This window comes from Silvibacterium sp., from assembly GCF_047605705.1.
In the GTDB taxonomy this organism is placed as follows: Bacteria; Acidobacteriota; Terriglobia; order Terriglobales; family Acidobacteriaceae; genus Silvibacterium.
On record NZ_JASGFD010000009.1, the window covers coordinates 1 to 57671 of the forward strand.

Below are 57671 nucleotides of genomic sequence, written 5' to 3' on the forward strand. Positions count from 1 at the left end.
TCGAGTTTGAAATCCAGCCCGAAGATTGGTTTTTCAAAAAGCTCTCCCCACGCGATGAGGATGGCGCTGGCGATCAGAACAGCAGCCATACCTCGTCCGAGCACGGCATCGTCGTGGCCAAGAAAGTGCCCGAGGGAAAGCCCGGCTCGCGCACCCACGGTCGTGATCCAGGTGTTGAAACATCCGCCGGCGTAGCCGGTGAGCAGGGCGATCCCTAATGTCGTCGAAAAGCGGGTGGGACCCCGGAAAACCCAATCGAAAAAGAGATAGAAGCCGAGGGCGCCTCCTATAAAGGAAGACAGCGCAAGCATGCTGTCGATTGGCAAAACCCACGTCGCAACTCCGACCAGCATGAGCAGAAGCGGAAAATGAATGCAGTAGCGGCGCCTGGGAGCAGCCAGCAGATGGCCAAACCTCCGTGAGGACCGCTCCTTACGAAGCGAAGGCCACGCCATTCCGCCCTGCAAAGCCGTGTTCATCGCCTGCTTCCTTCCCCTGACTTCGGACTCGTCTCAGTATGCCGCTGCGTAATATGCCGCGTTCTGTGCTGCTGCGAGGATTGCCTCCACGCTTCGATACCCGACCGTCTTCCCGAAGCTGGTCGGGACAAACACGATGTCCCCATCCTCTATCGAGATATCCGCCTCCTTGCCGTCCTTGACGTGCTTCAGGTCGAGACGAATTTCTTCCCTGCCCTGCGGTACCTTACGGATCAGTTGCACGTGGCTTGTCGACGCAACCGATGTCCAGCCGCCAGCAAGGGACATGGCCTGCAATAGAGAGATGTGATCGTTATTGTCAATCAGGAAGCCACCGGATTTGGTCACCGAACCGAGTACATAGACAACACCTGCCTTTGCCACCGTCACCGTGTCGCCCGGTTCGATCACCGGATTTTCCTGCTGCGCCAGCTGGCTGGGATTCGCAGCCAGCCGAATGTTGATAGGATGAGCCGGATCGTCCCGGTGCTGAATTGTCGCCATCTTGCCGGCAGTAGCGGCAGGCCCGCCAGCCAGCGCAATCATGTCTGTCAGCGTTCTGCTCCCGAGTGTCGGATAGACGCCTGGTTGCTTCACTTCCCCCGTGATCGTGGCGCCCTGGGTCGCATATTCCGTAATTGAAACTGAAACATGGGGATTGTTCATCATCCCCCGCGATTTCAGCTCTTCCTCGATCGTCCGTGCGGCCTGATTCGCCGTCTCTCCTGCCAGATGCACGGAACCCAGCACAACCAGGTTCGCCTCACCGCTCTGGTTCACACGCGTAGTGCCGGAGAGCTCGGGCGTATCGAAGACCTCCACATCCAGCATGTCGCCGGGACCGATGGCAATCCTTGGCGGTGCAGCCACGGCGCCGGGACGCGTGACGTTCTGACCCGCTGCAGGCATGGAAGCTCCGGACCAACTACTGCTCTGCCCCCAAGCTGCGGCAGTCAAAACAGACATGAGCATGGCGAATGCGCATATCCATGTGCTGCCTTGCCTCGCGCTACTTCTGCGCATCGTGATCTTCCGAGACTCCGTAACCGGCACCATAATTGCTCTTGTAGCCGTAGCCATATCCCTTGGAATAGGTGTGATAGTTCTCAAGCCTAAGATCCACGCCGTTCACAATCGTGCCGAGAATGCGCGCATTTGCGCGACGCAGCTGTTCGCGAATCCGCTGCAGCGCCTTCTTTCTCGTAACCCCGGCGCGCACAAGGACAAAGGTTGCATCCGACTGTTGAGCCAGACCCAGCGTATCGGATACAGCCAGGATCGGTGAGGAGTCGAGAATGATGTGGTCATACTCATTCCGCCACTTCATCAGCAGGTCGCTCATGGCGCGTGAGGCCAGGATTTCTCCGGGATTCGGCGCGATCGGACCTCGCCCAAGCACGGTAAGATTCGGCAGTTCAGGAATCGGATTTTCGTAGGCCTCGCTTCCCGATTCCCGTGAAAGCACCGTAGACAGGCCCGCGCGGTTCGACATCCGGAACTTCATGTGCAGGGTGCCTTTGCGAAGATCGGTATCGACGATCAACACACGCGCTGAACGCTGCGCAAACGAAATGGCCAGGTTAGCCGAACACGTCGACTTCCCTTCCGCGGCGAAGCTGCTGGTCACCAGCAGGAGCTTCATGTCCGTGTCGACAGCCGAAAGCAGGATAGCCGAACGCAGAGTCCTGTAAGCCTCTGCAGCAAGTGACTGCGGCTCGAGGTAGCTCAGCAGGTCGGGACCGACCTTGCCCCCCAGCTGCTCGGCAGCCTCACGTGAACCTGATTTCCGCGCGGCTGTAACAAAACGCGGGATCACCGCCAGAGTAGGCAGATGTGAAACCTGCTCCGCATCTTCCGAGGTGCGGATCGTATCGTCCATCCCATCGATGAAGAAGGCGAGAGCAAGCCCAACAATCAATCCTCCGATGAACCCGAACATGACATCCGAGCGCTTTGCCGGCAGCACCGGGTAAGGCGGGACGCTCGCGCGATCGATGACATCGATATTCGTCGCGCTCAGACCGGCAGTAATACCAGCCTCTTTCAGGCGCAACTGCAATGCGTCGTAGAGCTCTGATGCAGACTCCGCGCCGTGCTTGAGAATGTCGAACTGCGCCGCGGATTCGTTCTCCCGGTAAGCATCCTGCTTCGCAGCATCCAGGCGCGCGCGCATCAGAGATTCCGTGTTCACGGATGCTTCGTACTCTTCGGTGAAGCGCTTCGTCAGGCTGTTGATCTCCTGATCGATATCATTCTGCACCTTGGTGAGCTGGTCGTTGACCTCGAGAACCTTGGGATAATTCGGCCCGAACTTGGCCTTGAGTTGTGCGGCCTGCACCAGCAGAGCAGCCTGCTGTGAACGCAGTCCACCGAGTACGGTCTGCGGAGCAACGGACACCAGCAGGTCAGGATTTCGTGTTAGCGCCATGCGGTAGCGCGCCTCTTTCACGATGCGATCGGCCTCGGCTTCCGACAACTGTTCACTCACCGAGCGAAGCCGTTCCGTAGTCAGATCGTCGCCGTTCGTACCCATCGCGACAAGGTTGTTTTCGCGTTGAAACTTCGCCAGCTGTTTCTGCGAGTCCTCAACCTGTTTCTTCACCGATGTCAGCTGCTGGGATAGCCAGTTGGAAACGCGCGTGGTTCCCTGGAACTTTGCCCGCAGGTCGCGATCGAGGTAGGAGTCGACGATCGCATTCGCACCCTCCATCGCTACCTCGGGGTCGGGATTGCGGAAGGAGATCTGAACCATCTCGGTGTTCGGCAGCACCTGGATCTTGGTAGAGCTCGAGAACGCCGTAAGCATCGCGGTCCGCTGAATCGGGGTCAGAGTGCCGGTATAGGGCCACTTCCTGAAGACGCGATTAAACGGAGCTTTGTGGTACAGGTCGAGTGCATTGATGACCTCCATGGCCACCGTCTCACTCTGCATGATCTGCACCTGGGTCTGCAGCTTGTCAGGGGTGTTCATGCCGCCGAATTGCTGCTGAATGAGGTCGTCGATGCCGATGTTCGCCGAGCGGCTGAGATCCACATGCACCCTGGCTGAGGCTTCGTACTGCGGGGTGGTGGCCAGAGCAAAGAACAGCCCGATACCGAGCCCGGCAATGACACAGGCGAGAATGATCCACTTCCGCTTGAAGACTAACTTGCGCAGATCAGCCGGAGTAAATACTGCCTGCTCTTGCACTGCTCCAAAGGCGGGGGACGACTCAATCTTCTGGGGCTCCTGCGGAGCTGCCGACCACCCTTGCATCCTGATGGACTCCTTAACAAACCGGCTTTGTAGCTGACTTCCCCTGACCTGCAGTCATCAGGAAAATGCCAGAGATCGCAACTGTTGAAACTCTATCAGCCAGCAGCGTGACCATCGCCCGCCGACGGGCTATCGCAACCCTCCCGATTACAACCCGGGAACAGGACAACGACTCGAGCGGCACCCGTCAAATGCGCCTGGTCATATCTCTTCTTTTGTCGGTTTGCCGTCGGCCACGCGGATGGGAACTGCATGAGATACAAATCTGCTGATTGCGGGAAATAACAACAGCTGGAAAGATAGCTGACCGTAACAGGTGATTTTCTGCCTGTTGCAGAAAGCACTGAGATGCCAAGATCCTCTGCACCCCGGCTCTGCCCAGATGTGTGCAAGTTGCTCTGAGTGTAGCGAAGCACCCTATGGGGGTCAAATGAAATAAGTAAACGGAGCCGCCCGGGTAATAGGCGGCTCCGCGTCTTTCCTAATTACTGCGCGCCAGCGGCCGGCCCACCCGAATATGCCACCTTCACGGCGACAATTTCGTACGGCTTCACCGGCACCGTGATCACGCGACCATCGCGGGCGAGATCCGAGCCTTGCGGCTGCTCGAGGAGGTTCGTTTCCACGGCCTGCTGTGCACCCTCCGGAACCGTCAGCTTGATCTCAGAGGCCTTGCCCGCCCACTCGTAGAAGTGGAAGACGATGCCATTGCCGTCTTCGGCCTTCTTCATCGCCGAGAGAACCACAGTTCCTGGCTCAACGGAGACGAAGGAGTGCTCTGCCGGAAGTTCCCCGGAATGTGCTTCTACCTGCGTGGCCGAGAGTCCGTAGTTGAACTCCAGACCTTCGCGGACCGTCATCGCCTGCTTCCAGTCTCCGCTATGCGGATAGAGCGCGTAAGCGAACTTCTGCTGTCCGCGGTCTGCGACCGGATCAGGATAGGTAGGCGAACGCAGCAGGGAGAGACGAAGTACGTTGCCCGCAGCATCGTAGCCGTACTTCGAATCGTTGATCAGGCTGAAGCCGTGCTGCCCGTCGCCGAGATCGGCCCAGCGCAGCGCCGGAACCTCAAACTGCGCCTTCTCCCACGTGTTGTTCCGCTGCGTCGAGCGCTCAATCGAGCCATAAGGAATCTCGTATGTCGCCTTGGCGCTCGTCGCCGCCAGCGGGAATGCCGCTTTCAGCAGAATGTGGTCTTCGTGCCAGTCGAAGTTGTTCTCCACCACCACATGATCGGCGCCGTTATAGAGCGTGATGTCCTGGACGAACTTCGACTTCTCCGTGTGATGAGTCACGCGGATCACAGCGCGCAGCGGCGACTGCTCAATCAACTCCACCGAATCCGCCGTATCCAGCTTCACAGGCGGCTGATCCAGCGTCCCCGGATCGATATTCCAGGCGTCGTAGTCCTTCGGCAGGTCCTTGAACAGCTGCAGCTCGTTCCCGCAGCCACCTTTGGCGATCGACTCGAAGCCGCTCTTCTTATCGAAGAGGCTGGTGATGCAACCAGAGCTCTTGTCCACCGTAACGCGAAGGTTCGCGTTCTCGAGGGTAAGCCCATCCGCCTTCAGATCGCTCGAGAAGCTCTTCTTGCCGGGCACGACACGAACCACCTCGTAGCCCAGCGAAGGTACGCTTTCCGCCTGTACGCGCAGCGTGAAGCGATGCGTCGAGGCGTCCTTGTCGATCAGTTGCGAGGGCAGTACACGGCCCTTCGCGTCGATCACCGAGACGTCTTCCGTCGCCGTAGGCATCTGCACATGGATGGTCACCAACCCCGAGCGCTCCCAGGCCAGTGGGTTCACGATCATCACCGGCACGCCTTCGTGCACCTCGGTGTTCACGTGAGCCGCAATCGTACCGAGCGCCTTCTCCGAAATCGCATCGGTCGAGAACTTCACCTTGTCGTAGTCGCGCTGCGCATCCTTGTAGATGATGCCCACGCCCGAGCCCGCAGCCAGGTCATGGAAATCGTTGAAGGTGATCTTCTTCCAGTCATCGGTCAGATCATCGCCCGGATATGCGTCACCGTCGAGCCATGCCAGCGAAGCATATTTCTCGGCATTCAGCGCCCACATCACGCTGTCGCGCATGTTGCGCTTGTGAGCCGCCTGCGTGGTGAATACGCCGCGATGGTATTCGAGATAAAGCTCGCTGTCCCAGGTGGGAATGCTGACCTGGTCGCCGGACTGTTCCGGCGCATGCCAGCCCTTGGCGATCTTGTCGTAATCCCATACCGGCGACTCGCTGGCCAGCTTTGGCTCGATGGAGTCGAAGTAGCTCTTCGCCGTTCCGAACTGCATCTTCGGGACAGGCTTATCGTTGGTAGCCCAGTGCTCGCCCTGGTCCAGGATCTCGCGCGTAGGACCGCCGCCGTGGTCACCCACGCCGTAGAGGTCCATCATCGAAGGCAGGCCAGGGACATCCTCACGCGCCACCTTCAGATCCGCCGAGAGGCGCACCGGATCCAGATCGTCATTGCCGTAGTCGTGCGGGAAATAGGTCAAAACCTTGCTGCCGTCCGGCGACTCCCACCAGAAGAGCTTCAGCGGAAGCTGGTTCGTGTCGTTCCATGACATTTTCTGCGTCACGAAGTAATCGACGCCCGACTTCTTGTAAATCTGCGGAAGCTGCCAGTTGTAGCCGAAGGAATCGGGGTTCCAGCCGATCTTCACATCGACGCCGTATTCCTTCTGGTACCAGCGCTTGCCGATCAGCAGCGAGCGTGCGGTCGACTCGCCGTCCGGCATGTTCAGATCCGGCTCGACCCACATGCCACCGACAATCTCCCAGCGCCCTTCCTTGATGCGCTGCCGGATCTCGTCGTTGATCTTCGGATACTTGTCCGCCATCCACTCGTTGTACTGCGCAGCCGACTGCGTATACGTGTAGTTCGGATACTCGTTCATCAGCTGCAGGGCTGTACCGAAGGTGCGCTTCACCGCGTCCACCGTCTCGGTCCACGGCCACAGCCATGCCGCATCGATGTGCGAGTTACCCGTCAGGTGCAGCGTCGCCTGCTGCATCACCGGGCGCAGCTGATCCAGAGTGGCCTGCGCCGCACGGAGCGAGGCATCGAACTTCTGCTCATCGCCGGCATCCAGAGCCTTGAGGTCGATCTGGCTGATCGCCTTGTTGAGAGTGGCCTGATCGGCCGGAAGGTTCTTGGAAAGACTCGGCAGAAGGAATGACGCCGAGAGGATCTCGCGGCGCTCGTCGTCCGGATTCGGACGGCCTTCGGCGAAATCGATCTTCATCTTCACAGCATGAAACTGCTTCTTTTCGACAGTAGGAAGCAGCTTCACCGCAACCAGCACCTTGTCGCCGGGCTTTGCCTGGTCGAAGAGCACGATCGGTTCAAGGTCCTCACCGAGCGCGACACGGCGGCCATTGAAGTAAACGATCTGCGGGGTCGTTCCATGGCCATACGCCTGGAACTGGAACCAGATGCGCGCGCCGTTCAGCTTGTAGCCATGCAGCTTCTCCGGCACGGTAATCCACTGCCGGAACCACACGGCTTCGTTGGGAACCTCGCTCTTCGGCGTCACTGATGTCCAGGAGCTGTCGTCGAGATTCGTTGTTTCGCCGTGCGGCACATCGCCGGCATGATAGCGCCAGGGGCCGGAAGGCAGATTGTCGAGGGATTCGAGCTGGCTCACGACCTTCTGCGTATCCGCCGGAAGGGACTTCGTCATCTCCGATGCGGACTGCGACCAGAGAGCGCTGGGGCTCGTGAAAAGGAGCGATGCGGGTATAACCAGACAGAGAACGGCTGAAAAACGAACACGTACAGACATCGAAACGAAAGCCTCCGGAGGGGGTCAGCGTGGCAGACGCGGCGATAGACAAACGATCGCCTATGGCAGAGGAGTGAGTCCACGCCGATTATACGTGAGGCTGGTTTTCTGTCCGGAATACCGATGATTACAGACGCGGCGAGGTCGAAAGCCAGGGAGTATCGCCGGCGCAGTCCATCGTGCCGCATGTGAGGAGCTCCGGCACAAAGGCCGCTTCCCGCGGACGTCCCCAAAGGAAGCCCTGCAGCTGGTCGCACTCCATGCTGCGCAGCAATTCCAGCTGCTCCTTGCGCTCCACGCCCTCGGCCACCACCTGCATGCCGAGGCTGTGCGCCAGTGAGAGGATCGCGTGCACGATTTCACGGGCCTCGGATTCGTCGCAGATGCGATCGATGAACGAGCGGTCGATTTTCAGTGTCGATATCGGCAGCTGGTGAAGGTGCCGCAACGAGGAGTAACCGGTGCCGAAGTCATCCACCGAAAACTGCACGCCGATCGCCGAGAGTTCGAGCATTTGCCGCGCCGCGTCGTCGAGATTCCGCATCACCGTCGTCTCGGTAATCTCGATCTCCAGGAGTGATGGCTCGACAGCGTGCTTTTTGAGAATTGCCTTTACGACATCGGCAAAGTCCGCCCGCACGATTTGTAACGGAGACACATTGAGCGCGATCCGCGTGATAGGAAGTCCCTGCCGCCGCCATTCGGCGATCTGCCGGCAGACATCCTCGAGCACCCAGACTCCCATGCGCACGATCAGGCCACTCTCTTCCGCCACAGGGATGAAGCGCTCCGGAGTGATGATCCCCTGTTGCGGATGCTTCAGGCGCAGCAGGGCTTCCATCCCGCGCAATTCACCGGTAGCCGAATACTGCGGCTGGTAGAGCACCTGGAAACTGCTGTCTCCGCCTTCTTTCAGGGCCTGGCGCAGAGCCGATTCGATTTCATTGCTTTCGAGAGCGGCGGCCGAAAGCTCATTCGAGACAAAGACGAACTGGTTTCCGCCTGAATTCTTCGCGCGATACATCGCCGTATCGGAGGCGCGCCATAATTCCTGCGATTCCTTGCTGTCGTCCGGATACATGGCGATACCCAGGCTTGCGGAGATCTCCAGGTTATAGCCCTCCACCACGAAAGGCTGACGGATGCCCTCGAGCAGCAGCTGCGCCACGCGCGCTGCATCATCGGACGAGGAAAGCCCCGCCAGCAGCACCGTGAACTCTTCGCCGCCCGAGCGCGCAACCGTATCCGCCGCCCGCAGGCGGCTGCGAAGCAGGTCCGCAAGATGCTTCAGGCAGGCATCGCCGATGTGATGGCCATACCGGTCGTTGATCTGCTTGAAGCGATCGAGGTCCATGCACATGACCGCGACCTTGTCGCCGCTGCGCGCCGCTGCATTGAGCGTCTGCTCCATGCGATCTTTCAATAGAAGACGATTCGGAAGTCCGGTCAGGATGTCGTGATTGGCCTGGTGAACGAGCTTCTGGTGCAGCTCGATACGTTCAGTGACGTCCTGTACCAGAGCAAAGCGCGCCCGCTGCCCTTCGAACTGAATCGCATGCGAGGCGATGTCTACCTTGATACGCGAGCCATCCGACCGGATATGCGTCCACGGCCCCGACTGTCGCGAAAGCTCTTCCAGCTCTCGCAGCCGGTATTCCAGCTTGAGCTTCTCTTCGATCGGCCGCAGGTCATGCAGCGACATCCGGCTGAACTCCTTCATCGAGTAGCCGTACGCCGCAGCTGCCGCCTCATTCACCTTGAGAAAGCCAAACGACTCTTCGTCATAAATCCACATCGGATGCGGGTTGTACTCGAAGAGGAGACGATACTCTTCCCGCTGGTGCGCCATGGCGATAATTTCGTCTTCCAGCAGCGTAAGAATCATGCCGAATTCGACAAAGTACTTCGGCAGGTTCCATACCTCGGAAGAAACCACCACGTGCGGCAGCCACGCCGCCAATGCCACGGCACAGGGGAACACTGCAGCCCACGCGACCATGCCACTGATCGCGGTGACAACTCCCATCGATGCCCGGCGAAAATCCAGCCAGTAGAGCATCGCATTCAACAGGTAGATCAGTGTCAGCTCTGCGTAGGCGCCCTCGACAGGATTGCCGTTGTACACCGTGACCAGGCTCCACACGGCACACAAAGGAACCAGAATCATGCCGAGCCGCACCATGGACGCGTGGCGCTGCCACAGCCGTTGAATCACCACAAGCGTGCCACCGCTCTGCAGCAGCACCACCCCGGTCAGCAACAGATGATTGTCGTACTGGAAACACGCGAGCGTGATGTAGAGAACAGCAGGACCGCAGAGTAGCGCGATCAGGCGCAGGCCGCGCATCACACCCAGCTGCGGCCGGTCTCCGGCCAGCAGAAAGGCAGCGCCTCCAAGCACAAGCGTGCTCAGCACCAGGCTGTTGACAGCCGCAAGCCAGAAATCTTTGCTGGGATTCGCCAAGAGCACAGCGAAATGGACGAGGATCAGAAACCAGCCGATGATCCAATATCGAAGGCGCACAGTAGCCCGCGTCCGGTGTATAGAACCGAATACGAGAACCAGCAGACCGACGATCAGAATGTCGAGAAAAGCATTCGGCATAGTGAATCAAATCTACTTCTGCAATCTTGTAGCCCCTGCGGAAAGCAGGTACAGACGCGTGGCTGTCAAACTGAATAGGACAACCGGCGCTGTGAGGCTGGGGCTAATGCCTAATGACGAGAACTTCAGCAGAAATAGTAAAAGTGCGCTTGGTGGGCAGTGCAGGATTCGAACCTGCGACCCCCTGCTTGTAAGGCAGGTGCTCTAACCAGCTGAGCTAACCGCCCGAGCGAATGGCAAACGCTTGAATCTCTGTTACTTTCCGATCCATAACAGTAGAACGTCTGCTCGATCTCGATCATAACAGCAACTGGAGAATTCTCCACTTAGCCGCGGCGGATGCTTTCCACATTTTGATGCGCTCGCACGTTTTTACCACCAGCTACAGCATGGATAAGGTGCAGACCCCGCCGGTTTGTGGCAAAGTGCTCCGCTACGCGGTGCTTGGAATATAGAACGATCAGATAGCTCACCACCGCCAGGTTCGCCACCAGCCAGTACGCCGCCATGTGCAAAATCAGATCCATCTGAGCCACCTTCCCTTTCTCTCCGGATTCTCCGGACCTCGACGAAAAGCAGTCTAGGAAATCCCGGATACACTGCGCATCCCCCGAGGGTGTTAAGCAGGCCGACGGTGGTGGTATCTGCCATTGCTACACTGGTGCAAGCGTGCCTCGTCTCATCATCAATGCAGATGACTTTGGTCTCACCCCTGGGATCAACCAGTCCGTTCTCGAGCTCTCCCGGGCAAAAAGCCTCACCTCAGCGACCCTGATGGCCACCGCGACGCACTTCCCTGCCGCTGCGGGGGAAAGCCTGCTGCCCACGGCCGCAGGTCTTGGCGTCGGATGCCATGTGGTGCTGGTCGATGGCGAGGCCTCACTGCCTGCGTCGGAGACTCCAGCACTCGCCCCCGGAGGCCGGTTCCACCCCACACTCGGCGCCTTCCTCTCGAAGCTCCTGCGCGGCGCTATTTCTGAAGCAGAGATTGAGATCGAAGCGGTCTCGCAGATCAGGCGCTTGCAGGCGGCCGGCGTTCGCGTCACGCACGTCGACACGCACAAGCACACCCACATGTTCGCCCGTGTGCTGCGGCCTCTGCTGCGTGCGGCGCGCGCCTGCGGCATCCGGGCCATCCGCAACCCATTTGAACCCGACTGGTCGGTTGCGGCCACGCACGGGGCTCCCGTCCTGCGGCGTTTGCAGGTCGCCATCCTCCGCACACAGCGTGAGGGATTCCTGCGCGCAGTCAAGCAGGCCGGACTGGCAACCACCGATGGTTCACTGGGCGTTCTCGCTACCGGAACGCTGAACACAGCAACTATCGAGAGCATTCTCCGGGCCATGCCGGAAGGCACCTGGGAGCTGGTAACCCATCCCGCCTTCTATGACAAAGAGCTGGATACGGTCGCCACGCGCCTGCGGGAATCGCGCCCCGTGGAACACGCTTCCCTGCTCGAAGCGATCCCCGGCATCGCAGCCGAAAGGCCGGATCTGCAACTGATGCACTTCGGCCAGCTCGGCCGCTGAACTTGTTCAGAATTTGTCTCTAGCAGTGCCAGAAAGACAGCCGGATTGCGCCGATCTCGCAGGCCAGGACAATGCCGTGGTCTTCCTGGCAGACCTGCCCAGTCAGCACCGTACCCTCGATCCGCTTCGCGCGGTCACCGGTTACCGGAATGGTCAGCTCGGTATCCGCCGGCAACAGGCACTTCAGGTTTCCGGCAATCGTGTTCAGCAGCTCGCCGATCACATCCTGCACATCGGTATCGCCAATCTCCTCGATCGGCCGCATCAGCATCGAAGCCGAGAGCACCGCAGCCAGCGGACGCGAGCATTCCAGCATCAGCCGGCCCTCCCATTCGTGTACGAAGCGTACCTCGCTGCAAAGATCGTCAGACAGCGGCTCCCACTCTCCCTCCGCCGGCTCCACCCAGATATCGGAGATCTGCAGGATGGCCTGCTGCGCCATTGCGATCTGCTCGTCACGGTATAACTCCACTGTCGGCATCGCCGCCTCCTGATATTGGCTCATTTCGCCAGGTAAACCGTCGCTCCGTCGAGGGCCTCGCCGGTGAACCCGTTGTGCACGTTGATGATCGTCTCGGCCACCCCGAGCACCAGAATCCCCTGTTTGCGCAGAACGGCATGCACCTGGTCGAGAATGCCGCGCTTGGTTTCGACGTCGAAGTAGATGAGCACATTTCTGCAGAGCACGAGGTCGAAGGGGCCGTGGTTGCGAATCCGCTGGCGAAGATCGAACGGCTCGAAGGTGACCATCCGCCGGACCCGGTCATCGATTTCCCACTCGAGACCCACCTGCCGGAAATACTTCAGCAACATTGCCGCGGGAAGGCCGCGATTCACCTCGAGTTGCAGGTAGCGTCCCTTGCGTGCGCGCTCCAGCACCTGCTCGGAGAGATCGGTGCCCAGCATCTTTACCTCGGATCCATCGACTCCCATCTCGAGCAGTGTGATCGCGAGGCTGTATGCCTCCTGCCCTGTCGATGCCGCGGCAGACCAGATCGTAAGCTTGCGTCCCGCCGCGCGCGCCGCTGCCAGCAACCGGGGAAGCACATGCTTCTTCAGCGCTTCGAAGGTGATCGCATCGCGGAAGAAGAGCGTCTCGTTGGTGGTCATCGCCTCGACTACGCGACGCGAGAGCGGCGAGGTCGCATTGCCGCGGATGTGCTGGCAGAGTTCGTCCAACGACTTTAGCTTCTCCACGCGCACCAGCGGCATCAGCCGTGAGTCGATGAGATATTCCTTCGAAGCATCGATGACAATGCCGGAGTTTGCATAAACGTGCCGCTGCAGAAAGCTGTAGTTGTCCTTCGATATCGCCGCCCGCTGCGGCACGCTTCCCTTCGCCTCGACCTGCGGATGCGACTCGATCATGCTGCCCTCACCTTCGCCAGTAACGCATCGGCAATCGAATGAAGTCCGACCACCTGATGGGCCAAACCCGCCTCCACAACCGCACCCGGCATCCCCCACACCACGCTCGTGGCGTTGTCCTGCGCGATCACGTAACCGCCCTGCCTGCGCACCTGTTCCACGCCCCGCCGTCCGTCGTGCCCCATGCCCGTAAGGATGGCAGCGACTACATCCGCGCCGAAGACATCCGAGACCGATCGCATCATCACATCCACCGCAGGTCGGCATGAATTCTCCGGGGGTCCCTGGTCAAGCGCGATCAGGGTTTTGTTGTCCCGCACGACGACCCGCATGTGATAGTCCCCTGGAGCGATGTACACCTTGCCCGGCTCAACCTCCTGCCCCTCGCGCGCCTCCATCACGTTCAGCGCGCTCCGCGCATTCAGCCGGTCCGCAAGAAACTGCGTGAAAAGCGGCGGCATGTGCTGCGTAACAAGAATGGGCAGCGGAAAATCCCCCGGCATCTGCGCCAGCACCTCGCTCAGCGCCGCCGGGCCACCTGTCGAAAGACCGATGGCCACGACGCGATAATGCGGAGCCCGCCGGGATGCAACGCTCCCCATGCGAGGAGGCATCGGGCTGAGCGCAGGCGCGGCGGAGACAACCGGAGCAGCCATCGCCCTGGCTTCCGCTGCGAGCGGTTTGGCGATACTTGCCCCGCACAGGCTCTTCAGTCTTGGCAGCAGTGTCGTTCGAAGCCGTGATTCCGCTTCATCGAACTGTCCGGTATTCGAAGGCTTGGTGACATAATCGCTGGCTCCGCGCAGCAGAGAGTCGATGGTCGATCGCGCTCCGCGCTCGGTGAGAGTGCTAAACATGATCACCTTTATTTTGGGAAAGTCGCGCTGCAAATGCGTTAGCGTCTCGAGGCCATCCATCTCCGGCATTTCAATGTCCAGGGTGATGGCGTCTGGATGAAGCTGCGCCGCTTTCTCGAGGGCAATGACTCCGTTTGACGCTGTGCCCACCACTTCGAAGGCTGGATCGCCTTCCAGCACGCGACTGATGAGCCGCCGAATAAGGCCGGAGTCATCCACGATAAGGACCCGTATGCGGCGCTCCGCGTTCGTGCGTCCCGCCATGCTTGCCTGCATCACGCTGTCTGCCATCGGCATCAATCCATCACATGCAGGAGCTGGAGCTTTTCGAGGATCACCTCTTCGGTGAAGGGCTTGGTCACATACTCACTCACGCCCGCTCCCAGCGCCGTCTGCATCCTCTCGAAATGCGTTTCGCTGGTGATCATCATCACCGGCGTGCTTGCGAAGCGGCTCTCGGCGCGCAGTGCCTTGACGAAATCGAGTCCGTTCATCTCAGGCATGTTCCAGTCTGCGCAGACCAGCGCCACTGGCCGCTCCTCTGTTTGCAGGAGCGCGATGCCATCCCGGCCGTTCTCGGCCTGCACCACCTCAAAGCCTGCCCGCTTGAGAATGCGAGCGAGGATGCCTCGGACCGCACGCGAATCGTCCGCTACTAGTGCCAGTTTCATCGCCCCTCTGTCTTTCCGCGGCGGCCCGTTGTCGCGGACCGCCGCGCTCCATCCCCCATCTCCATCTGCCGTTCAGATACGGAAGGCATCCACCAGGCTGCGCAGTTGCGCGGCCATCTCGGTGAGCGACCGCGCCGCGGCCTGCGTGTCCTTCGCGCCGGCCGTGGCATGCGTCGCTGTCTCCGCCACCCGCGCAATGCTTCGCGCGATGTCATTGGTCCCGCGCGCAGCTTCGGTCACGTTGCGGCCGATTTCATTGGTGGTCGCCGTCTGCTCCTCGACCGCCGAGGCAATCGTGTTCGAGATGTCGTTGACCTGATTGATGACCTCGCCCACTTGGCCGATCGCCGTCACCGCAGCCTTGGTATCGCCCTGGATCGTCTCGATCTTCCGCCCGATCTCCTCGGTCGCTCGCGCTGTCTCCTTCGCTAGCTCCTTCACCTCGTTGGCGACCACGGCGAAGCCCTTGCCCGCCTCACCGGCGCGCGCCGCTTCGATGGTTGCGTTGAGCGCAAGCAGGTTGGTCTGCTGTGCGATCGAGGTGATGACCTTGATGACCTTGCCGATCTCGAGACTCGAGGCGCCCAGCTGATCGATGGTCTGGTTTGTCGAGTCGGCAAGCGTAACAGCTGACTTCGCCACACGCGAAGCTTCCGTCGCGCTCTTCGAGATCTCACGGATTGAGGCCAGCATCTCCTCCGAACTCGAGGCCACCATGCCCACGTTCGCCGACACCAGCTCGGAGCTCGAAGATGCGCTAGTCGCCTGCTCCGCCGTCTCACCCGCGCTCTCCGCCAGCTGCTGGCTGATCGCTGAAAGCTGCTCGGACGAAGCCGCAAGCGCAACCGCCGTCTCTTGCAGGCTCTTCATGCTCGTGCGCAGATCGCCGAAGAAACGCCTGAGACCTTCACCGATTTGGCCGACCGGATCGCTGCCGCCGACGGTGATCTCCTGCGTCAGATCGCCCTTGGCCGCCGCATTGACAACGTCGACGATGACCGACACTTTCTGCTTGAGCTCCGCAGCCTCGCGCTGATCCGCCTCGGCGCGAATGCGAACGGACTCGCGCATCTTCACCTGCTCGGTGACGTCGCTTGCGAACTTTACAACCTTGAAAGGCTTGCCGTTGGTGTCGAGGATCGGGTTGTATGCGCCCTGAATCCATACTTCGCTGCCATCCTTGGCGACACGCCTGAACTCGCCGCTGCGGAAGTCACCGCGGCGCAGGCCATCCCAGAACTCGGCATACTCGCGGCTATTGCGCTCTTCTGCCGGCATGAAGATCGCGTGCTTCTTCCCAACAACCTCGTCTTCCGTGTACTTCATCACGCTCAGGAAGTTCTTGTTCGCGGCCTTAATCGTGCCATCCATCTCGAAGGTAATCAGCGCCCAGCTCTTGTCGATGGCCCGCAGCTGACCGGAAAGATCATTGTTCTCGACCTCCTTCTGGCGTTCGCAGGTCGCGTCCTGCCACTCGAGCGCATACCCTGCAAACTCACCGCGGCCATCATGCTGCCCGCTGATCTGCAGACGGAAGGTCATCGGACCGACGTGCACATCCGACTCGTATGGGAGATTCACCGGATTCGAGAGTACGCGGCGCACACGCAGCGGATCATCGAAGAAGCGGTCGATCTTCGAACCGACAACGCGGTCGGCACTTAGGTCAGGAAAGCTCTCCTGGAAGAAGTCGAGGTAGCGACCGAACAGCTGCCGCGCCCCATTGTTGATGTAGGTGATGGTGAAGTCCGTATTCACCTGCATCACCGGCGTCAGCAGTGAGTCGATCGCCAGGCTGAAGCACTGCCCCAGTGTGGGCGCGGCAGCTTTCACCGCGTGCACGCCGTTGGCCTTGCTATTCTTCGGTGTCTTCACTACTGCCGGAGGCGTCGTCGCCTCATGCTTCACCACTCCCGTCGCCATCGTCTCTCCTCGCTTCCTGTCCTGTACCCGGTTGAAATGATTCGTTGTGTGTTACAAATTCGCAGCAGCTACGCGCATGCCTTTTCGAGCAGCCGGTCAGTGTTCAGCACCAGCAGCAACCGGTTGTCCAGGTTGTAAACCCCGTCAATCAGCTCCCGCCGCGCCTCCGGCATGTTGTCCGGCACGGATGCGAAGGCCTCGATCGGTACGTCCAGTACATCGCCGATGTCATCGACCAGCAGGCTCACGCCGCCATCCTCCGAACGGAGAATGATGCTGCGCATCTCGTGATCCTCCGGCGCAGGCTCGATCCCCAGGCTCATCCGCGTATCCACGGACATCACGATCTGCCCACGCAGATTGATGAGTCCGCGTATCGCCGGCGCCGCCAGCGGCACGTCCGTCATCTCCTGCGAACGCATCACCTCACGCACCTTGTCGACTGCGATACCCAGCAGGCAGTCGCCCACCTGCACTGTCGCGAACTGCCTCGTCCCTGCCGCGCTGCCATCTCCAGCCTGCATGCTTCACCTCGCTCCTGCGAGCGCCAGTTCGGGCTCGTCCACTTCCAGTGCTTCGCTCAACCGCTCCACGAGCTCGTCGCGGTCGCGTACAAAGATCGTTCGGCTATCGGCAGCAGCTCGCACGTCGGGGCCGTTGGCATCGTCATCGGCAAGCGCGAAGAGCGGTAACTCTCGCAGCTGAGGCTGGCCGCGCAGTCCCTCGAGCAGAGAGCGTCCATCGCCATAGCCCAGATCCGCACCTGTGACCACAGCGTCCACCGCACCACGTCCCAGCCGACCCAGCGCCTCCTGCGCAGTCGCGAAGGCCTGCACCCGATAGCCGCCAATCTCGAGCGCGTTGCGCAGCATCTCGCGCGGAGCCAGCGCCGCCACGACCAGCAGGAGCAGCGGCCCATGCTGGCGCTGTCGCGCGGGCGCATGATTCCAGTCCTCACCCACCAGCTTGCCGAGCGCATGCACATCGATGAAATCGGTCAGCATCCCGCTGATAAGCGCCGAGCCCAGCAGCCCCGGCACGCCACTCGGCCGTGCAACCGCGATCTCTTCTTCGACAACATCGAGAATCTTATCGACGACCAGGCCTAAGCTCCGTGAGCCGTTGCTGCACACGATCACCAGGATCGGCTCCCCCTCGCGCAGCGAGGACCGAGAGCCCGAACCCAGTGCGCGTTCGAGGAAGACCAACGGCAGAATCTGCCCGCGATAATGCAGCACCTCTGCTCCGGAGGCGCGTTCGATGCGGCTCGCCGCAAATTCCTCGAGCCGGGATACAAGGCTCAGCGGCACAGCCAGCCGCGTAAAGCTGCCTGCTGCGAAGAGCAACAGCCGCTGCGTCTGCCGCTCGCCCTGCAGGCCCTGCTCTTCCGCCAGCGCCAGTGCATCGCGCTGCCGCGCACCGAACCCTGCCAGCCGCGCCATTCCCGCCGCGTCGAGAATGAGCGCCACGCGGCCATCGCCCATGATCGTTGCGCCGACATAGCAGTTGAGCACTTTCAGCTCCTTGCCAAGCGGCTTCACTACGATCTCCTGCGTGTCGCTGATGTGGTCGACCATCAATCCGAACTTGCGATCCTCCACCTGCAGCACCACAATGTTGCGCACGTCCTCGTTCTCGTCGGCAGGCTTAAGCCGCAACACCGTATGCAGCGAAATCACCGGCAGCAGGCGTCCGCGATGGCGATAGACCACCGTACCGTGCACGCTCTGGAACTGCGTGCGCACCTCTTCACCCTCGATCCGGATCAGCTCAAGCAGGTTGGCCTGCGGAATGATGAAGCGATGCGAGCGCGCCTCGCCGTCACGCCCTTCAGCCTTGCATTTCGCCGCGACAACAAGGCCAGGGATGATGGCAAGCGTCAGAGGAATCTTGATGCGCACCGTCATCCCCTGGTGCAGCGTGCTGAAAAGATCGACGGAACCTCCGATTTTTTCGATCTTGGTCTTCACTACATCCATGCCCACGCCACGGCCGGAAATGTTGGTGACCTTTTCTGCCGTGGAGAATCCCGCAAGGAAGATAAGTTGGATGGCTTCGCGATCTGTGAGCGCTGCGATCTGTTCGGACGGCAGCAGACCTTTATCGCGGGCTTTGCCTTTCACCTTCTCCGGGTTGATCCCCGCGCCGTCATCGCTGATCTCGATGATCACGTGGCCGCCTTCGTGGAACGCGCGCAGCTGAATCTTGCCGGCTGCATTCTTACCGCGACTCAGACGCACATCCGGAGACTCGATGCCGTGATCGCAGGAATTGCGTACGATGTGTGTGAGCGGATCCTTGATAGCCTCGATGATCGTCTTATCCAGCTCGGTCTCCGCGCCATCCATCTCGATCTGGATTTTCTTGCGGCACTCGGCGGCGAGATCGCGCACCACGCGCGGCAGTTTGTTCCACACCACGCCGATGGGCTGCATGCGCATCTTCATCACGCCTTCCTGCAGCTCACTGGTGATGTGATTCAACCGCTGCGATGCGCCCGTCAGCTGCGAGCTCGCAGCCACGTCCTGGATCAGCTGGTTACGAGCCAGCACCAGCTCTCCGACCAGATTCATTAACTTGTCCAGCAATTGCACGTCGACGCGGATCGTCGAATCCGAAAGGCTCGAACCTCCGCCACCTGTCTCCTCAGCGCCACCGCCTTTCGCCGTAGACGGAACGATCGCTGGCGCGAGTCTTGGTCCAGGATCGGCCGCAGGCTCAGCCACAACCGCGGTACTCGCCGCAGTCGCAGCTACAGTCACCTCTTCTTCGGCCACCGCCATCACCGCCACGGCTTCTACTTCGGATGCGTTCACATCCGCATCCTCAGTCGCCACGTCCACGCCGCGATAGGCTGCCTCCAGCCTCTCGACCAGGCCCGTGTAACGTTCGGTCCCCTCCTCGCCTGTCGCCTCAATATTCGCGAGGATCGCCTTCACCGCATCGACGGACTCGAGAATGAGCGAAGCCAGCGGCGGCGTCAGTTCCCGCAGGCGGTCGCGCAACTGGCTCAATATGTTCTCGGCCACATGTGTGATCGAACCCAGCCGGTCGAAGCCGAAAAAGCCAGAAGTCCCCTTGATCGTATGCACCGTGCGGAAGACTTCCGCCAGCAGCCGCGCATCGTCGGGCCGTTCTTCGAGCTCCACCAGATGTACATCCAGATGGGCCAGGTTCTCGTTGCTCTCGATGAGAAATTCTCGAACATCTTCGTCGTCGATCATGCGTTCTTCCGGTCTCTGCGGCTTCGCAGTCGCTTTGTCTGCTTGGATCAGGCGTGGATGTGTCGCGTTTATCGGTTGGTCGCTCTCTAACTTGAAGCTTCTCTACTTGGCCGGTTCGCAGGACAGGGTCCAGAACTGCCCTAGCGCGCCTCGCCGATCCTCGATCTGGTTCAGGTAGAGCCGCACCCGCAGGCGGTTGGCATCCACACCGATCTTGAACACCGCAATCTTTTCTCCCGAGGTCCGCATCTCCACGTCCGTACCGCTGATGATCGTCGGCACGCTTAGCGCCATTGGGCCCACAGCCGGCTCGAGATCCGTCTTCATGCATCCGAAGATGATGTTCGTCATCTCCGCAACCGCGTCGAGCGCCTCAGGGGTCAACGTCTCCTCTTCAGTACCGAGCATCATGTTCGCCAGCGTGCACGCAAAGTCCGCGGTGCACTCGAGCATGCCAGTACCGCTCAGGCTTCCCACCCAGCCGATCACACCGGCCACGCAGCGCTGCTCCGGTCCTCCGGGTGCGCCATCCAGTTCCGGCTCGAGCACGGCATCCACGCCCACCATCGTGGTAAATGCGTTCGGCACGGCTCGGCGGATTGCCTCGCAGGCCAGCTCCCCGGCCCTGGCCAGATCGATATTGTTCTCCATCGCCACTCACCTCTCAGCCGGCCTTCAGGCCACGCTTACGTTCAGGCATTGCGAAAGCTTCTGCTTTACTTCGTCCGTGGTGAACGGCTTGTGGATGTATCCCTTCGCGCCCAGCTGAACGGCTTTCATCACGTTGTCCATGCCGCCTTCGGTGGTCACCATGATCACCGGGATGCCTTTCCAGGCACCGTTCTTCTGCATGTTTTCGAGGAACTCCATGCCATTCATCACCGGCATATTCACATCGCAAAGAATCAGCTGCACCGAGCTCGCTTCCAGCACCTTCAACGCCGCGCTGCCATCGCCAGCCTCGAAGATCTCACCTACGCCGATGTTGCATTCGCCCAGCACCCGCCGTAGCATCTTGCGGATAACCATCGAGTCATCGATCAGGAGTACGTTCAACACACATCCCCTCCGCCCGCCCGGCCTTCGCCTCTCTGGCCGGTTACGTCCCGGTTATCGGCGTGCGCCTGCCCTGCTTGAGACATGCGGGCGGCTGCTGTCCGGTACTTCGGTTTCATGGAAGGCGCAGGGATGTATCGCGTGGGGACAGTGCGCACGCAAAAAACAGGTCCGTCGCCGGACCTGTCTCTCAGTGCTTGAAGTTTTGCGCTACGCTATTTCTTCTCTTCCACAACATCGCCCTCGCCGGGCGCGAGAAAGAGATTCGTCTCAAGGCCATGCTGCCGCGTGTAGAGGTCGTAGTAACGGCCGCCCTGCGCATAGAGGCTCTCGTGAGTACCCCGCTCCACAATCTGTCCCTGCTCGACGACGAGAATCTGATCGGCCTTGCGAATCGTCGAGAGGCGGTGCGCGATGGTAAAGGTCGTACGTCCTTCCATGAGAAAGGCGAGACCCTCCTGGATCATCGACTCAGACTCCGAGTCAAGCGAGGAGGTCGCCTCGTCAAGAATGAGAATGCGAGGGTTTGCGAGAATCGCGCGCGCAATCGAGAGACGCTGCCGCTGGCCGCCCGAAAGCTTCACCCCGCGTTCGCCCACGATGGTGTCATAGCCTTCAGGGAAGCGCTCGGCGAACTCATCGACTCGGGCGGTCCTGCATGCATTCAGAAACTGCTCTTCCGTCGCATCGGGATAAGAGAAGACGACGTTCTCGCGAATCGTTCCGTCGAAGAGGAACGATTCCTGCAGCACCACGCCCAGTTGTGCGCGATAGTCATCGAGCCGCACCGTCGTAAGATCCACACCGTCGATCAGCACGCGACCGCTGTCGGGATTATGAAAGGCGCAGACAAGGCTGATGATCGTCGACTTGCCCGAGCCTGACGAGCCGACCAGAGCTGTCATCGTCCCGGGCTTCGCCTCGAACGAAACGCCATGTAGCACCGGCTTTTCCGGCTCGTAGGCAAAGCGCACATTGTCGAAAACCACGTCGCCTTCGATCGGCCCCAGTGCATGCGTGCGCACCGGATCGCGGAACTCGTCCTTCTCCGCAAGAATTTCTATCGTGCGGTCGAGGCCAGCCATCGCTTCGGTAAGCTGCGTGCCGATATTCACGATCTGAAAGACCGGCGCGATCATGAATGCCAAGAGCGCCGTGAACTGGAAGTAGCCGCCGACCGTCATGCGATGAGTCAGTACACCGTGACCGCCGATCAGCATCACCAGGCCGCCGACCACACCCAGCACGGTCGTCGCAGCAAACGAGAGCGTGCTTGTCGCGGTCAGTGTGCGCATGACGTTTTCGAGTAGCCGCTGCACTCCACCTGCGAAGACCGTCGCTTCGCGCTCCTCGGCGTGATATCCCTTGATGACGCGCACACCGCCGAGCGACTCGGTGAGACGTCCCGTCACCTCGGCATTGATCTTGCCGCGCTCACGAAAGATCGGCCGGATCGTTTTGAAGGCGCGCTGCAGCACGAGCACGAAGGCCACAATCACAGCGAAGACGATCAGCGTCATGCGGGCGTTGCTGACAAGCAGATAGGTGAAGACCATCAGTGCCGTCAGCATGCCGCCCACAAACTCTACAAGCCCGGTGCCGATGAGATTGCGGACACCTTCGACGTCAGTCATGATGCGCGAGACCAGCACGCCGGTGCGGTTGCTGTCATAGAAGCTAACGGAGAGCCGCCCAATGTGCTGCTGCACCTGCTTACGCAGATCGGCGATCATCCGCTGCGCAGCCTTCGACAGCAGCTGTGTCAGCGAGAATGAGGTCGCAGCCTGGATCGCCGTAGCCGCGAAGACAGCGCCTACCAACGGCAGCAACCGCCCGGGATGAGGATTCTTAGGGCTCAGCACGCCGTCGATCAGGTACTTCGTCGAGATCGGCAGAACAAGGCCGGCGACGCGATTGATCGCCACCAGCACCAGCCCAAAGACGAGCAGCCAGCGGCGCGGCCGGATCAGCTTCCAGACTTCAGGCAGAGCCTTGCGCAGATCCGTCTTCGACTTCGGTTGCTCACCCGCGGCAGCGCGGATGGCTCCGCGCCGCGACGTGGTCCGTTCCGCCTTTGCCGAAAGGCCTCCACCCAGGCCAGCTCCGCGCATTGCGACTCCCTACGCCCGCGCGCGACGCGCGTTGATGAACGACCGCACACACAGCAGCACGAAGATCAGCATGAGCACGGCCATCGCGGCCTTCTCTTCCACCGCAGCCGGACGCACGAACTGCCGTCCCTGCGTCATCTCGATGTAGTCGACGATGCTCTTGGCTGTGCCCAGAAAGCCGAGCAGGCCGATGGTCACGGCAATGTGCATGTGCAACATCCGCTTCTTCGCATCTTCCGAATTCGCCAGTGCGCCGAAGATCGCAAGCAGCAGCCCGACGAAGGCCGGAATCAGCGACGTGGGCGCATGATGCCCGGTGATGATAAAGCTGAATACTCCGACCGCGATAAGAATGACGCCGAATGCAACCGTAAGCTTCGCCATGCCTCTTGAAATCCTCTTTCTTTCTGCCGCCTCAGGCGGTCCTGCCGTTGCTACGCTTCTCTACTTCTCGTTCAGTGCTTTCAGCACACGTTCCGCGATCTCCGGCTCCGCGCCCGTCGCATCCACCCGCAGCGCATCCTTCGGATCTTCGAGCGTCGCCAGTTGGCTATCGAGCAGGCCCGGGTTCATGTAATGTCCCTTCCGGCTCGAAAGCCGCCGCACCAGCTCTTCCCTCGGCACGTCGAGCGAAACGAAACGCCATGATCCCGCGGGCAGAGCGTTCACTAAGCGATCGCGATAGGCCTGTTTGAGCGCGGAGCAGGTGAGTATCCCACTCTTCCCTGCATCCTCCCAGCCCTTCAGCACGCTGTGGAGACTATCAAGCCAGGGCCAGCGGTCTTCGTCCGTTAACGGGATTCCGGACCGCATCTTCGCCTTGTTCGCTTCGCTATGGTAATCGTCGCCCTCGGCATACTCCCAGCCGGTCACGGCCTGCAGCTCTTTGGCAACCGTGGTCTTGCCGGTGCCCATCACACCCATCAGAATTACGATCATCGCGGCTCGTTCTCGCCCTTTATGGATTTGCAGCCAGGCTATTTACGTCCGCGAGCACCTGCTCCGGAGTCCAATCATTGCCGGCATACCATTTATATATCCGCCCGCTCGGTGTAATCACCGCAGTCGAAAGCGAATGTGTGATCGTCTTGTCCTGCTCTGGCGTAGCGGCCACCATGAAGAACTGCAGCATCCTGCTCAGATCGCTTTCCACCGGCGCCGCAAACTCCCAGTGATCGAAGGTCTCCTGCGTGTAGCGTCCCGTATAGGCGCCGCCGTAGCTGCGCAGAACCTTCGGCGTGTCGTACTTCGGATCGAAGCTCACGCTCAACAGGTGTGTCTTCGCATAGAGTGCCGGATTCTTCTCAAGCGCCTTGTTGACTTCGGCGAAATTGCGGCTCATGCGCGGGCAATAATCCGCCAGGGGGCAGCGCGTGTAGACAAACGTCAGCAGGACAATCTTGCCGTGGAGCTGATCCAGATGAACGGTCTGCCCTTTCTCATTCAGGAGAGCGAAATCCGGCACCGCATCACCCGGCTGCGGCGTGTGGTAGCTCGCCTTGGGCACGTAGTCGGCTTTCTTCTGGCCCACCACCACAATTTGGTCGAGAAAATCGCTGTCACTCCCAGCCAGCAACGTCGCCGTGATCCTGTCCCCCGGATGCAGCTCGGAAAGCACTTCCGGCTGCTTCAGCTTGTAGGGCATGATCATCGCGTCCATGTAGCCGGGGATCGCCTCGGTATCGAGCGTGACCTCGCCCTTTGAGGCATCAGTCGATACCACCACCCCACGCACCGCATAGCGTTTGACCGCGCCTGCCGAATCCCCTTGCCCTGCGCCCTGACCCGCGCTATGGCAACCCACCGCTCCGCCCAGACCGAGCACGGCCAGCAAAGCGAATAACCCCAGCAATCCACACCGTCTGCGATTCACCCCTCAGTTTACACTTGGCCCATGAGCCGGCTTTCTGTGGAACTGGAACAAGCATTGGAGGCCGGTGCGCTCATCGTCACCGCGAACCCTCGCGCCGCACGCTGGCTGCGCTATGAGTATGCGCTCCGCATGCGTGAGGCAGGCCGGCAGGCCTGGAAAACTCCGCCCATCCAGGACTGGAACAGCTGGATCGGCATCCTTACCGGGCAACTCGCGCCTGAGAGCGCTCCGCTGATCCTGAGTTCCCTGCAGGAGGAGCAGTTGTGGCTACGAGTCCAGCAGCAGGATGATGACCTCGCTGTCGTCTCACCCGCCTCAATGGCCACGCTTGCTGCGGAGGCGTACGCCCTGCTCTCGACCTACGAGGCGCACGCCGCTCGCAACCATAGCTGGGATCAGATCGACGCCGGACATTTCCGCCAGTGGGCTGCAGCCTTCGATCGCGAATGCGCACAACGAGGGTGGCTCAGCGCATCGCAGCTCGAATCGTCACTTGGCGAAACGATTGCAACGTCGACCGCATCTTTGCCAGAGGAAATCCTCCTCGTAGGTTTCGATCGCGTTACCCCCGCACAGAATTCGCTGCTCGAAAGCCTTGGCCGCCGCGGCGTCAACATCGCGCATGCCGCTACTCCCACGCATGCCGCGCCGCCGCAGACGCTTCGCACCGCCGACCTCCGCGAAGAGATCAACCTTTGCGCAGAGTGGCTGCACCAGCAGCTCGCATCTTCCCGGCCGGATGCCCCTCTGCGCATCGCAGTCGTCACTCCGTCGCTCGAATCCGTGCGCGCTGAGATCGATCGCATCTTCCGTCAGGTCCTCGCGCCGGAGACCAGCGATATCACCGCTCCCGCTCACCCGCTGCCCTATGAGTTTTCGCTGGGCCAGCCACTCGCCTCGGTGCCTGTCATCCGTGCGGCGCTACTGATCCTGCGCTGGCTCGTCGAACCCCTCGCGGAGGAAGAGCTCACCTGGCTGCTGCTCTCGGGCTTCATGACTGCAAGTGATGCCGAGACGCTTGCAGCAGCTCGTCTCGACGCGGAGCTGCGCGCCCGAGCCTCGCTGTCGATGGAGATCGGGCTGTCGAGCTTCCTCAACCGTATCCCCGAGCGCATGACATCCGCACATCCGCTCGCTCAGCGTGTCGCGCAGCTTCGCACCGTGGCCGAGGTCAACGGCGTCCATCACGGATCGCATCCACCCAGCCGCTGGGCAGAGCTGATTCCCGTCCTTCTGCGCCAGACCGGTTTCCCGGGTGGACGCACTGCGGATACGGTTCGCTATCAGGCCCCCGCCCGCTGGGACCGCATCCTCGATGACCTCGCGCTGCTCGATTACGATGGCCGTGAGCTCAGCTTCTCGACATTCCTCCATATTCTCGAGCGACACGCCGGCTCGACGCTCTTTGCCCTCGAATCGCACGACGCGCCAATTCAGATCATGGGCGCGCTTGAGGCTTCGGGTCAGGCCTTCGATGCGCTCTGGTTCCTCGGCCTCGACGATGGCGCATGGCCTCTCAGTGGCACCACCCATCCATTGCTGCCTCGTGCTGTGCAAATTGCTGCAGGCATGCCGCACGCCACGCCTGCGCTCGATCTTGAACTTTCGCGTGCTGTCACCCACAGCCTCGCGGCGAGCGCGCCCGCTGTTGTTTTCAGCTGCGCCCAGCGCAATCGTGACGGCGATCTTCGTCCCTCACCACTGTTCGCCGCGGTCGCCCCTGAATCGCACCTCCTCACCACAGCGGAATGGCGCGCTGCATACTCGATCTCTCCAACGGTGCCAGCGCCCGCCCTCCTTGAAGAAATTTCCGATGCCACCGGCACGCTTCCGTGGCCAGTCGAGCGAAGCGCCGGTGGCGCCGATGTCCTCCGCGATCAGGCGGCATGCCCCTTCCGTGCCTTTGCGACCCGCCGGCTTTATGCACGCGAGCTGAACCGTAGTGAGTGGGGCCTTACCGCCGCCGAACGCGGCAATCTTCTCCATGATGTGCTCGAGGCCATCTGGTCTCCTGACCATGGACGCCTTCATACGCTCGACGATCTTCTTGCCGTTCAGCGTGAGAGCCGCCTTTCGGCGCTCGTCGAAGAAACCATCGCCGATGTTTTCCTGAAGCATGCCTCTACCGGACCGTTCTACTCTCCGGATGAGGAAGGAAACATTCCCGATGAGTGGACGCGGGCCTACCTCGATAGCGAACAGCGTCGCCTCGCACGACAGCTCACCGACTGGCTCCAGTACGAAGCCACCCGCGCTCCCTTTGAGGTCATCGCGACAGAAGAAAAGCTCGTCGATGTGCAGGTAGGCGAATTGCGTCTGAATCTGCGTGGCGATCGTGTCGATCAGCTACCCGGCTATCGCAATCTGCTGATCGACTACAAAACCGGCCTCGTCTCCGTCGCTGACTGGCGCCCTCCGCGTCCGGCCGATCCACAGCTGCCGCTCTACGCGGCCTTCGGCAACATCGAAGATATCTGCGGCGTCGTCTTCGCACGCATCCGCGCTGGTGAAAGCTGCTTCCTCGGACAGGTGGAAGATGCGAAGACACAGCTGCTGCCTGACCTCACTGCCACCAGCGCGCTCGTCAAGTATCCCTACACCGAGGCTATCCGCGAGGAGTGGACCGCCGCACTGCTCGAGCTGGCTGCCGGCTTCCTGCGCGGCGATGCCTTGGTCGATCCGAAAAACGGTGCTTCTACCTGCCAGCATTGCCCGCTGCCCACGCTCTGCCGTGTCGCCGAAACTCGCTCCCTTGCATTTTCCGAGGACGCCGAAACCGCGGACATCGAACCAGGAATCACAGGCTGACCATGCCCGAAGTTCTTCCCCTCCCCATTCGCGATCTTGATGAGCGTGCCCGCGCACTCGATGTCTCCGAGTCGTTCATCGTTCGCGCACCCGCGGGCTCCGGTAAAACAGATCTCCTCACGCGCCGCTTCCTGCGCCTGCTCACCGTCGTCAACGAGCCTGAAGAAATCCTGGCCATCACCTTCACCCGCGCTGCGACCGCCGAGATGCGTGCCCGTATCCTCGGTGATCTCGAACGCGCCGCACGCACGCCTGAGATCGCCGGAGAAGATGATCGCCTTGTGCTCGCTCGAGCCGCGCTGGCGCATGCAGAACGGCGTGGCTGGCGGCTGCTCGAGCAGCCGCATCGGCTCACCATTGAGACCATCGACTCGCTCTGCCTGCGCATCGCGCACGGTCAGCCGCTCCTCGCCAACCTCGGTGGCAGGCTCGCACCCACCGAGCAGGGAGACCGTCTCTACGCGCAGGCCGCGCGCCGCCTCCTGAGCCGGCTTGGCAGTGCGAATCCCTCGCTGGATAGCGCCCTCACATATCTGCTCACCATGCGCGACAACAATCTCGCCGACTGCGAAGGGCTCATCGCCGGCATGCTTGCGCAGCGCGATCAGTGGCTCCGCGTCTTCCCGATCGCAAATCTTGGCGACGACGAGGAGGTATGGGACGAGCTGCGCTACAAGCTCGAAAAGCCCTTTCGCGATGAGATCCGCCGTGTGCTTCAGCAAGCCCATGCATCGCTTGCGGCACAACCGCTGCTGGCCAGTGAGCTCTTCCGGCTCGGCAACTTCGCGCTCGCAAACGGCTGCGAAGATCTTTCCGTGCTCGCCGGGATCAGCGCCGTGCCATCAGCCTCCACGCTCTCGGTGGATCATTGGCTTGCCATCTGTTCCATGCTGCTGACAAAAGGCAATGAATGGCGTAGCCGGCTCACTGCGAGCGAGGGCTTCCCACCCGTCGCGAAGAATCGCGCCTTCAAGGAAGCCAAAGACGCAATGCTCAAGCTGCTGCAGCAGTTCGCGCAGGTGCAAGGCTTCTTGCAGGTGTTGTGCGCCATCCGCTCGCTGCCCAGGCCCCATTACGATGAACAGCAATGGCAGGCCCTCCGTCATTTCTTCACGCTCCTGCGCCACGCTGTTGCGGAACTCCGCGTCCTCTTCGCCGAACAAAATGCCGTCGATTTCCCTGAACTCGGCATCGCGGCCCGCCATGTACTGCAGGAAGAGAGCCGAGGCATCGACCGACTGCTGGCGCTCAGCGGCAATCTGCACCATCTGCTGATCGACGAGTTCCAGGACACCTCGCGCAGCCAGCATCAGCTTGTTTCCTATCTCGTGCGCGCGTGGGAGCAGGGCGAAGGGCGCACCTGCTTCCTCGTCGGCGACCCGATGCAGTCCATCTATATGTTCCGCCAGGCCGAGGTCGAACTCTTCTACCAGGTGGAATCCCGTGGCATCGGCGATCTTCTCGACGACCACTGCATCGCCTGCGAGCCGGTGCAGCTGCTCACCAACTTCCGCTCGCATGCCGGGCTCACCAGCCGTTGGAATGAGATATTTACTGCTGTCTTCGGTGTTCCGTCAGAAGGCAGTGGCGTTCCCTTCACCGAGTCCTTCGCATCGGAACCCACACCTGCCGTGCAGTCGTTTTACGTACACCCACAGATCATCGGCACGAGAGAAAACCGGCCCACTGCGGAAGAACGGCAGCAGGCCCAGCGCAACGAAGCAGAAGCAGTCGTCACCACCATCGAGCATCATCTGCCGGCCATCCGTCAGGCCGAGCTCGAAGGCCGCGAATATCGCGTAGCCGTGCTCGTCCGCGCACGTCAGCATCTCGCAGAAATTCTGCCGTTGCTTCGCCGCCGCAACATCCCCTTCCGCGCCGTCGAGTTGGAAACCCTCGCCGAACGGCAGGAGATGCTCGATCTGCTCGCGCTCACACGCGCGCTGCTTCATCCCATGGACCGCATCGTGTGGCTCTCCGTGCTGCGTGCGCCGTGGTGCGGCCTCACGCTCGCCGACCTGCATACGCTCGCAGGCCGCGACGATCGCAGTCAGCGGAATCTGCCGATGCTCGAACTGCTGGAACAGCATCTACCGGAGCTTGCGCAGCAACCGCAGGCCCGCGCCCAGCGCGTTCTCGCCATCCTTCGCTCTGCATTGGGGTCGCGTTTTACCGGCGCATATGCAGCATCTTTCTCGCAGTGGATCGAACGCACCTGGCGCAGTCTCGGAGGCCCGCGGTGCCTCGATGCAGCGGGACTCGAAAACGCGCAGGTCTACTTCACGCTTCTCGATGGCATCGCTCCGGACGGCATCCCTCTCTTCACGCCGGAGTTCGATGACCAGCTCAAACGCCTCTTCGCCACGCCGGATCCCACGGTGAGCGAACGCGCAGGCGTGCAGCTGATGACCATCCACAAATCGAAGGGCCTCGGCTTCGATGTCGTTCTCGTTCCCGGCCTGGAGCGCAAGCCTACAGGCGACCGCGGCTCCCTAATCGTCTCTCTGCAACGCACTGCGCCGAGCAGCGAGGAGGAAGTGCTGCTCGCGCCCATCGGCTCGCGTGGTGACGATCGCCATGCTACCTACGCGTGGATCCAGCGCCAGCGCGACCAGCGCGCAGCCGAAGAACGCAAGCGCCTGCTGTACGTTGCATGCACCCGCGCCCGCCGTGAGCTTCACCTGTTTGGCACCGCAACGGTTACAAAAGACAGCCTTCAGCCCGGGGACGCCCGCAGCCTCCTCGCCTCCGCATGGCCCGCGCTCGAAGAGGAATTTGCCGCTCTCGTCGCGCCGCCCTCTGATGAGACAAACTCGCTCCTTCCCTTTCCGGAAGAGCCGATCGAGATCGCAGCAGAGGTGGAACAGCAGGCAGCCAGTCTCAGCCTCCGCCGGCTTCGCGACCTGCCCCCCATCCATGCGCTGCAAAATGTCACTGCGACAGGCACAATTGCAGAACCAACGGAACCGGCATTCGTGCGGCCGGAAGGCTCGCGCCGTGCCCGCCTTGTCGGCAGCACGGTGCACACACTCCTCGAAGATCTGAGCCAGGGTATATCGCCGGATACGATTCGCACTCGCGCTCAGCGCTTGCTTCGCGAAGCCGCGCTCTCCGGACGTGCACTTGAATCCGCACTCGAAGAGGTTGTTGCTGCGGTTCACGCTTCACGCAGCGATCCAGATGGCGCATGGCTGCTTGGCCAGCGCGAGAATGCTGAGTCCGAGACGTCGTGGACCTCATGGAACGACGCCACGAGCGCTGAGCCGGCATTGCAGACGCTGCGTGCCGATCGTGTCTTTGTTGCTGGCGAAACGCCGCGCGCTGTTGGCTCGCATATCACCTGGATTGTCGATTACAAGATGAGCGCTCCGGCAGGCGAGGCTCTGGAGGCCTTCCTTGCCCACCAACGGGAACTCTACGCTCCACAGCTGGCGGCATACGCCGAGATTCTTAAGCGCGTCGAAGGAAGGAAGCTCGAAATCCGCTTCGGCCTCTACTTCCCGCGCATTGCTCGACTGGAATGGTGGAAACCGGCGGCAGAGTAAGCCGCCGGTCGATCGGCTTAAGCCGTCTGGTTATTAGAATTCAGCGAGTGATGTCGCACATCCGCGCCGCGCACCCAGAAGATCACATCCTCTGCGATGTTCGTCGCATGATCTGCAACGCGCTCGAGGCTGCGCGAGATCATGATCGCGTTCAGTGCCTGCGGGGCCAGCTCAGGCTGCGCCTTCATCAGGTTCAGCAGTGTAAAGTAGGCCGTGTCGTTCAGCTTGTCCACGCTGTCATCCATCGAGAGCACGGACTCTGCAACCGACGCATCCGCTTCGATGAACGCCTGCAGTGACTTTCGCACCATCGCAGCAGCAAGCGATGCCATCTTCGGCGTGTCCACCGGAAGATCTGCAACGGGAAATGCCTGCAGGTCGCGCACGCGATCACAGATACTCGTCGCCGAATCGCCTACGCGCTCGATGTCCGCGTTGATCTTGATAACCGCGAGGATGAACCGCAGGTCGATGGCCATCGGCTGCTCCATCGCCAGCAGATCCAGCGCCATCTGGTCGATCTCGCGCTCGAAGCGGTTGATCGCCAGCTCCCCGTGATCCACCAGATCGCAGATCGAAAGATCGCGGGTGCGGTACGCCTCTACGGCACGCTGGATCGACTGCTCGGCCATACCGGCCATCACCAGCAGCTTCTCTTTCAGATCATCCAGGCTACGTTGAAAACGAAGTCTCATCAGCCAAACCTGCCCGTGATGTAATCTTCCGTCCGCTTGTCACCGGGATTTGTGAAGATCTTGTGGGTTGAATCAAACTCGACAAGTTTTCCGTTCAAAAAGAACCCGGTGCGCTCGGCCACACGCGCGGCCTGCTGCATGTTGTGCGTAACGATGACGATCGTGTACTGCGATTTCAGCTGGAAGATCAGGTCCTCGATCTTCGCCGTCGAGACAGGATCGAGCGCCGAAGCCGGCTCGTCCATCAGCAGCACTTCCGGATCGACCGCCAGCGCGCGCGCAATGCAAAGGCGCTGCTGCTGGCCGCCCGAGAGGCTCGCACCCGACTTCTTCTTGAGGTCGTTCTTTACCTCATCCCACAGCGCTGCATGCTTCAGCGAGCGCTCCACCACCTCGTCCATCACGCGGCGGTTGCGGAAGCCGTTCAGCTTCAGGCCGGAAGCGACATTGTCATAAATCGACATCGTCGGAAACGGATTCGGCCGCTGAAAGACCATGCCGATGCGGCGGCGAATCTCCACCGGCGAGGAGTCCGCGTAGATATCGATATCCCCGATGCGCACCGAGCCCGTCACTTTCGCGATGGGATTGGTCTCGTGCATGCGGTTCAGGCAGCGGACGAACGTCGACTTGCCGCAGCCCGAAGGACCGATCAGCGCCGTCGCCTGGTTCGCGGGGATATGCAGATTGATGTCCAGCAGCGTATGGTTCGCGCCATACCACGCATTCAGATTTGTGACCTCAATCCCGACACCCACTCAGTTCGCCCCTTTCAATACACCGCGCGTCGTCACGTACCGCACCAGCGATACCGAGATCACGATCAACAGGATCAGCACCAGCGCTCCGGCCCAGGCCAGGCGGTGCCATTCATCATATGGAGAAATTGCGTATACGTAGATCTGCAGCGGCAGTGCGGCAATCGGCTCACCCAGGCTGGAGCTCCAGAACTGGTTGCCGAAGGCGGTGAACAGCAGCGGAGCCGTCTCACCCGCGACGCGCGCGAAGGCCAGCATGCAGCCGGTGATTACGCCCGGCGAAGCCGTCTTGAGCGTGATGGAAAGCACCGCGCGCCAGCTGGGAACACCCAGGCCAAGCGCAGCTTCACGTACCGAACCCGGCACCATCAGCAGCATTTCCTCAGTAGTACGCGTGATCGTCGGGATCATCATGATGCCCAACGCGACGCCACCAGCGAAGGCGGAAAAATGCTTCTGCGGCAGTACGATCAGCGAGTAGACCGCGATGCCCATCACGATCGAGGGCACGCCGTTCAAAACATCCGCAGTAAAGCGGACGATGTTTGCAAGCTTGCCGCCCTGGCCAAACTCCGCAAGATAGATGCCCGCCGAGATGCCGACCGGTACACCCAGCAGGCTGCCGATCAGAAGCAGGAATGCGGAGCCGAGGATGGCATTCGCCATGCCGCCGCCCGCTTCGCCCACAGGCTTGGGAATCTGCGTAAAGAACGCCAGGTTCAGCGAGCTTGCGCCTTTGTAAATGAGATACGCAAAGACCGCGACCAGCGGAGCTACAACCAGCAGCGTGCTGAGAATCGCCAGGCCGGTAGCCAGGTGATTCGTCGCCGTGCGGCGCAGCGTATGAAATGCGCTCGGAGAATTGCTCTTCGTCATCGCTCGTTCTCTCCTACGCCGCCCGCGGCGGAGCGCCGCGCGTCACAGCCCAGACCAGCAGCCGGGCCAGTGCATTCACCAGGATCGTCACAATGAACAGCGCCAGGCCGATTTCAATCAGCGCGCTGCGATAAACATCGTCCGAGGCTTCGCTGAACTCGTTCGCGATTACGCTGGCCATGCTGTACGCAGGAGCCAGCAGGTTCTTCATGATCTGCGGGCTGTTCCCGATCACCATGGTCACAGCCATCGTCTCGCCCAGCGCACGGCCGAGGCCGAGAATCACCGAACCGACGATGCCGATGCGCGCATTGCGCAGCACGCCCATCCGGATCATCTCCCAGCGCGTCGCGCCCAGTGCCAGTACTGCCTCACGCTGCGAATGCGGCACCGCCGTCATCACCTCGCGCGTCAGCGACGAGATGATCGGCAGGATCATGATCGAGAGAATTACGCCGGCAGCCAGTGTGCCGAGTCCAAAGTCAGGAGCGGCAAAAAGCCCCGTCCAGCCAAACAGCTTGATCAGGACCGGATCGATATGCTCGCGGAGCAGCGGCACCAGCGTGAAGATCGCCCACAGGCCGTAAACCACGCTCGGAATCGCCGCCAGCAGTTCGGTGAGGAACGACAGAGGCCCGCGTAGAAACTTGGGGCACATCTCCGTGATGAAGATGGCTACGCCCACCGAGAGCGGCACGGCGATGCAAAGGGCTACCAGCGACGACATCAGCGTTCCGTAGATAAACGGAAACGCGCCGAAGTTCCCGCTCACCGGGTCCCAGGCATGGCCAAAGAAAAATTTGAGGCCGAACTTAGAGATAGTCAGCTGCGACCGCAGCACCAGCTCGCTTGCGATCAGCGCTACGATTCCGAAAATGCTCAGCGCGCAGGCCAGCATCAGCCAGCCGAAGCCGCGATCCTGAAGCGTCGAGCTTCCGCGGCTCAGGAGGAAACGGCGTATCTCCGACGGCTCTGCGTCACTCACGATCGGGGTCACCACTGCTGCCTCTTGCGTTTCCGGGGAAGGAAGAGATGTGTTCGAGAGTCCGGGCACACGAACGTCCTGTGTCTTATAGTCCACCAGACATTACGCTACCCGTCAAACATGAAAGGACTGTTAAAACCATTGAAAAATAAGGTGTAAGAAAAGACTTTCCAGACCTCATATACGTAACGGCTCCGGGCAGGAAAGGGATCCTCACCCTCCCCGGAGCCGCCTTCGCAATGCCTTACTTCAGCGCTGCAATCGTCGCCTTGACCTTCACCGCGACCGCATCCGGCAGCGGAGCGTAATAGAGTGCCGGGGCCTCGGACTCGCCGTGTTCCAGCATCCAGTTCAGGAAGTCCTTGATGACCTTGCCCTTGGCCGAATCCGGAGCCGGGTTCGGGATCAGCAGCCAGGTAAAGCTCGAGATCGGATACGCCGTCTTGCCGGGCGCATTCGTGATCGAGACGCGATAGTCAGCGGGGATCGACTTCACCGTAGCCGCAGCTTCCGTCACGCCCTCGACGCTGCCCTTCACCCAGGCTCCAGCCGCGTTGCGCACGTAGCCATAAGAGATCTTGTTCTGCAGAGCGTAGATCAGCTCGACGTAGCCGATGGTGCCCGGCAGCTGGCGAACCATACCCGCAACCGCCTCGTTGCCCTTCGCGCCGATACCCTTCGGCCAGCTCACCGCAGTGTTCCGGCCAACCGAGCTCTGCCACTCCGGGCTCACCTTCGAGAGGTAGTCCGTAAAGATATAGGTCGTGCCGCTGCCGTCCGAGCGATGCACCACGTTGATCGAGATGTTCGGCAGCTTGACGCCCGGGTTGTCCTTCGCGATGCGCGCGTCATCCCAGTTCGAGATTTTGCCCAGATAGATGTCTGCAAGCACGTCAGGAGCGAAGCGCAGTTCGGCGCTCACGCCCGGCAGGTTGTAAATCGGCACAACCGCGCCGAGTACCGTCGGGATGTGCACAATCTTGATCTTCGATTCGGACAACTGCGCATCGGACATCGGACCGTCGCTCGCGCCGAAGTCCACGGTGCCCGCGGTTACCTGGCGAATGCCGCCGCCGGAACCGATCGGCTGATAGTTGATCTGCACGCCGGCATGGGCATTGCTGTATTCGATGAACCACTTCGAGTAGATAGGGTTCGGGAAGGTCGCACCCGCACCATTCAGCTTCTGCGCAAGGCCGGAGGAGGCCGCCGACGCGAGTAGCGCCGCAGCAAGGACTACAAACTTACGATTCATGGAGTTTCCCCCTCGTGGGATAGGGAAATTCTTACGGCCCACCGTTAACGGCAGGTGACAAAACCATGAAAAGGGCAACAAATGCCCTTTCGGGCACAGACTTAAGTGACATGCGATGAATCACTTAACAGCCATAGCCTCCGCAACCTCATGACGGAGTACGCTTCCACCTGGACCGCTGACGGCTACAGGCTCTTGGAAGCCGAAGCTACCGGCAAGGATTCACCGCTTTCGCCCGCCGGTTGAATCACCGGCAGCGTGAAGAGGAAGGTGGCGCCCGAGCCCAGTTCGCTCTCGGCCCGGATATTTCCGCCGTGGGCGAGCACGATATGCTTTGCGATGGCCAGTCCGAGGCCGGTTCCACCCGACTCGCGGGAACGCGCCTTGTCTACCCGGTAGAAGCGCTCGAAGATCCGGCTCAGGTGTTCCGACGCAATGCCGGGGCCGAAATCCTGGACCCAGAACTCCACGCCATCTTCCACATCGCGCGCGCCGATCAGCACGCGCTTGCCGCCTTTGCCGTATTTCATCGCGTTTTCGACAAGGTTGCCGAAGACCTGGGTCAGCGCGTCTTCATCCGCACCGACCACGGCGTTCGTCAGATCCGCCTCATCCAGCGAGATATCCGAATCGATCACCATGCCGGCCAGGGAATCGATGGCGTCCCGCACCAGCGTAGACGCCTTCACCGGGCGCAGCTTCAGCTTGTAGTCGCTCGACTCCACACTGGCCAGCGCCAGCAGGTCTTCGGTCAGGCGATTCATGCGCGTCGCATTGCGGAGAATAATCGCCATGAACTCCCGCGCATGCGGCGGCAGCTCCATCGGGTCTTCCAGCAGCGTCTCCACATAGCCTGAGATCGAAGTCAACGGCGTGCGCAGCTCGTGCGAAACATTCGCCACGAAGTCACGGCGCATCTTCTCCGCCCGCTCAATTTCCGAAACATCATGCAGCACCGCGACCGCGCCCCCGCCCGGCGTCGGAGCGGCGTTCACGTCATACACACGCGCCGGAGCCACGGAAGTCGCCTTGCCGCTGGCCAGCTCCCGGCTTTCGAGCGCCACCTGCACGCATTTCAATACCTCGGGATCGCGCACCGCGTGGACAAGGGCCTGCCCCTGCCGCGTCGCTCCCGGCGCGATCCGCTGCATCACCACATTCGACCAGCTGATGCGGCCCGCTGCGTCCACGGCGATAACCGCCTCCTGCATGCTGTCCAGAAGCGCGGCCAGTTCCCTTTGCTTCGTCTCAAGCGCGTGAAAGCTGGCCTCAAGACGGGCAGCCGTCATATCGAGCGCCCGTGCGACTTCGGAGACCTCATCCAGATCGCCTTCCTCGATGCGCGCTGTGAAGTCACCGGAGGACATCCGCGCCGCAAAGGTCACGATGCGCTTCAGTCTGCGCTGCGCCCGATGGGCGATGAAGGCTGCCAGTACTGTCGCCAGGGCGATCGCAAACAGCGATGCCAGCAGCACATCGCTCCGCAGCACATGCGTCGTGTCATGGATCGCCTGCAGCGGATAGGCCAGACGCACCACCAGCCCGTCGCCAGCCACGGCGACAAACAGCATCCCCTCGCGCTCCGTGCTGCCGACCTTATCCGCCTGGCTCAGCGCGGTCTTTACTTCAGGAGGCACGTTCGCACTCGCCGGGCCCGAGGCCGATGCTGCCAGCACTGTTCCGTCCTGCGCGAAAAAGGTTACCTGCGCTCCCGCCTCGAAAGCCGCGCGCGAAGCCAGCGCTGCGAGCCGCTGCCCGTCACCCGGCCGTGCCTCGCCTGCCAGCAGACGGGCCTTGCCCGTCAGGGACTGGGTGATTTCCTGGCGCAGCGAGTTCTCCACGATCCCGCGCAATGTGAAGTCGAGGATCGCCGCGCTGGTGGCCAGCACCAGGACGAACGAGAGCAGAAGTTTTGTGAATACTCGGCCGGTCATCGACGGGGATCTCGCTGAGAGAAACGGAGAATGAGGCATGGGCCGCGCCGGTGTGGCGGCCCCGTAGGGAAGCAGGCGCTCGAGTAGAGCGCCCAGCTCTTAACCCGCCTTCGGAATCTCGAAGCGGTAACCGGCGCCGCGCACAGTCTTCAGATAGCGCGGGTTTTCCGCATCCACCTCGATCTTCTCACGGATACGGCGCACATAGACGTCCACGGAGCGCGGCGTCACGAAACGGGAATCGCCCCAGACCGCGTCCAGCAGGTGATCGCGGCTGAAGACCCGGCCCGGATGGCGTGCCAGGTAATCAAGCAGGCGGAACTCCGTCGCCGTCGTCGTCGTCAGCTCGCCGCGTACCTTCAGCTGCATCGCGCTGGCGTCGATCACTACCTCTTCGAAGCTGATCACCGAGGGCGTCGTCGGGCGCTCGAAGCGGCGAAGGACAGCCTTCACACGCGCGAGCAGCTCGCGGGTCGCAAACGGCTTGGTGATGTAATCGTCCGCACCCAGCTCAAGTCCGAGCACGCGCTCGTTCTCGCCCGCGCGAGCGGTCAGGAAGATGATCGGCACCGTGGCCAGCGCCGGATGGCTCCGCAGACGCCGGCATACATCCAGACCATCGCCGCCCGGGACCATAATGTCCAGCAGGAAAAGTGCCGGCGGTTGACGCTCGGCATCCGGGATCAGGTTGGCGGGGGTCGAAAACACTTTAACCCCGAAGCCCGAAGCTTCGAGATGATGCTGTACCAGACGGGAGATGTCGGTATCGTCTTCCAGGACAAATACGGTTTGGCTCAAAACAGGTCGTCCCTCAGGAATCGCTGGCCGTCAGGCCGCGTTTCACAGCTCAAGACTACGACAGTCAGGCAAAGAGAATGCAAAAGGATTGTTAATTCGACCTGCCGCTAGCCATCCGGTCACTTGCGAAATCCGGCCACGGTGATATGGATAAGGTACTATACTCACAATGGCTTACCGGAATTTCCGGTAGGCCGCGCAAAGGACCCTGTGCCGACGAGTTCCCCACTCATCCTCTGCATCGACGACGAAGTGTGCGGGCTGAGTATCCGGAAAATTGTTCTCGAACGCTCCGGTTTCCGTGTCCTCACAGCGCCAGACGGTCCCTCCGGACTCGAGCTGTTCCACCAGCATCCGATCGATCTCGTTGTACTGGATTACGCCATGCCCGGCATGAACGGGGGCGAAGTAGCGGAACGCATGCGCGCCGCCATTCCCGAAGTGCCCATCCTTCTTCTTTCTGCCTATCTTGATCTTCCGCCGTCCGTTGCGAAGTCAGTAGACTCAACGATCATGAAGGGAAACAACCCTGAAGTGCTGATCGAAAAGCTGATCGAGCTATTGCCTCCCGTCAAGCGGCGCCTCAGGAAAGCCCCGTGAACCTGGCTGAATTTCGTAGGATTCTCAAGCAGACTGCCATCCTTCCGATCCTGCTTCTTGTGATCATGGGCGGGCTTGCTCTGGCGCTCATCCGCCAGAGTTCCACCGCAACCACAGCACTCGATGTCAGCGATCGCATCACCGCCGACATCATCGATCTCGAGAAACTGATCCTCGATCAGGAGACAGGGTTACGTGGATACGAACTGACCCACGATCCCTCGCTGCTTCAGCCTTATGAGACGGCCGCGGCGCAGATGCCCCAGAGCTTTCAGGCTCTGTCCGAGAAGCTCAGGGATCGCCGCCGTCAGCCCCTTCGTCTCGCCAATCTCCGGGATCGCTACCAGCTCTGGCTCGCATTCTCGCAATCGGTTCTCGCCCGGCCTGCCGACCACCTCACCGATCCCGCGGCGGACGTAAAAGGCAAGGTTCTGATGGACGGCATCCGCGATGAAATCCGCGAGATGCTTGAGGCGGAAACCCGCGCGCGCAATATCCGCCTGGAAGCGGTTCGTCTTCGCCAGAAGCAGGAATTCTTCGTCATTCTTCTGGCCTCGCTCGTGATCGGCATTGTCCTCGCGCTCTTCACCCGCAATCGCCTGCATCGGGTCTCCCGCAGCTATCAGACGGCCCTGGCGCAGATCAGCCAGACCTCGCATAACCTCTACGACAGCCAGCAGAAATACCTGACTACTCTTGAGTCCATCGGCGACGCGGTAATCTCCTGCGACCTCAACGGCAACATCGAGTTCATGAATGCCGTGGCACAGGACCTCACCGGCTGGACCGCATCCGAGGCTATCGGCCGTCCGTTACAGGATGTCTTCAACATCATCCATGAAGAGACGCGCGAGATTGCGGAGAACCCGGTCGACAAGGTTCGCCGCCTGAATCAGGTGATCGGCCTCGCGAATCACACCGCTCTCATTTCGCGGCAGGGCAAGGAATTTGTCATCGACGACAGCGCTGCCCCCATCCGCAACGCCCAGGGGGAGATGACCGGGATTGTCCTCGTCTTCCGCAATGTCACAGAAAAGAAGCGCACGGAAGCGGCTCTGATCGCCGGAGAAAAGCTCGCTGTCGCCGGCCGGCTCGCGGCGACCATCGCCCACGAGATCCACAATCCTTTGGATTCGGTCGCAAACCTCCTCTACCTGCTCACCGGCGAAGAGAATCCCGAGAAGCGCAGCGAATACCTGCAGATGGCACAGCAGGAGCTGGGCCGCACCATGCAGATCAGCCGCACCATGCTCAGCCTGTACCGCGAGCCGAAGGCCCCGGTGAATATCGACCTGCAGGAGCTGATCGATGGCGTGTTGTTGCTCCTCGATCGCCGCATCCAGCAGCTTTCCATCCGCACCGAGCTGCAGGTCGTCGATACGGCTACGATCGAAGGCTTCCCTGCCGAGCTGAGGCAGGTCTTTACGAACGTTTTCGTCAATGCGATTGAAGCTGCGGGGCTCTTCGGCAGCATCGCCATCACCCTCAGCAAAGCTCCGCCTGAAGAGCTTCTCCCGGCCGGGATCATCGTCGAAGTTGCGGACAGCGGCGCAGGGTTCCCGCCCGCCAGCATCGAGCATCTTTTCCAGCCCTTCTTCACCACCAAGGGAGATCAGGGCACGGGCCTCGGCCTGTGGGTCAGCATGGGCATCGTCCAGAAGCACGGGGGAACCATCCGCGTGCGCAATGGGGATTCCGAGCCGTTCTCCGGGGCGCATGTCAGCATTTATCTGCCGACACGCAGCCTCCTGCACACGGCACCGCGGATCGCGGCGCCACCGGCTGTTAGCTAGAGAGACTGCACCGGGATCAGGGTCAGGTCCTCGACCAGCCCGATCTCCTTCTGCACAAACGGTTCGGCATAGCGGACGCCTGCCAGCAGCCCGTAATGCCGAGCCACCGAAAAAGTCCTCTCGCGGATCTCTTCTTCCGGCACGAACAGTCCCCCGCCCCGCTCCTGGTTGGCGTATTGCGAGGTATAGGCCATCAGGGAGCGGTGCCGCTCCTCGATGTGCGGCGTAATGTCCACCACAAAACTTGGGCGCACATCCGCATAAAGACTCGCATAGAGGATCTTGAAGGGACGGTGCGGCGCCGCGCCTGGATCGGAGCCTGCATCCAGGCTGGCCAGTCCGCTGAGAAAACAGGCTTCGTAACCGAGCCCGGCGGTGGTGTAGTGATCGGGATGACGGCCGGTCCAGTATGGCAGGATCACCACCCGCGGCCTCACCTGCCGCAACACACGCACCAGCTTGAGCCGGTTCTCATAGGTATTCTCGACCCGGCCATCGGGGATATCCAGCGCCCCGCGCCAGCTCACGCCGAGAATCTTCGCCGCCGCATCCGCTTCCGCCGCGCGCTCCACCGCAGAGCCCCGCGTTCCCGCCTCGCCCCGGGTCAGGTCCAGGATGGCCGTAGTCACACCCTGCGAACGCATCTTCAGCAGCGTCCCGCCGCAGGTCTGCTCCACATCGTCGCGATGCGCCGCGATCGCCAGCACTTCCGCCTCTACCGGCTGGGCCCAGCTCGACTCTACTTCCGCCATGGTTCTAACTCCTGAAAAGACAAAAGCGCGGTCAGCCTGGCTGCCGCGCTCGTGTCCTGCTTCTCTATCCGTTAGTAGATCGTGTTGTCGGCGTCGGTGGACGAATCCATGTAGGCGACGTCGGCGGCAGTACCGCTGACCGTCACGTTCGCGTTGTTCCGCTCTGTCATATCCGCCGTGTTGTAGATGTACACCTGTCCGCCTTCGGCCGTGTAGACCTTGTCGAGACCGGTCACAGACGCAATGCCCGTCGCGTCGCCCTTATAGGCGTCGAGTGTCGCGGTATTGGTCGAAGTGTTGAACATCGTCAGGCAGCCGTAAGCCGCGCTCGAGCCTGCTTCTACCTGCTTGTAGCGCTCGCCGGAGATGCAGCCCGAGGAGCCGATCCACAACGTGTTCTCGTCGCCGAAGACCATGCGGTTGTGGGTACCGTCGCTGATGGCGTAGGTGCCCGTGACCGAGGCGCTCGTCGTATCGAAGATCGTCAGGTAGCCGGAGAACAGGCCATCGCTCTGCTCCTGCTGCCCGGCCAGGTACAGCGTGTTGCCGTTGAATATGCCGTCCGTCGCGCCACCCGGTATCGCGTAGGTGTTGGTTGCCGTCAGGGCAATGCCCTCACCACCCGTGACACCCGTGTTCAGCTCGGAACTGGTCAGCGGAATCGTCGTGATGCTGGAGGTCGTGCCGCCGCATTCCTGGCCGCAGTTCAGCACGTAGACCGACGCGCCATCGGCCGAGAAAATCGCCTTCGTCGGATTATCGAAGCTCGCGCTCGCACCGGTGCTCACCGGGAAAAGGCAATAGACCGGCTGGTTCTGCGGTTCGCAGTCCTGGGCCGTGTTGGAGATGCTGCCCGAGGTATAGGTCCAGTTCGGATTGTTGACCGCATCGTTGCTCTGCGCCTCGGTCAGGTGCACCACGCTGTATACAGCGAAGTTCGCCTCCGAGGTTCCGCTGGCCGTGCTTGCGCCGGCCGCCTGCGTCGCATTGCGCACGAAGAGCAGCGCAATCGATCCACCGGGATTGACCGAAACGGCGTACACATTCGGGAGGTTCAGCGTATAGGACTTCGAATTCGCTACGTCCACCACCGAGACCACGTGGGTCGTATCGTTGGCTGCGTACACAAACGACTTGTCACGGGCGATGAAAACGCTCGAGGAAAGTCCGCCGGGGATGGTGATCGTGCTTGCTTCCTTTTCGGAGGCATAGCTGATCAGAGCAAAGCTGCCGTCGCCCTCGCCATATACGGCGCCGAGTTCTTCTTCCGGCATGTTCTGAATCGTCGCGGGCAGCGAGCCCGAATAGCCGCTGATCGCAAACGAGGCGACCGTGTTGTTGTAGTTGTGGCGAATGTCGTAATACGCATCGACGAACGGAAGCGCACCTTTGGTTAGGGCGCTGGGATTCTGCTCCGCGATCAGTACACGGTTCAGAAGTCCGCTCGGCGGCAGGCTACGGCCGTCTGCGTAATAGTTTTTCCCGCAGGAGGTGACAACAAGCAAGGATGCCAGGCACAGAACGGGGAGGAGCCAGTAAGCCGCGAAACTTCTCTTCTTCAAAATCTCAAGACCTCACGAACGTGGGAAGCCACAGTATAGCAAAGCATTAGCGCCTTCTGGCAGGTGCGGAAACCACCCTTCCGGCGGCCCGTTCCTTCCCTTTTTCCGAACCGGCCGACAGACCTGCAAGCATCGCTCAACCGTTAGACGAACGCCCATCTCTCCCGTCATCGCGGCTGTGCCTTTGCCCTGTTTTAACCCGGTGCATGTCTCAAGGTTGCGTAGCGAACTGCACCCGCGCACGGTGGCATTCACCCCTCCGCTGGCATACCATGAGAGGACTATGAACGAACGTATACGGGCGCTCTTCGGTGACCGCACCATTCTTTGCGATGGCGCCATGGGAACCACGCTCTATGCCCGCGGAGTCTTCATTAACCGCTGCTACGACGAGCTGAACCTCTCCCAGCCCGATCTCGTCCGCTCGATCCACGAGGAATATCTTCAGGCCGGCGCCGAGGTGATCGAAACCAACACCTTTGGAGCCAACAGCTTCCGTCTCCGCCGTTACGGACTCGAAGACCAGGTCTTCGCCATCAATAAGGCCGGAGCCCAGATCGCCCGCCAGGCCTCGGTCCACCATGACGGCAAACATGCCGCCAAAATCTTCGTCGCCGGCTCTATCGGTCCGCTCGGGGTGCAGCTCGGTGCGGCCGGATCGGCAAGCCTCGAAGAAGCACGCGCCGCCTTCGCCGAACAGATCCGCGGCCTCGTCGCCGGGGGCGTCGATTTGCTCGCCATCGAAACCATCGTGGCCATGAACGAAGCCGAGCAGGCGCTTCTTGCCGCAAAGGAAGTTGCCCCCGAGCTGCCGATCCTCGCCATGTTTACCGTGGATGACCACGGCAACTGCCTCGACGGCACCCCTCCGGAGATCGTCGCCGCGCGCCTCACCGCGTGGGGAGCCGACGTCATCGGCTGCAACTGCAGCACCGGACCGGCCGCCATCCTCACCGCGCTCCAGAAGCTTTCCGCTGGCACCAGTCTCCCGCTGGCCGCAATGCCCAATGCCGGGATGCCCCGCGCCATCGAGGGGCGCAGCATCTATCTCTCGTCCCCGGAATACATGGCCAGCTACGCGCGCAAGTTCCTCAAGGCCGGAGCACAGTTCATCGGCGGGTGCTGCGGCACCACGCCCAGCCATATCCGCGCTATGCGAGCCGCTCTCCGCGCCGCCAGCGCACAGAAGACAGGCGTTCAGCCATCGGGGAAGGTCGAGATCGTCTCCGACGTCCGGCCCGCGCCCCTCGAGCAGCGCTCCAAAGTCGGCAGGCTCATCCATGACGGCACCTTCGTGACCATGGTCGAGATCGTTCCACCGCGCGGCGTCGACGCGACGCGCGAGCTGGACGGCGCGGCCATGCTCGCCGGCCACGGCATTCATGCCATCAATGTGCCGGACTCGCCCCGCGCCTCAGCCCGCATGAGCGCGCAGAGCCTGTGCATCCAGATCCAGCAGAGAACCGGCGTCGAGGCGGTCCTCCACTACACCTGCCGCGACCGCAACCTGCTCGGCATTCAGGCTGACCTGCTAGGCGCGTCGTCCATCGGGCTGAAAAACATCCTGTGCCTTACCGGCGATCCGCCGAAGCTCGGCAACTATCCGGACGCAACCGCCGTCTTCGATGTGGACGCGATCGGCCTCGCGCAGATCGTCCGTAAGCTCAATCACGGTCTCGATATCGGAGACAATCCCATCGGCGCGTCCGCCAATCTCACCATCGCGGTCGCCGCAAACCCCGGCGTACCCGATGTCGAGAACGAGATCCGCCGCTTCGCCGCCAAGGTGGAGGCTGGGGCGGAATACGCCATCACCCAGCCGGTATTCGATCTCCGCATCCTCGAATCCTTCCTCAAACGCATCGAAGGCTTCCGGATTCCCGTCGTTGCAGGCATCTGGCCACTCACCAGCCTGCGCAATGCCGAGTTCATGAAGAATGACCTCAGGGTGCACGTGCCGGACAGCATCATGCTACGCATGCAGCAGGCGCCTACGCCCGATCACGCACGCGCCGAAGGCATCAAAATCGCGCAGGAGATGCTCGCCGCCGCCATCCCGCTGGTGCAGGGTGTGCAGGTGAGCGCTCCCTTCGGCCGCTACCCGCTGGCCGTCGAAGTCATGACAGATGTTCTGCCCAGGCCGCAGAGCGCCACAGAAGCTCCGGCTCCTCAGCCGGTCACCGTTTAGGGATACGCATGGCAGCCTTTGAAGAATCGCTCAAGAAACTGGAGACCATCGTCGCGCAGCTCGAACGCGGCGACCTGCCCCTCGAAGACTCCGTGAAGATCTTCGAAGAGGGTGTGCAGCTTTCCGCTCTCTGCAAGAAAGAACTCGAAGAGGCCGAGGGCAAAGTCGAGATCCTGATGAAGCAGCGCGACGGCTCGATGAAGCGTGAGCCCTTCCCCACGCTCGACACTCCCCGTTAAGCCCGCACACGCAAATATGCGCAGAAAGGCCGGCCACCTGGGTGACCGGCCTTTCTCATTTCGATGACTCGCGGCTGAGCTTCGCGAGCGTCGCTAATTCCTTCAAGTATTGCTTTAGGGGTCGTGCCGGGCGGCCCCAGAAGACCACGCCCGGACCTTTCACCTTCTTGTGCGTCAGAACCCCTGAGCCGGAGCCGAGAATGACCTGCTCGCCTACCGAAGCGTGATCCCCGATACCCACCTGGCCGCCGACAATCGCATAGTTGCCGATTGCGCTCGAGCCGGAGATTCCGGTCTGTGCGGCGATCACAACGTGCTTTCCGACACGCACGTTATGACCGATATGTACGAGGTTATCGACCTTCACTCCACGCTCGAGCCGCGTCTCTTCAAGCGCGCCTCGATCCACCGTGGTGTTTGCGCCGATCTCTACGTCATCCTCGATGACCAGCCGTCCCTGCTGCGGAAACTGCGTGTATTCCCCGCTCTCCCGGTCACGCACATACCCAAAGCCATCGCCGCCGAGCACCGCCCCCGCGTGGACAATCACGCGGTCGCCGATATCCACACCGGGATACACCACCACGCGCGGATAGATATGGCACTCCTGCCCGACACTTACACCCGCGCCGAGCACCGCGCCTGCATCCACGCGGCTATCGTCTCCCACTTTCACGCCCGCTTCGAGCACCACGTGTGCGCCGATCGACACCCTGCGCCCAAGCACGACATCGGGTGCGACCACAGCTGTCGGATGCACGCCGGACGTCTCGTCCTTCCCTTGCAGCAGGCGAGCGGCCTGCGCAAACAGAAGCTTCGGCTGCGGCGTGATCAGCAAGGCCTTTCCGGGATTTTCCGTGGGAGCGATCTTCGCCGAGACGATCACCGCCAGCGCAGCGGAAGACAACGCGGACTTCAACGCATCCGCATCCTCGGCAAATACCAGATCGCTCGCACCTGCGCTCTTCGCGCTGCCGACACCCGTCAGCTGCAGCTCTTCCCTGCCTTCGGCGAAGCGCAGCTCCGCCTTCAGGACCTCAGCCAGTTGCACCAGTCGCGTCATGCCACTCCTCTTTATCGCCGCGGATACAGGGTGGGCTCACCCTCGGGCCGCGTCTTCCATCTTCGATGCACCCAGAGCCACTGGCTCGGGTATTGCCGCACATAGGATTCCGTCACCGCGGTAAACCGTGCCGTGTTCTCCAGCGCATCGCGCTCGGCATCGCCTGTTTCGAGCAGCGGGATCTCCGGCCCGAAGCGCAGTACATATTTCTGTTCGCTTTCTTCCCACAGCATGAAGCCCGGCAGGACCGCAGCGCCGGTCTTCTGCGCGACGCGGGCGAGCCCTGATGCCGTGCAGGCCAGGTGCCCGAAATACGGCACGAACACACCTTGCGGCGGAGTCATATTCGTATCCATAAGGATGCCGACCGTTTCACCGCGCCGCATCGCGGCAATGAGGCCACGTGCGAAGTCGTCTTTGTGAAGGACCTTGTTGCCGTGCAGGCAGCGGATTCCATTTACCAGCGCATCCACCCGAGGATTGTCGAGGCGGCGGATCACCATGCTCATGGGATGGCCCATCAGCGAGTGGTAGAAGCTGGAAAGCTCCCACGCTCCGAGATGGCCGGTCACAATCAGAACGCCCTTACCTTTTGCTTTCGCGGCCAGGTAGTGATCGAGGCCATCGTAGCGCGCAATCGCAGCGACATTGCCCTGTATATAACGGCGCATCAGGCAGAATTCCGCCATCTGCCAGCCAAGATTGCGAAACAGCTCGTACAGGATGCGCTCCCGCTCCGGCCCGCTCTTCTCCGGGAATGCCAGTTCGAGGTTCCGCAACCCGGTCCGGCGAAGCCGTCCCATCGTACGCAGCGCCAGCCGCGCCACGCCTGCTCCCAGTGCCCGCGCCAGCGGACGCGGCAGCCTGCCCAGCACCGTCACCAGCAGCCAGACAACGCTATATTCTAGTCTTTCTCGCATCATGCAAAGCAGACCTCAGTGTATACGCCGCACACCGCGGCCCTGAGCAAACGCCTCCTTCCATCCGTCGGTATCATCACAGGACAGGGACGCATTTTTTCGCCCGCGCGTTTCACCCGCAAGCTGCCACCGTTCCGGAGTATCGCCCCATGACGCAATACGACAACGAGCTCGATCGCCTCGTCGAACAGCTCAATCGCTCCTCGCTCACCCCGCCGCGCGCCGGCTCACCGGCAAAATCCGACCCGGCAAAGCCGGATCCCGCAAAAATCGATCCTCCGAAGATCGATCTGGACCGGTTGGAGAGCTATTCCGCGAACTATCCCGAGCGATCCTCCACCGGAACCTACAACGATCGCCCCTCGCTCGATCACGTGCTCGCGCTCGCCGCTCAGCGCAACGCTTCCGATGTGCTGCTGCTCGCCGGTGTTCCGCCTACCTTTCGCATCAAGGGCACGCTCGCGTCCTCGGGCAGCCCGGCCGTCAGCCCCGAAGATCTCCGCTTCATGCTGATGGGGGCGCTCAGCCCGGCACAGGCCGCCGAGCTCGAGGAACAGCGCTCAATCGATCTTTCCTTTTCGCGCGGGTCCATCGGCCGCTTCCGCGCCAACTTTCACTACCAGCGCGGAACGCTCGCTGCGAGCATCCGCCTTCTGCCCGCGCAGGTGCCGACCATCGACTCCCTGCATCTGCCCGCCAGCCTCGCTCTCCTTACCGAGAAGCGGCAGGGACTCATCCTGGTCACCGGCCCCACCGGCAGTGGAAAAACTTCAACACTCGCCGCGCTGCTCGACCTTGTCAACACCCGCCGCCACGATCACGTCATCACCATCGAAGACCCGGTGGAGTACCAGCACCTCAACCGCAGCGCCATCATCGAGCAGATCGAGGTCGGCCGCGACACGCCCACCTTCGCGCACGCAGTCCGCGCCGTTCTCCGTCAGGATCCGGACGTCATCCTCATCGGAGAGATGCGCGACGGCGAAACGATGACTGCCGCGCTCACGGCTGCCGAAACCGGCCATCTCGTGCTCTCTTCGCTGCATACGAATGATGCGTCGCAGGCTCTCTCACGCATCCTCGATCTGCTGCCTTCGAGCCATCAGCAGCAGATCCGCCAGCAGCTTTCGCTCAGCCTGCTTGCCATCCTGAGCCAGCAATTGTTGCCTGCAGCCGACCGCCTGCATCGCTACCCTGCCGTCGAGATCCTGCTCGCGACGCCCGGCATCCGCAATCTCATCCGCACCGGGCACGATCACCAGATCCGCCACCTGGTGGCCACCGGACGCGGCGAAGGCATGCAGACCATGGAGCAGTCGCTCGCCGACCTGGTGCAGACCGGCCGCATCACGCTCGAGACCGCCTACGCCCATTCGGCCAACACGAAGGAACTCGCCCAGTACCTGGGACGTGAACTGCCCGCCTGATTTCCTCCCGAAATTTCCTCCCAGACATGCGAAAAGCCGGGTGAGCACCCGGCTTTCTTTCCCGATCGATAAAATTTCTATGAATTACTTCACGGGTTCAATATTGTTTCGCGATCCTTACGACGCGATTCCGATCAGTTCCCGCTCGGCACGCAGCCAGTCTTCTTCCGCATGTCCGTCTTTCCAGCCGCGTTCGGCCCAGTAGCGCCGCGCCAGCTCTGCAATCTCTTCGTGCGAGGGCTGCGGCTTTACAGCCTCGACCGTCGCTTGCTTCTTCGTCGCGGTTTTCCGGGGCTTTGCCGGTGCCTTGGCCTTCTTGATGGTCTCCGCCATGCAAATCTCCTTGAGATAAGAATCGCCGCCTACGAACGGGGCATCCTCTTTAGAGTAGGCGACAAGAGCATGCACGCGAAGACCAAATCCACATCCGGGAACCAATCTCTGCAACGCTTTCTTCATATTTGTCGCTTTCATTCACACGGAATCCTCGTCTGCGACCTCCACAACAGCCGAGGCATCTCTAAAATAGGAAGTGATGAGTCCCAGCAGGCCGCCGTTCGGCCATGGACCTGTTAGATCTCAGCATTACTTCATACGCATGGAAAGAAGGTCGGATTCATGGATCAGCCCCTGTCGGACGCCCTAGTTTTCTTCGGCGCCACCGGAGACCTTGCTTACAAGCAGATCTTCCCCTCACTCCAGCGCCTCGCCAAGCGCGGCAAGCTCAAAGGCCCCGTGATTGGTGTCGCCAAGGCCGGTTGGAACCTCGACCAGCTCAAGGCACGCGCCAAGGACAGCGTCGAAAAGCACGGCGGTCTTGACCCCGAAGGCTTTGCCGATCTCAGCAGCCGTCTCCGCTATGTCGATGGCGACTACGCTGATATCACTACCTTCCAGAAGGTTCGCAAGGAACTCGGCAACGCACAGCACCCGCTGCACTATCTCGCCATTCCTCCCAGCCTCTTCATCGAGGTCATCCGCAAGCTCAAGGATTCCGGTTCTGCTGAGGGCGCCCGCGTCGTCGTCGAAAAGCCCTTCGGCAACGATCAGCAGTCTGCCTACGCTCTCAACCGCTCGATCCACGAAATCTTCCCCGAGCCGAACATCTTCCGCATCGATCACTATCTCGGCAAGAATGCGGTTCAGAACCTCATCTACTTCCGCTTCTCGAACGCCTTCCTCGATCCCGTGTGGAACCGCCAGTACATCGAGAGCGTGCAGATCACCATGGCCGAGCAGTTCGGCATTCAGGGCCGCGGCTCGTTCTACGACGGCGTCGGTGCTCTTCGTGACGTGGTCCAGAACCACCTCATGCAGCTGCTCAGCAACATCGCCATGGAGCCGCCGCCGTGTCCGGACGTGGAAGCTCTCCGCGACGAGCGCGTCAAGGTGCTCAAGAGCGTGCAATCCATCCGCCGCGAAGATGTCGTCCTCGGTCAGTTCGAGGGCTATCACGAGGAACCCGGCGTCAAGCCCGGCTCACAGGTAGAAACCTTCGCCGCGCTGAAGGTCATGATCAACTCCTGGCGCTGGCGCGATGTCCCCTTCTTCATCCGTACCGGCAAAAACCTTCCCATCACCGCAACGGAAGTGGTCGCGAAGTTCCGCCAGACACCTCCGGTCTTCTCCGAGTCCGTCCCCCCTCAGAACTACGTTCGCTTCCGCCTGAGCCCCGAGCCGATGATCGCGATCGGCGGCTCCGTCAAGGAAGCTGGCGAACGTCTGCGCGGTTGTATGGTCGAACTCCAGGCCAACCAGGGATGCGGCACCGCCAATCTGCTCGCCTACGAAGAACTCCTGCAGGACGCCATGCGTGGCAACCAGACCTGGTTTGCCCGCGAGGACTACGTGCAGGAATCGTGGCGCATCATCGATCCCATCTTCGCCCAGCACGGCGATCCGCTGCCCTATAAGGTCGGTACCTGGGGTCCCGATGCCGTCAATGCCCTTACGCAGGGCTACGGCGGCTGGGTCGACCCCAAGTAAGTCGATCCGAAGCAAACAGGAAAAGGCCGGGCGATTGCCCGGCCTTTCTCATCTCTGGCTTGCGCCCGAAATTTACTGTACGTCGTGGAAGTAATTGCGGATCGCGCGCAGGAATGGCAGCGACGGCGGAGGAGCCGGCACGTTGCCCTTCAGAATCTGCTCGAAGGGATGCGGAGTGCCGTAGAAGGCGTCCGTATCTTCGTTGTTCTGGCTCACCGAGGTGCCGTCGAGATCGATACCCGCAAAGAGGCCCTTGCTGCGCGAGTAGGTTAACAGCTCCGAGTTGAGCTTCCAGTCGGTCGCTGCCTGCGAGTTGCGGCCCACCGGACCGGCCGAAGCCGCCGCGTCGCCGCCGATCTTGAACTTGCTCTTCAGCAGATCCTGCATACCGTGGTCGTTCACAGCAACCAGTACGAGGTCCGTACCCTGGCCGCCGATCTGGAAGCCGAAGGAGCCGCCAGCCATACGGATGAACGCAGGAGCGCTCCAGCCGTGTCCGGTGCGGCAGGTGACCACACCCTGGCCATACTGACCGCCTACGATGAAGGCGCCCTTCTTCAGGCTCGGCACAACCGCCACGCAGGTCGCCTGCTTGATGATGTTGTCCGGAATGCCCCGATCCGGCGTCTTCGCCAGCTCATCGATGATGAGGCGGGACTTCTCCAGACGATCGTTGAGCGTTGCCTGGTCGCTGGCGGCAAACGCGGATAGGGAAGCTCCCGCGAGACAGAAAAGGGCTAGCATCTTTTTCATAGTTTTCGTCTTCTCCTTGCAATACGTTGTCCGGCTATACGTTGTCCGACAAGTGCGGTTCACGCTGCTGAATACCATTTGCCGGGTCCCCGAACAGGAAGGCGTCCAAGACAGGCTCTTCCGCATCAGGATCGGGAGCAACCGACACGGGTACATAGATGCAGTAATTTGGCGGAAGGTTGAGGTGATGAAAAGAAAGGATCGTTTCAGAGGAGAGAAAATCTCTTGCTTTTTCCCGGCGATTCCAGCACCGTAGTGGTCAGGCGCTTTTTACCAGAGCAAAAAAGAGGGGCTGCGAGATCGCAGTCACCTGCGCCACCAGCCCCGTTCCCCAGATCTGCGTTGTTGCTAGTAACGTTTTAACCCTGTTACCAAGGGATAGCAAGGTAACATGGGTACAGGCGACTTAGGTAACCACCCCTGAAACCAGCCTGAAACAAAGACTGGTTTCGAGGACGGTTTACTCTTCCGGCCCGAATACGCGGCTTGCCGCATGGATTGAAAGAGCAATCCGGTTCTGGACGCCGACCTTCCGCATCAGTCTCCCCACATAAGCCTTCACCGTCCGTTCTTCGATTCCCAGACTCAGGGCAATCTCACGGTTGGAGCGCGCCGCTACGAGCAGGCGCAGCACCTCCTGCTCGCGTTCGGTAAACGTGAAGTGATGCCGCAGAACCCGCTTCTCGGTGGCGTGCAGCATGCGGTCCACAAACTTCGAGAGAACCTTGCGCGGAGCCCAGATCGAGCCGCTCTGCACCACGTCGATGCATTGCGTCACCTGCGCCGGCGTCACGGTCTCTTCCAGGTAGCCCTTCGCACCGGCGGCAATCGCGCTGATGATGGTTTCCTCGTTGGCCTCGGCGCCCATCAGGATCAGTTTGACGGCCGGGCGCTGAGCCTTGAGCCGTGCGAGCGTCTCGAAGGAGTCAAGAGGGTCGCGCAGCCCCACCAGGATGAGCGGCAGCGATGCATCGTGCATCGCCGCCTCCAGCGTGGTGGGTACCGCCTTCAGGTGAGGAATCTCTCCCAGGACATCTTCGAGACCGGCAATCCGAATGGGCTCAAAATCCAGCAGTCCTATCCGCAATAAACCATCGTCGGGAGCGTTCGTGCTCATCGCCTCTTCCTTGCTTGGCTTTCGTTAGAGCTTGGGCAGGACAATTCCCTGCTGCTTCTGATACTTCCCGCGCCGGTCCGCGTAGCTCACTTCGCAGGGCTCGTCGGACTGGAAGAACAGGATCTGGCAGAGCCCCTCGTTCGCATAGACACGCGCCGGCAGCGGCGTCGTATTCGAAATCTCCAGGGTCACATAGCCTTCCCATTCCGGCTCGAAAGGCGTCACATTGACGATGATGCCGCACCGCGCATAGGTCGACTTGCCGACACAGATCGTCAGAACATCCCGCGGAATCTTGAAATATTCGATCGAACGGGCCAGGGCGAACGAGTTCGGGGGAACGATCACCGAATCGGACTCGACGGTCACGAAAGAGCGCTCATCGAAGTTCTTCGGGTCGATAATCGCGCTGTTCACGTTCGTGAAGATCTTGAATTCGTTCGATACCCGCAGGTCGTAACCATAGGAGGAAAGCCCGTACGAGATCACTCCTTCCCGCACCTGCTTCTCGCTGAACGGCGAGATCATTCCATGCTTGGTCGCCTGTTCGCGTATCCAGCGGTCACTCTTAATTGCCAAGAACTGCTCCTTATCGGCCAGCTTCATCAAAAGCTACCGGGTTTCAGTGATATTTGCTTCAAAAATTGCATCTTACGAGACAGCCGATGCGTTGACAACAGGCCTAAAGCTTTCTAGCATCACTCCAGCCGTCAGGCCACGCTGGCATACTTCGACTTTCGGGTGAATCACATTGATCAAGCAGGACATCATCCATCACGTCATTGAGCGAACCGGGCTGCCTCGCGTCAAGGCCGAGGCTGCCGTGGACACCGTCTTCGAGAGCCTGAAAAAAGCCCTCGCCAATGGCCAGCGCATTGAACTGCGCGGCTTCGGCGTCTTCAACGTACGTCCTCGCAAGACGGGCATCGGCCGCAACCCGCGTACCGGCGCCGAGGTCACCATTGCCCCCGGCAAGGCGGTGCGCTTCAAGCCTGGCAAAGAGCTGCACATGCTGGACGGCGAGTCCTCCTAAATTCGAGAATCCCGGCAGGGCCATCCCATGGCCCTGCTTTTACGTTGCCCGAGCTTGCATTCACGCTGCGGTAACGTTTCCATAAAGTATCTTCGCTGGGCTATGATGGCGCTGCTATGGTCCGCTGCGCATCGCTCCTCACCACCGCCCTCTTCTCCCTCGCATCCACTCTAGGCATGACCTCGCTTCATGCTCAGCAGGCTTCTCAGCCTGTCCGCGTAGCTATCGTCGGCCTCGAACACGGCCACGTCGATGGTTTCCTCGGCGCTTTCCCAAAACAGAACGACGCTCAGCTGGTTGCGGTCGTCGACCCCGATCCTGCGCTCCGCGCCAAGGCACAGGCGCACTTTCATCTCGACTCCAGCCTCCTTTATTCGGATCTGGACAAGGCCGTGGCTGCGACTCATCCGCAAGCGCTGCTGGTCTATACCTCGGTCGGCGACCATCGCCGCATCATTGAAGCTGCCGCGCGTCTTGGTCTCGACGTGATGGTCGAAAAGCCCCTGGCCCTGTCCGTCGAGGACGCTCTCGCCATCCGTCGCCTCGCGCACGAGCACCACATCCAGGTAATGGTGAACTACGAGACCACCTGGTACTCCAGCAATAAGGCCGTGCTCGACATGGTCTCCTCGGGCAAGCTTGGGGACGTCCGCAAGGTCGTGGTGCATGACGGCCACGAGGGACCCGCCGAAATCGGCGTGCAGCCGGAATTCCTGAAGTGGCTCACCGACCCGGCCCTGAATGGCGCAGGCGCGCTCTATGACTTCGGCTGCTACGGCGCCGACCTCATAACGGTCATGATGCACGGCGAGGCGCCGATCTCGGTCACCGCCTCCGCGCAGACCGACAAGCCCGAAACCTATCCGCACGTCGATGATGACGCCACCATCATCCTGCGCTATCCGCATACCCAGGCCGTGCTCATGCCTTCCTGGAACTGGACCTTCTCGCGCAAGGATATGGAGGTGTACGGCACGAAGGCCTATGCCATCGCCGTAAACCCGAGGCAGGTAAAGCTGCGCACCGCGGAGAATCAACCGGAACAGGAATTTACCGCCGATCCGCTCCAGTCCCCCGAGGACACCTCGCTTCACTATCTCGCCGCGGTCGTGCGGAAGCAGCTCAATCCCGACCACGACCTCACCAGCCTCAGCACCAATGTCACGGTCGTACAGATCCTCGATGCCGCGCGCCATTCCGCTGCCAGCGGCCGTACCATCGAGCTCCAGCCCCTGCCGAAGGACGGCGAGTGATACTGAAGCGTTACCGTGTGCGGGAGTATGATGGCGCGGACATGCTGCGCCATCGACTCTCGCCACGTTCTGCTTCATGGCTCCTGGCTTTCCTGCTCTTTACAGCTGTGATTCCCTGTCTCGCACAGGATATGGCGGACAAGCCGCTCGGCGCTGCCGCGCAGAACCGGCCCAGCTACCTGCAGAATGCCGGCATCGACCAGCGTCTTGGCTCGCAGCTTCCGCTGGACGCGCAGTTTGTCGACTCCTCCGGCAAGCCTGTCACGCTCGGCGACTTCTTCCATCAACGCCCGATCGTTCTCGCACAGGTGTATTTCAAATGCGGCATGCTCTGCCCGCAGGTTCTGCATGGGATGGCCCAGGCTCTGCGTCAGACCGGCTTCCATCCCGGCGATGAGTACGACATCGTCGTAGCCAGCATCGATCCGGACGACACGCCCGCGGACGCCGCAGAGACGAAAGCGCACATCGTCGCAATGCTCGGCGCGTCCGGAGCCGCAGACCACATCCATTTCCTCACCGGAAAGCAGCCGGCAATCACGGCACTCGCCTCGGCGACGGGCTTTCACTACGTCCGTGTGCCGGGCCCGGACGGAAAAATGGACCAGTACGCGCACTCGAGCGTCATCATGATCGCGACGCCCGACGGCCGCATGTCAAAGTACTTCTCCGGCATCGAATATCAGCCGCGCGATCTCCGATTCGCGCTGATCGAAGCCAGCAACCGCCGTATCGGCACACTCTCCGACCTCGTACTGCTTTATTGCTGCAACTACTCGCCGAGCCAGGGACGCTATACCGTGGCCATCCTGCGCATCCTTGGCATCGCAGGATTCTGTTCTGTTTTAGCGCTTGTCTCGGTGCTCTACCTGCTGAGCCGCAAACCGGCGCACGTGGCAGCCTGACCACACTTTGCTGCTCGCATGTAGGACAATAGGAGCAGCGAATGAAAACTGACGCGCCATCCTCAGACTCCGGCAGATCCTCGCCCGGCGGCGAGTGTCACACCGCCTTCCAGCCTTCGCGCGTCCGTCCTGTCTTCGTCACCAGCCTGGTTGCAGCAGCGATGTTCATGGAGCTGCTCGACGGCACCATCATCGCCACGGCGCTGCCGCAGATGGGCCGTGCCTTCCACGCCTCGGCCGTCAGCCTCAACATCGGCATGACTGCCTACATGCTCACGCTCGCCGTCTTCATCCCCATCAGCGGATGGATGGCCGACCGCATGGGCTCGCGCTCCGTCTTTGCCGCGGCGATCACCGTCTTTACGCTGGCATCGGTCCTCTGCGGCCTGTCGAACGGCGTCACCGAGTTCGTCCTGGCGCGCATTCTTCAGGGCATCGGCGGAGCCATGATGGTCCCGGTCGGCCGCCTCATCGTGCTCCGCGCCACGCCCAAGGAAGATCTCGCGAAGGCCATCGCCTACATCACCTGGCCGGCGCTCTCGGCCCCCATCATCGGACCGCCGCTCGGAGGCTTCATCACTACCTACTGGAGCTGGCGCTGGATCTTCTTCCTGAATGTACCGCTGGGCGTGACCGCGCTTGTGTTGACCGCCTTGTGGATCTCCAACGAGCGCACGGAGACGCGGCATGCCTTCGACTGGCGGACCTTCCTGCTCGCCGGTCTGGGCTCGACGCTGTTCGTCTATGCGCTTGAACTGCTCTCGCAGACGCCGGTCAATTTCCGCCTTGCGCTGATCCTGCTGGTCATCAGCCTCGTCTCCGGTACGCTGGCCGTCTTCACCGCGCGCAAGGCCGATTACCCGCTGATCGACCTCATCTCGCTGCGTCTGCCGAGCTTCGCGCAGTCGATCTACGGTGGATCGCTCTTCCGCATCGCCGTGAGCGTGCTTCCCTTCCTGCTGCCGCTCATGTTCCAGATCGGCTTCGGGTTGAACGCCTTCCACTCCGGTCTTTACGTGCTGGTACTCTTTGCCGGCGACCTCACCATGAAGTCGCTGGTCATTCCCATCCTGCGCCGATTCGGTTTCCGCCGTGTGCTTCTGGTGAACGGAGTCTTCACCGCCGCCTCTGTCGCCATTTGCGGTGCGCTCACCCCTGGGCTGTCGCCCTGGATCATCATCGCCGTGCTCTTCGCGCACGGGGCGCTGCGATCGCTGCAATTCACCAGCATCAGCACGCTGGCCTATGCCGACATTCCACCCACGCACATGAGCCGCGCCAACGGATTTTTCTCCGCCGTCGTGCAGCTCTCCGGCAGCATGGGCGTTGCCACGGGCGCGGCTCTCGTTCGCGCCTCGGGCTGGTTCCGGAAAGAGAATCTGGCACAGCCTTCGCTGCAGGACTTTCACTTCGCGATGCTGTTGGTCTCGGTGCTGGTGCTCTTCTCCCTCATCGACGCCGTACGGCTTGCGCCGGAAGCGGGCGCGGTCGCCAGTGGCCACCGCGCCGCCTTGCAGGACACAATCCCGGTCGCAGAATAACCGCTACTGGTCGCGCAGCGCTCGCGAGGGCTCGATGGACGCGGCGCGGCGCGCAGGCAGCAGGGCTGCCGTCAGCGCTACGCCGCCGATCACCAGCACCGCGACGCTATACACCGCGATATCGCCCGTCGAGAC

48 protein-coding genes and 1 tRNA gene (1 of these 49 running past the window's edge) are annotated in these 57671 nt (G+C 61.3%); 13 read left to right on the forward strand and 36 right to left on the reverse strand.

Features of this window, described 5'->3' with window-relative positions; all coding sequences use genetic code 11:
- The 7 genes from QM649_RS04895 to QM649_RS04925 form a co-directional block, all read right to left on the reverse strand.
- On the reverse strand, positions 1-353 hold a 353-nt coding region (locus QM649_RS04895; protein WP_415197897.1), incomplete at its 3' end, for a hypothetical protein.
- A gap of 159 nt (positions 354-512) precedes the next feature.
- The gene (locus QM649_RS04900) at positions 513-1388 is read right to left on the reverse strand and encodes a polysaccharide biosynthesis/export family protein (protein WP_415197898.1); all 876 of its coding nucleotides are present in this window, start codon (positions 1386-1388) and stop codon (positions 513-515) included.
- Between the two features lie 100 nt (positions 1389-1488).
- Entirely contained in the window at positions 1489-3735 is a 2247-nt protein-coding gene (locus QM649_RS04905) for a GumC family protein (RefSeq protein WP_415197899.1), read from the reverse strand.
- 485 nt (positions 3736-4220) lie between these two features.
- Positions 4221-7430 carry a glycoside hydrolase family 38 C-terminal domain-containing protein gene (locus tag QM649_RS04910; protein WP_415197900.1) on the reverse strand — a complete coding sequence of 1070 codons (3210 nt, stop codon included), beginning with the start codon at positions 7428-7430 and terminating at the stop codon, positions 4221-4223.
- A gap of 229 nt (positions 7431-7659) precedes the next feature.
- On the reverse strand, positions 7660-10137 hold the full coding sequence (locus tag QM649_RS04915) for a putative bifunctional diguanylate cyclase/phosphodiesterase (protein WP_415197901.1): 2478 nt from the start codon (positions 10135-10137) through the stop codon (positions 7660-7662).
- A 150-nt stretch (positions 10138-10287) separates the two neighbouring features.
- A tRNA-Val gene (locus QM649_RS04920) sits at positions 10288-10364 on the reverse strand.
- A 99-nt stretch (positions 10365-10463) separates the two neighbouring features.
- The gene (locus tag QM649_RS04925) at positions 10464-10664 is read right to left on the reverse strand and encodes a hypothetical protein (RefSeq protein WP_415197902.1); all 201 of its coding nucleotides are present in this window, start codon (positions 10662-10664) and stop codon (positions 10464-10466) included.
- Between the two features lie 142 nt (positions 10665-10806).
- Here QM649_RS04925 and QM649_RS04930 point away from each other — a divergent pair, with 142 nt between their 5' ends.
- Positions 10807-11667 (forward strand): ChbG/HpnK family deacetylase, encoded by an 861-nt coding sequence (locus QM649_RS04930; RefSeq protein WP_415197903.1) that lies wholly within the window; start codon positions 10807-10809, stop codon positions 11665-11667.
- A gap of 19 nt (positions 11668-11686) precedes the next feature.
- On the opposite strand, the gene QM649_RS04935 is transcribed toward QM649_RS04930, so the two are convergent.
- The 13 genes from QM649_RS04935 to QM649_RS04995 all read right to left on the reverse strand — a co-directional run bounded on the left by QM649_RS04935 (position 11687) and on the right by QM649_RS04995 (position 24750).
- Positions 11687-12148 (reverse strand): chemotaxis protein CheX, encoded by a 462-nt coding sequence (locus QM649_RS04935; RefSeq protein WP_415197904.1) that lies wholly within the window; start codon positions 12146-12148, stop codon positions 11687-11689.
- A 20-nt stretch (positions 12149-12168) separates the two neighbouring features.
- The gene (locus tag QM649_RS04940; RefSeq protein ID WP_415197905.1) at positions 12169-13035 is read right to left on the reverse strand and encodes a CheR family methyltransferase; all 867 of its coding nucleotides are present in this window, start codon (positions 13033-13035) and stop codon (positions 12169-12171) included.
- Positions 13032-14183, reverse strand: a complete 1152-nt coding sequence (locus QM649_RS04945; RefSeq protein ID WP_415197906.1) for a protein-glutamate methylesterase/protein-glutamine glutaminase — start codon at positions 14181-14183, stop codon at positions 13032-13034. Before QM649_RS04945 ends, QM649_RS04940 begins: the two co-directional genes overlap by 4 nt.
- Before the next feature lie 5 nt (positions 14184-14188).
- Positions 14189-14563, reverse strand: a complete 375-nt coding sequence (locus tag QM649_RS04950; RefSeq protein ID WP_415197907.1) for a response regulator — start codon at positions 14561-14563, stop codon at positions 14189-14191.
- 72 nt (positions 14564-14635) lie between these two features.
- Complete coding sequence (locus QM649_RS04955; RefSeq protein WP_415197908.1) at positions 14636-16486, reverse strand: methyl-accepting chemotaxis protein; 1851 nt, start codon at positions 16484-16486, stop codon at positions 14636-14638.
- A gap of 68 nt (positions 16487-16554) precedes the next feature.
- On the reverse strand, positions 16555-17010 hold the full coding sequence (locus QM649_RS04960) for a chemotaxis protein CheW (RefSeq protein WP_415197909.1): 456 nt from the start codon (positions 17008-17010) through the stop codon (positions 16555-16557).
- A gap of 3 nt (positions 17011-17013) precedes the next feature.
- Complete coding sequence (locus tag QM649_RS04965; RefSeq protein ID WP_415197910.1) at positions 17014-19710, reverse strand: chemotaxis protein CheW; 2697 nt, start codon at positions 19708-19710, stop codon at positions 17014-17016.
- Positions 19711-19812: 102 nt separating this feature from the next.
- Positions 19813-20361 (reverse strand): chemotaxis protein CheX, encoded by a 549-nt coding sequence (locus tag QM649_RS04970; protein WP_415197911.1) that lies wholly within the window; start codon positions 20359-20361, stop codon positions 19813-19815.
- A gap of 24 nt (positions 20362-20385) precedes the next feature.
- Positions 20386-20769: a response regulator gene (locus QM649_RS04975; RefSeq protein ID WP_415197912.1), complete on the reverse strand. Its 384-nt coding sequence runs from the start codon at positions 20767-20769 to the stop codon at positions 20386-20388.
- Positions 20770-20981: 212 nt separating this feature from the next.
- Complete coding sequence (locus QM649_RS04980) at positions 20982-22877, reverse strand: ABC transporter ATP-binding protein (protein ID WP_415197913.1); 1896 nt, start codon at positions 22875-22877, stop codon at positions 20982-20984.
- A gap of 9 nt (positions 22878-22886) precedes the next feature.
- The gene (locus tag QM649_RS04985; RefSeq protein WP_415197914.1) at positions 22887-23261 is read right to left on the reverse strand and encodes a hypothetical protein; all 375 of its coding nucleotides are present in this window, start codon (positions 23259-23261) and stop codon (positions 22887-22889) included.
- A 60-nt stretch (positions 23262-23321) separates the two neighbouring features.
- Positions 23322-23816 carry a gluconokinase gene (locus QM649_RS04990; RefSeq protein WP_415197915.1) on the reverse strand — a complete coding sequence of 165 codons (495 nt, stop codon included), beginning with the start codon at positions 23814-23816 and terminating at the stop codon, positions 23322-23324.
- A gap of 19 nt (positions 23817-23835) precedes the next feature.
- Entirely contained in the window at positions 23836-24750 is a 915-nt protein-coding gene (locus QM649_RS04995) for an SCO family protein (protein ID WP_415197916.1), read from the reverse strand.
- Between the two features lie 36 nt (positions 24751-24786).
- On the opposite strand from QM649_RS04995, the gene QM649_RS05000 reads away from it, so the two are divergent.
- Both QM649_RS05000 and QM649_RS05005 read left to right on the forward strand, forming a co-directional pair.
- Positions 24787-27558, forward strand: a complete 2772-nt coding sequence (locus tag QM649_RS05000) for a PD-(D/E)XK nuclease family protein (RefSeq protein WP_415197917.1) — start codon at positions 24787-24789, stop codon at positions 27556-27558.
- A 2-nt stretch (positions 27559-27560) separates the two neighbouring features.
- Positions 27561-31103 carry a UvrD-helicase domain-containing protein gene (locus QM649_RS05005; protein WP_415197918.1) on the forward strand — a complete coding sequence of 1181 codons (3543 nt, stop codon included), beginning with the start codon at positions 27561-27563 and terminating at the stop codon, positions 31101-31103.
- 17 nt (positions 31104-31120) lie between these two features.
- On the opposite strand, the gene phoU is transcribed toward QM649_RS05005, so the two are convergent.
- The 7 genes from phoU to QM649_RS05040 form a co-directional block, all read right to left on the reverse strand.
- A complete protein-coding gene (gene phoU, locus QM649_RS05010) occupies positions 31121-31798 on the reverse strand; it encodes a phosphate signaling complex protein PhoU (RefSeq protein ID WP_415197919.1) in 678 nt (225 codons plus the stop codon).
- A complete protein-coding gene (pstB, locus tag QM649_RS05015) occupies positions 31798-32556 on the reverse strand; it encodes a phosphate ABC transporter ATP-binding protein PstB (RefSeq protein ID WP_415197920.1) in 759 nt (252 codons plus the stop codon). The genes phoU and pstB overlap by 1 nt, the downstream gene beginning before the upstream one ends.
- Positions 32557-33432 (reverse strand): phosphate ABC transporter permease PstA, encoded by an 876-nt coding sequence (pstA, locus tag QM649_RS05020; RefSeq protein ID WP_415197921.1) that lies wholly within the window; start codon positions 33430-33432, stop codon positions 32557-32559. It lies immediately after the preceding gene.
- 13 nt (positions 33433-33445) lie between these two features.
- Complete coding sequence (pstC, locus tag QM649_RS05025) at positions 33446-34432, reverse strand: phosphate ABC transporter permease subunit PstC (protein WP_415197922.1); 987 nt, start codon at positions 34430-34432, stop codon at positions 33446-33448.
- A gap of 229 nt (positions 34433-34661) precedes the next feature.
- Positions 34662-35672: a phosphate ABC transporter substrate-binding protein PstS gene (gene pstS, locus QM649_RS05030; RefSeq protein WP_415197923.1), complete on the reverse strand. Its 1011-nt coding sequence runs from the start codon at positions 35670-35672 to the stop codon at positions 34662-34664.
- A 185-nt stretch (positions 35673-35857) separates the two neighbouring features.
- Complete coding sequence (locus QM649_RS05035; protein ID WP_415197924.1) at positions 35858-37606, reverse strand: ATP-binding protein; 1749 nt, start codon at positions 37604-37606, stop codon at positions 35858-35860.
- Between the two features lie 99 nt (positions 37607-37705).
- A complete protein-coding gene (locus tag QM649_RS05040; RefSeq protein ID WP_415197925.1) occupies positions 37706-38404 on the reverse strand; it encodes a winged helix-turn-helix domain-containing protein in 699 nt (232 codons plus the stop codon).
- 210 nt (positions 38405-38614) lie between these two features.
- Between QM649_RS05040 and QM649_RS05045 the strand changes: the two genes are divergently transcribed.
- Entirely contained in the window at positions 38615-39004 is a 390-nt protein-coding gene (locus QM649_RS05045) for a response regulator (protein WP_415197926.1), read from the forward strand.
- Complete coding sequence (locus QM649_RS05050; RefSeq protein WP_415197927.1) at positions 39001-40797, forward strand: CHASE3 domain-containing protein; 1797 nt, start codon at positions 39001-39003, stop codon at positions 40795-40797. Before QM649_RS05045 ends, QM649_RS05050 begins: the two co-directional genes overlap by 4 nt.
- On the opposite strand, the gene bshB1 is transcribed toward QM649_RS05050, so the two are convergent.
- Positions 40794-41549 carry a bacillithiol biosynthesis deacetylase BshB1 gene (gene bshB1 / locus QM649_RS05055; protein WP_415197928.1) on the reverse strand — a complete coding sequence of 252 codons (756 nt, stop codon included), beginning with the start codon at positions 41547-41549 and terminating at the stop codon, positions 40794-40796. The genes QM649_RS05050 and bshB1 overlap by 4 nt on opposite strands.
- Before the next feature lie 71 nt (positions 41550-41620).
- On the reverse strand, positions 41621-43054 hold the full coding sequence (locus QM649_RS05060; protein WP_415197929.1) for a hypothetical protein: 1434 nt from the start codon (positions 43052-43054) through the stop codon (positions 41621-41623).
- A gap of 340 nt (positions 43055-43394) precedes the next feature.
- Between QM649_RS05060 and QM649_RS05065 the strand changes: the two genes are divergently transcribed.
- A complete protein-coding gene (locus QM649_RS05065; protein WP_415197930.1) occupies positions 43395-45299 on the forward strand; it encodes a bifunctional homocysteine S-methyltransferase/methylenetetrahydrofolate reductase in 1905 nt (634 codons plus the stop codon).
- An 8-nt stretch (positions 45300-45307) separates the two neighbouring features.
- On the forward strand, positions 45308-45538 hold the full coding sequence (xseB, locus tag QM649_RS05070) for an exodeoxyribonuclease VII small subunit (protein ID WP_415197931.1): 231 nt from the start codon (positions 45308-45310) through the stop codon (positions 45536-45538).
- A gap of 55 nt (positions 45539-45593) precedes the next feature.
- Here the strand turns inward: xseB and lpxD are convergent, their stop codons facing one another.
- A complete protein-coding gene (lpxD, locus tag QM649_RS05075) occupies positions 45594-46601 on the reverse strand; it encodes a UDP-3-O-(3-hydroxymyristoyl)glucosamine N-acyltransferase (RefSeq protein ID WP_415197932.1) in 1008 nt (335 codons plus the stop codon).
- 11 nt (positions 46602-46612) lie between these two features.
- The gene (locus QM649_RS05080) at positions 46613-47524 is read right to left on the reverse strand and encodes a lysophospholipid acyltransferase family protein (protein WP_415197933.1); all 912 of its coding nucleotides are present in this window, start codon (positions 47522-47524) and stop codon (positions 46613-46615) included.
- Positions 47525-47670: 146 nt separating this feature from the next.
- On the opposite strand from QM649_RS05080, the gene QM649_RS05085 reads away from it, so the two are divergent.
- On the forward strand, positions 47671-48948 hold the full coding sequence (locus tag QM649_RS05085) for a type IV pilus twitching motility protein PilT (protein WP_415197934.1): 1278 nt from the start codon (positions 47671-47673) through the stop codon (positions 48946-48948).
- 117 nt (positions 48949-49065) lie between these two features.
- Here QM649_RS05085 and QM649_RS05090 read toward each other — a convergent pair whose 3' ends face one another.
- Positions 49066-49281 (reverse strand): DUF2934 domain-containing protein, encoded by a 216-nt coding sequence (locus tag QM649_RS05090; protein ID WP_415197935.1) that lies wholly within the window; start codon positions 49279-49281, stop codon positions 49066-49068.
- Positions 49282-49566: 285 nt separating this feature from the next.
- Here QM649_RS05090 and zwf point away from each other — a divergent pair, with 285 nt between their 5' ends.
- Complete coding sequence (gene zwf / locus QM649_RS05095; protein WP_415197936.1) at positions 49567-50934, forward strand: glucose-6-phosphate dehydrogenase; 1368 nt, start codon at positions 49567-49569, stop codon at positions 50932-50934.
- Between the two features lie 72 nt (positions 50935-51006).
- On the opposite strand, the gene QM649_RS05100 is transcribed toward zwf, so the two are convergent.
- From QM649_RS05100 to dcd, 3 genes are all read right to left on the reverse strand, one after another.
- Positions 51007-51687: a lipid-binding SYLF domain-containing protein gene (locus tag QM649_RS05100; protein WP_415197937.1), complete on the reverse strand. Its 681-nt coding sequence runs from the start codon at positions 51685-51687 to the stop codon at positions 51007-51009.
- Positions 51688-52147: 460 nt separating this feature from the next.
- Complete coding sequence (locus QM649_RS05105; protein WP_415197938.1) at positions 52148-52804, reverse strand: LuxR C-terminal-related transcriptional regulator; 657 nt, start codon at positions 52802-52804, stop codon at positions 52148-52150.
- A gap of 24 nt (positions 52805-52828) precedes the next feature.
- The gene (dcd, locus tag QM649_RS05110; protein ID WP_415197939.1) at positions 52829-53383 is read right to left on the reverse strand and encodes a dCTP deaminase; all 555 of its coding nucleotides are present in this window, start codon (positions 53381-53383) and stop codon (positions 52829-52831) included.
- 172 nt (positions 53384-53555) lie between these two features.
- On the opposite strand from dcd, the gene QM649_RS05115 reads away from it, so the two are divergent.
- From QM649_RS05115 to QM649_RS05130, 4 genes are all read left to right on the forward strand, one after another.
- Positions 53556-53837 carry an HU family DNA-binding protein gene (locus tag QM649_RS05115; RefSeq protein WP_415197940.1) on the forward strand — a complete coding sequence of 94 codons (282 nt, stop codon included), beginning with the start codon at positions 53556-53558 and terminating at the stop codon, positions 53835-53837.
- Between the two features lie 116 nt (positions 53838-53953).
- Positions 53954-55090 carry a Gfo/Idh/MocA family protein gene (locus tag QM649_RS05120; RefSeq protein ID WP_415197941.1) on the forward strand — a complete coding sequence of 379 codons (1137 nt, stop codon included), beginning with the start codon at positions 53954-53956 and terminating at the stop codon, positions 55088-55090.
- The gene (locus QM649_RS05125) at positions 55087-55995 is read left to right on the forward strand and encodes an SCO family protein (protein ID WP_415197942.1); all 909 of its coding nucleotides are present in this window, start codon (positions 55087-55089) and stop codon (positions 55993-55995) included. The genes QM649_RS05120 and QM649_RS05125 overlap by 4 nt, the downstream gene beginning before the upstream one ends.
- 41 nt (positions 55996-56036) lie before the next feature.
- Complete coding sequence (locus QM649_RS05130; protein WP_415197943.1) at positions 56037-57536, forward strand: MFS transporter; 1500 nt, start codon at positions 56037-56039, stop codon at positions 57534-57536.
- A 3-nt stretch (positions 57537-57539) separates the two neighbouring features.
- On the opposite strand, the gene QM649_RS05135 is transcribed toward QM649_RS05130, so the two are convergent.
- Positions 57540-57671 carry the end of an ABC transporter permease gene (locus QM649_RS05135; protein ID WP_415197944.1) on the reverse strand. The gene runs 2388 nt beyond the window's last position, so the window shows 132 of its 2520 coding nt (coding positions 2389-2520); its start codon lies off the right edge, out of view; it ends in the stop codon at positions 57540-57542.

Bases quoted from the DNA above. Each gene is read 5' to 3' on its own strand.
- QM649_RS04900 (WP_415197898.1), bottom strand. From the start codon at position 1,388: ATGCCTGCAGCGGGTCAGAACGTCACGCGTCCCGGCGCCGTGGCTGCA.
- QM649_RS04905 (WP_415197899.1), bottom strand. From the start codon at position 3,735: ATGCAAGGGTGGTCGGCAGCTCCGCAGGAGCCCCAGAAGATTGAGTCG.
- QM649_RS04910 (WP_415197900.1), bottom strand. From the start codon at position 7,430: ATGACGAAGTCCCTTCCGGCGGATACGCAGAAGGTCGTGAGCCAGCTC.
- QM649_RS04915 (WP_415197901.1), bottom strand. From the start codon at position 10,137: ATGCCGAATGCTTTTCTCGACATTCTGATCGTCGGTCTGCTGGTTCTC.
- QM649_RS04925 (WP_415197902.1), bottom strand. From the start codon at position 10,664: ATGGATCTGATTTTGCACATGGCGGCGTACTGGCTGGTGGCGAACCTG.
- QM649_RS04935 (WP_415197904.1), bottom strand. From the start codon at position 12,148: ATGCCGACAGTGGAGTTATACCGTGACGAGCAGATCGCAATGGCGCAG.
- QM649_RS04940 (WP_415197905.1), bottom strand. From the start codon at position 13,035: ATGATCGAGTCGCATCCGCAGGTCGAGGCGAAGGGAAGCGTGCCGCAG.
- QM649_RS04945 (WP_415197906.1), bottom strand. From the start codon at position 14,183: ATGGCAGACAGCGTGATGCAGGCAAGCATGGCGGGACGCACGAACGCG.
- QM649_RS04950 (WP_415197907.1), bottom strand. From the start codon at position 14,563: ATGAAACTGGCACTAGTAGCGGACGATTCGCGTGCGGTCCGAGGCATC.
- QM649_RS04955 (WP_415197908.1), bottom strand. From the start codon at position 16,486: ATGGCGACGGGAGTGGTGAAGCATGAGGCGACGACGCCTCCGGCAGTA.
- QM649_RS04960 (WP_415197909.1), bottom strand. From the start codon at position 17,010: ATGCAGGCTGGAGATGGCAGCGCGGCAGGGACGAGGCAGTTCGCGACA.
- QM649_RS04965 (WP_415197910.1), bottom strand. From the start codon at position 19,710: ATGATCGACGACGAAGATGTTCGAGAATTTCTCATCGAGAGCAACGAG.
- QM649_RS04970 (WP_415197911.1), bottom strand. From the start codon at position 20,361: ATGGAGAACAATATCGATCTGGCCAGGGCCGGGGAGCTGGCCTGCGAG.
- QM649_RS04980 (WP_415197913.1), bottom strand. From the start codon at position 22,877: ATGCGCGGAGCTGGCCTGGGTGGAGGCCTTTCGGCAAAGGCGGAACGG.
- QM649_RS04985 (WP_415197914.1), bottom strand. From the start codon at position 23,261: ATGGCGAAGCTTACGGTTGCATTCGGCGTCATTCTTATCGCGGTCGGA.
- QM649_RS04990 (WP_415197915.1), bottom strand. From the start codon at position 23,816: ATGATCGTAATTCTGATGGGTGTGATGGGCACCGGCAAGACCACGGTT.
- QM649_RS05005 (WP_415197918.1), top strand. From the start codon at position 27,561: ATGCCCGAAGTTCTTCCCCTCCCCATTCGCGATCTTGATGAGCGTGCC.
- phoU (WP_415197919.1), bottom strand. From the start codon at position 31,798: ATGAGACTTCGTTTTCAACGTAGCCTGGATGATCTGAAAGAGAAGCTG.
- pstA (WP_415197921.1), bottom strand. From the start codon at position 33,432: ATGACGAAGAGCAATTCTCCGAGCGCATTTCATACGCTGCGCCGCACG.
- pstS (WP_415197923.1), bottom strand. From the start codon at position 35,672: ATGAATCGTAAGTTTGTAGTCCTTGCTGCGGCGCTACTCGCGTCGGCG.
- QM649_RS05035 (WP_415197924.1), bottom strand. From the start codon at position 37,606: ATGACCGGCCGAGTATTCACAAAACTTCTGCTCTCGTTCGTCCTGGTG.
- bshB1 (WP_415197928.1), bottom strand. From the start codon at position 41,549: ATGGCGGAAGTAGAGTCGAGCTGGGCCCAGCCGGTAGAGGCGGAAGTG.
- QM649_RS05065 (WP_415197930.1), top strand. From the start codon at position 43,395: ATGAACGAACGTATACGGGCGCTCTTCGGTGACCGCACCATTCTTTGC.
- xseB (WP_415197931.1), top strand. From the start codon at position 45,308: ATGGCAGCCTTTGAAGAATCGCTCAAGAAACTGGAGACCATCGTCGCG.
- lpxD (WP_415197932.1), bottom strand. From the start codon at position 46,601: ATGACGCGACTGGTGCAACTGGCTGAGGTCCTGAAGGCGGAGCTGCGC.
- QM649_RS05080 (WP_415197933.1), bottom strand. From the start codon at position 47,524: ATGATGCGAGAAAGACTAGAATATAGCGTTGTCTGGCTGCTGGTGACG.
- QM649_RS05085 (WP_415197934.1), top strand. From the start codon at position 47,671: ATGACGCAATACGACAACGAGCTCGATCGCCTCGTCGAACAGCTCAAT.
- QM649_RS05090 (WP_415197935.1), bottom strand. From the start codon at position 49,281: ATGGCGGAGACCATCAAGAAGGCCAAGGCACCGGCAAAGCCCCGGAAA.
- zwf (WP_415197936.1), top strand. From the start codon at position 49,567: ATGGATCAGCCCCTGTCGGACGCCCTAGTTTTCTTCGGCGCCACCGGA.
- QM649_RS05100 (WP_415197937.1), bottom strand. From the start codon at position 51,687: ATGAAAAAGATGCTAGCCCTTTTCTGTCTCGCGGGAGCTTCCCTATCC.
- QM649_RS05105 (WP_415197938.1), bottom strand. From the start codon at position 52,804: ATGAGCACGAACGCTCCCGACGATGGTTTATTGCGGATAGGACTGCTG.
- QM649_RS05120 (WP_415197941.1), top strand. From the start codon at position 53,954: ATGGTCCGCTGCGCATCGCTCCTCACCACCGCCCTCTTCTCCCTCGCA.
- QM649_RS05130 (WP_415197943.1), top strand. From the start codon at position 56,037: ATGAAAACTGACGCGCCATCCTCAGACTCCGGCAGATCCTCGCCCGGC.